Origin of the sequence: Paraburkholderia dinghuensis, from assembly GCF_003837865.1 — a bacterium.
GTDB lineage: Bacteria > Pseudomonadota > Gammaproteobacteria > Burkholderiales > Burkholderiaceae > Paraburkholderia > Paraburkholderia dinghuensis.
Genome location: NZ_RQIS01000016.1, coordinates 56135 through 113805, shown reverse-complemented (window position 1 = coordinate 113805; position 57671 = coordinate 56135). Strand labels below are relative to the sequence as shown.

The 57671-nt window shown below is 64.5% G+C and carries 53 protein-coding genes (2 of these 53 running past the window's edge); 34 read left to right on the top strand and 19 right to left on the bottom strand.

The window, feature by feature from the left end; translation table 11 throughout:
* From D1Y85_RS20665 to fabF, 4 genes are all read left to right on the top strand, one after another.
* Positions 1-426, top strand: the final stretch of a protein-coding gene (locus tag D1Y85_RS20665) for an efflux RND transporter permease subunit (protein WP_124152941.1). 2757 nt of this gene lie to the left of the window's left edge; 426 of the gene's 3183 nt are visible here — the last part of the coding sequence; its start codon lies beyond the left edge, outside the window; it ends in the stop codon at positions 424-426.
* A gap of 33 nt (positions 427-459) precedes the next feature.
* On the top strand, positions 460-1671 hold the full coding sequence (locus D1Y85_RS20660; protein WP_124152940.1) for an efflux RND transporter periplasmic adaptor subunit: 1212 nt from the start codon (positions 460-462) through the stop codon (positions 1669-1671).
* Positions 1668-3167 carry an efflux transporter outer membrane subunit gene (locus D1Y85_RS20655; protein ID WP_425466959.1) on the top strand — a complete coding sequence of 500 codons (1500 nt, stop codon included), beginning with the start codon at positions 1668-1670 and terminating at the stop codon, positions 3165-3167. Before D1Y85_RS20660 ends, D1Y85_RS20655 begins: the two co-directional genes overlap by 4 nt.
* Positions 3168-3625: 458 nt before the next feature.
* Positions 3626-4867, top strand: coding sequence for a beta-ketoacyl-ACP synthase II (gene fabF / locus D1Y85_RS20650; protein ID WP_124152939.1), 1242 nt, complete (start codon positions 3626-3628; stop codon positions 4865-4867).
* A gap of 48 nt (positions 4868-4915) precedes the next feature.
* Here fabF and D1Y85_RS20645 read toward each other — a convergent pair whose 3' ends face one another.
* Complete coding sequence (locus D1Y85_RS20645) at positions 4916-5647, bottom strand: helix-turn-helix transcriptional regulator (RefSeq protein WP_124152938.1); 732 nt, start codon at positions 5645-5647, stop codon at positions 4916-4918.
* Between the two features lie 501 nt (positions 5648-6148).
* On the opposite strand from D1Y85_RS20645, the gene D1Y85_RS20640 reads away from it, so the two are divergent.
* Positions 6149-7399: an MFS transporter gene (locus D1Y85_RS20640; protein ID WP_124152937.1), complete on the top strand. Its 1251-nt coding sequence runs from the start codon at positions 6149-6151 to the stop codon at positions 7397-7399.
* Between the two features lie 259 nt (positions 7400-7658).
* Positions 7659-7847 carry a hypothetical protein gene (locus D1Y85_RS20635; RefSeq protein ID WP_124152936.1) on the top strand — a complete coding sequence of 63 codons (189 nt, stop codon included), beginning with the start codon at positions 7659-7661 and terminating at the stop codon, positions 7845-7847.
* A gap of 79 nt (positions 7848-7926) precedes the next feature.
* Here D1Y85_RS20635 and D1Y85_RS20630 read toward each other — a convergent pair whose 3' ends face one another.
* Positions 7927-8196 (bottom strand): hypothetical protein, encoded by a 270-nt coding sequence (locus tag D1Y85_RS20630; protein ID WP_124152935.1) that lies wholly within the window; start codon positions 8194-8196, stop codon positions 7927-7929.
* Positions 8197-8557: 361 nt separating this feature from the next.
* On the opposite strand from D1Y85_RS20630, the gene D1Y85_RS20625 reads away from it, so the two are divergent.
* Positions 8558-9775: an NAD(P)/FAD-dependent oxidoreductase gene (locus tag D1Y85_RS20625; protein ID WP_124152934.1), complete on the top strand. Its 1218-nt coding sequence runs from the start codon at positions 8558-8560 to the stop codon at positions 9773-9775.
* A 178-nt stretch (positions 9776-9953) separates the two neighbouring features.
* Here D1Y85_RS20625 and D1Y85_RS20620 read toward each other — a convergent pair whose 3' ends face one another.
* Positions 9954-10826 (bottom strand): LysR family transcriptional regulator, encoded by an 873-nt coding sequence (locus tag D1Y85_RS20620; protein WP_124152933.1) that lies wholly within the window; start codon positions 10824-10826, stop codon positions 9954-9956.
* Positions 10827-10993: 167 nt separating this feature from the next.
* Between D1Y85_RS20620 and D1Y85_RS20615 the strand changes: the two genes are divergently transcribed.
* The gene (locus D1Y85_RS20615) at positions 10994-12454 is read left to right on the top strand and encodes an MFS transporter (RefSeq protein ID WP_124152932.1); all 1461 of its coding nucleotides are present in this window, start codon (positions 10994-10996) and stop codon (positions 12452-12454) included.
* 218 nt (positions 12455-12672) lie between these two features.
* Here the strand turns inward: D1Y85_RS20615 and mgrA are convergent, their stop codons facing one another.
* Complete coding sequence (gene mgrA / locus D1Y85_RS20610; RefSeq protein ID WP_124152931.1) at positions 12673-13716, bottom strand: L-glyceraldehyde 3-phosphate reductase; 1044 nt, start codon at positions 13714-13716, stop codon at positions 12673-12675.
* Positions 13717-13917: 201 nt separating this feature from the next.
* On the opposite strand from mgrA, the gene D1Y85_RS20605 reads away from it, so the two are divergent.
* The gene (locus D1Y85_RS20605; protein ID WP_124152930.1) at positions 13918-14124 is read left to right on the top strand and encodes a DUF3185 family protein; all 207 of its coding nucleotides are present in this window, start codon (positions 13918-13920) and stop codon (positions 14122-14124) included.
* Positions 14125-14230: 106 nt separating this feature from the next.
* On the opposite strand, the gene D1Y85_RS20600 is transcribed toward D1Y85_RS20605, so the two are convergent.
* Entirely contained in the window at positions 14231-14992 is a 762-nt protein-coding gene (locus D1Y85_RS20600) for a phytanoyl-CoA dioxygenase family protein (protein ID WP_124152929.1), read from the bottom strand.
* 585 nt (positions 14993-15577) lie between these two features.
* Between D1Y85_RS20600 and D1Y85_RS20595 the strand changes: the two genes are divergently transcribed.
* Positions 15578-15958, top strand: coding sequence for a hypothetical protein (locus D1Y85_RS20595; RefSeq protein ID WP_124152928.1), 381 nt, complete (start codon positions 15578-15580; stop codon positions 15956-15958).
* Between the two features lie 102 nt (positions 15959-16060).
* Here the strand turns inward: D1Y85_RS20595 and metK are convergent, their stop codons facing one another.
* Positions 16061-17248: a methionine adenosyltransferase gene (gene metK / locus D1Y85_RS20590; RefSeq protein WP_124152927.1), complete on the bottom strand. Its 1188-nt coding sequence runs from the start codon at positions 17246-17248 to the stop codon at positions 16061-16063.
* 302 nt (positions 17249-17550) lie between these two features.
* Between metK and D1Y85_RS20585 the strand changes: the two genes are divergently transcribed.
* The 9 genes from D1Y85_RS20585 (at position 17551) to hslU (ending at position 27283) form a co-directional block, all read left to right on the top strand.
* Positions 17551-18435, top strand: coding sequence for a lipid A biosynthesis lauroyl acyltransferase (locus D1Y85_RS20585; RefSeq protein WP_124152926.1), 885 nt, complete (start codon positions 17551-17553; stop codon positions 18433-18435).
* 206 nt (positions 18436-18641) lie between these two features.
* Positions 18642-19508, top strand: coding sequence for a diaminopimelate epimerase (dapF, locus tag D1Y85_RS20580; protein WP_124152925.1), 867 nt, complete (start codon positions 18642-18644; stop codon positions 19506-19508).
* Positions 19509-19633: 125 nt separating this feature from the next.
* Entirely contained in the window at positions 19634-20317 is a 684-nt protein-coding gene (locus D1Y85_RS20575; RefSeq protein ID WP_124152924.1) for a DUF484 family protein, read from the top strand.
* 30 nt (positions 20318-20347) lie between these two features.
* Positions 20348-21286, top strand: coding sequence for a tyrosine recombinase XerC (gene xerC, locus D1Y85_RS20570; protein WP_124152923.1), 939 nt, complete (start codon positions 20348-20350; stop codon positions 21284-21286).
* Between the two features lie 72 nt (positions 21287-21358).
* Complete coding sequence (locus D1Y85_RS20565) at positions 21359-22573, top strand: class I SAM-dependent rRNA methyltransferase (protein ID WP_124152922.1); 1215 nt, start codon at positions 21359-21361, stop codon at positions 22571-22573.
* 260 nt (positions 22574-22833) lie between these two features.
* Entirely contained in the window at positions 22834-23937 is a 1104-nt protein-coding gene (locus tag D1Y85_RS20560) for a CobW family GTP-binding protein (protein ID WP_185219058.1), read from the top strand.
* A gap of 611 nt (positions 23938-24548) precedes the next feature.
* Positions 24549-24968 carry an RNA polymerase-binding protein DksA gene (dksA, locus tag D1Y85_RS20555; RefSeq protein ID WP_124152920.1) on the top strand — a complete coding sequence of 140 codons (420 nt, stop codon included), beginning with the start codon at positions 24549-24551 and terminating at the stop codon, positions 24966-24968.
* A gap of 362 nt (positions 24969-25330) precedes the next feature.
* Positions 25331-25867 (top strand): ATP-dependent protease subunit HslV, encoded by a 537-nt coding sequence (gene hslV, locus D1Y85_RS20550; RefSeq protein WP_124152919.1) that lies wholly within the window; start codon positions 25331-25333, stop codon positions 25865-25867.
* Between the two features lie 66 nt (positions 25868-25933).
* A complete protein-coding gene (gene hslU, locus D1Y85_RS20545) occupies positions 25934-27283 on the top strand; it encodes an ATP-dependent protease ATPase subunit HslU (RefSeq protein WP_124152918.1) in 1350 nt (449 codons plus the stop codon).
* Positions 27284-27381: 98 nt separating this feature from the next.
* Here the strand turns inward: hslU and D1Y85_RS20540 are convergent, their stop codons facing one another.
* The 3 genes from D1Y85_RS20540 to D1Y85_RS20530 all read right to left on the bottom strand — a co-directional run bounded on the left by D1Y85_RS20540 (position 27382) and on the right by D1Y85_RS20530 (position 30305).
* On the bottom strand, positions 27382-27924 hold the full coding sequence (locus tag D1Y85_RS20540) for a response regulator transcription factor (RefSeq protein ID WP_124152917.1): 543 nt from the start codon (positions 27922-27924) through the stop codon (positions 27382-27384).
* 57 nt (positions 27925-27981) lie between these two features.
* The gene (locus tag D1Y85_RS20535; RefSeq protein WP_124152916.1) at positions 27982-29355 is read right to left on the bottom strand and encodes an ATP-binding protein; all 1374 of its coding nucleotides are present in this window, start codon (positions 29353-29355) and stop codon (positions 27982-27984) included.
* A gap of 704 nt (positions 29356-30059) precedes the next feature.
* Positions 30060-30305: a cysteine-rich CWC family protein gene (locus D1Y85_RS20530; protein WP_124152915.1), complete on the bottom strand. Its 246-nt coding sequence runs from the start codon at positions 30303-30305 to the stop codon at positions 30060-30062.
* A 370-nt stretch (positions 30306-30675) separates the two neighbouring features.
* Here D1Y85_RS20530 and argB point away from each other — a divergent pair, with 370 nt between their 5' ends.
* The 8 genes from argB (at position 30676) to D1Y85_RS20485 (ending at position 38658) form a co-directional block, all read left to right on the top strand.
* On the top strand, positions 30676-31575 hold the full coding sequence (gene argB, locus D1Y85_RS20520; RefSeq protein ID WP_124152914.1) for an acetylglutamate kinase: 900 nt from the start codon (positions 30676-30678) through the stop codon (positions 31573-31575).
* 140 nt (positions 31576-31715) lie between these two features.
* Positions 31716-32462 carry a pyrimidine 5'-nucleotidase gene (locus D1Y85_RS20515; protein ID WP_124152913.1) on the top strand — a complete coding sequence of 249 codons (747 nt, stop codon included), beginning with the start codon at positions 31716-31718 and terminating at the stop codon, positions 32460-32462.
* A 51-nt stretch (positions 32463-32513) separates the two neighbouring features.
* The gene (gene slmA, locus D1Y85_RS20510; protein ID WP_124152912.1) at positions 32514-33194 is read left to right on the top strand and encodes a nucleoid occlusion factor SlmA; all 681 of its coding nucleotides are present in this window, start codon (positions 32514-32516) and stop codon (positions 33192-33194) included.
* A gap of 135 nt (positions 33195-33329) precedes the next feature.
* A complete protein-coding gene (locus tag D1Y85_RS20505; RefSeq protein ID WP_124152911.1) occupies positions 33330-33911 on the top strand; it encodes an HdeD family acid-resistance protein in 582 nt (193 codons plus the stop codon).
* Positions 33912-34286: 375 nt separating this feature from the next.
* Positions 34287-35432 carry a homoserine O-succinyltransferase MetX gene (gene metX, locus D1Y85_RS20500; RefSeq protein WP_124152910.1) on the top strand — a complete coding sequence of 382 codons (1146 nt, stop codon included), beginning with the start codon at positions 34287-34289 and terminating at the stop codon, positions 35430-35432.
* A complete protein-coding gene (metW, locus tag D1Y85_RS20495) occupies positions 35429-36037 on the top strand; it encodes a methionine biosynthesis protein MetW (protein WP_124152909.1) in 609 nt (202 codons plus the stop codon). The genes metX and metW overlap by 4 nt, the downstream gene beginning before the upstream one ends.
* 75 nt (positions 36038-36112) lie before the next feature.
* Complete coding sequence (locus D1Y85_RS20490) at positions 36113-37519, top strand: AmpG family muropeptide MFS transporter (protein ID WP_124152908.1); 1407 nt, start codon at positions 36113-36115, stop codon at positions 37517-37519.
* Positions 37501-38658 (top strand): M48 family metallopeptidase, encoded by a 1158-nt coding sequence (locus tag D1Y85_RS20485; protein ID WP_246024998.1) that lies wholly within the window; start codon positions 37501-37503, stop codon positions 38656-38658. Before D1Y85_RS20490 ends, D1Y85_RS20485 begins: the two co-directional genes overlap by 19 nt.
* 3 nt (positions 38659-38661) lie before the next feature.
* On the opposite strand, the gene D1Y85_RS20480 is transcribed toward D1Y85_RS20485, so the two are convergent.
* The 5 genes from D1Y85_RS20480 to gatC all read right to left on the bottom strand — a co-directional run bounded on the left by D1Y85_RS20480 (position 38662) and on the right by gatC (position 43943).
* Positions 38662-39444, bottom strand: coding sequence for an exodeoxyribonuclease III (locus D1Y85_RS20480; RefSeq protein ID WP_124152907.1), 783 nt, complete (start codon positions 39442-39444; stop codon positions 38662-38664).
* A 69-nt stretch (positions 39445-39513) separates the two neighbouring features.
* The gene (locus tag D1Y85_RS20475) at positions 39514-40350 is read right to left on the bottom strand and encodes a PPK2 family polyphosphate kinase (RefSeq protein WP_124152906.1); all 837 of its coding nucleotides are present in this window, start codon (positions 40348-40350) and stop codon (positions 39514-39516) included.
* Positions 40351-40500: 150 nt separating this feature from the next.
* Positions 40501-41976 (bottom strand): Asp-tRNA(Asn)/Glu-tRNA(Gln) amidotransferase subunit GatB, encoded by a 1476-nt coding sequence (gene gatB / locus D1Y85_RS20470; protein WP_124152905.1) that lies wholly within the window; start codon positions 41974-41976, stop codon positions 40501-40503.
* A 2-nt stretch (positions 41977-41978) separates the two neighbouring features.
* Entirely contained in the window at positions 41979-43469 is a 1491-nt protein-coding gene (gene gatA, locus D1Y85_RS20465; RefSeq protein ID WP_124152904.1) for an Asp-tRNA(Asn)/Glu-tRNA(Gln) amidotransferase subunit GatA, read from the bottom strand.
* A gap of 174 nt (positions 43470-43643) precedes the next feature.
* Positions 43644-43943, bottom strand: a complete 300-nt coding sequence (gene gatC, locus D1Y85_RS20460; RefSeq protein ID WP_124152903.1) for an Asp-tRNA(Asn)/Glu-tRNA(Gln) amidotransferase subunit GatC — start codon at positions 43941-43943, stop codon at positions 43644-43646.
* A 506-nt stretch (positions 43944-44449) separates the two neighbouring features.
* Between gatC and D1Y85_RS20455 the strand changes: the two genes are divergently transcribed.
* The 5 genes from D1Y85_RS20455 to rodA all read left to right on the top strand — a co-directional run bounded on the left by D1Y85_RS20455 (position 44450) and on the right by rodA (position 51098).
* Positions 44450-45493: a rod shape-determining protein gene (locus tag D1Y85_RS20455; RefSeq protein WP_124152902.1), complete on the top strand. Its 1044-nt coding sequence runs from the start codon at positions 44450-44452 to the stop codon at positions 45491-45493.
* Between the two features lie 139 nt (positions 45494-45632).
* Positions 45633-46790: a rod shape-determining protein MreC gene (mreC, locus tag D1Y85_RS20450; protein ID WP_124152901.1), complete on the top strand. Its 1158-nt coding sequence runs from the start codon at positions 45633-45635 to the stop codon at positions 46788-46790.
* Positions 46790-47302, top strand: a complete 513-nt coding sequence (gene mreD / locus D1Y85_RS20445; RefSeq protein WP_124152900.1) for a rod shape-determining protein MreD — start codon at positions 46790-46792, stop codon at positions 47300-47302. Before mreC ends, mreD begins: the two co-directional genes overlap by 1 nt.
* A gap of 126 nt (positions 47303-47428) precedes the next feature.
* Entirely contained in the window at positions 47429-49921 is a 2493-nt protein-coding gene (gene mrdA, locus D1Y85_RS20440; protein WP_124152899.1) for a penicillin-binding protein 2, read from the top strand.
* A gap of 10 nt (positions 49922-49931) precedes the next feature.
* On the top strand, positions 49932-51098 hold the full coding sequence (rodA, locus tag D1Y85_RS20435; RefSeq protein ID WP_124152898.1) for a rod shape-determining protein RodA: 1167 nt from the start codon (positions 49932-49934) through the stop codon (positions 51096-51098).
* 36 nt (positions 51099-51134) lie between these two features.
* Here the strand turns inward: rodA and D1Y85_RS20430 are convergent, their stop codons facing one another.
* From D1Y85_RS20430 to queC, 5 genes are all read right to left on the bottom strand, one after another.
* Positions 51135-51851, bottom strand: coding sequence for a tetratricopeptide repeat protein (locus tag D1Y85_RS20430; RefSeq protein WP_124152897.1), 717 nt, complete (start codon positions 51849-51851; stop codon positions 51135-51137).
* Positions 51848-52630, bottom strand: coding sequence for an HpcH/HpaI aldolase family protein (locus D1Y85_RS20425; RefSeq protein ID WP_124152896.1), 783 nt, complete (start codon positions 52628-52630; stop codon positions 51848-51850). Before D1Y85_RS20425 ends, D1Y85_RS20430 begins: the two co-directional genes overlap by 4 nt.
* A 269-nt stretch (positions 52631-52899) precedes the next feature.
* Entirely contained in the window at positions 52900-53343 is a 444-nt protein-coding gene (gene queD / locus D1Y85_RS20420) for a 6-carboxytetrahydropterin synthase QueD (RefSeq protein WP_124152976.1), read from the bottom strand.
* 15 nt (positions 53344-53358) lie between these two features.
* Complete coding sequence (gene queE / locus D1Y85_RS20415; RefSeq protein ID WP_124152895.1) at positions 53359-53991, bottom strand: 7-carboxy-7-deazaguanine synthase; 633 nt, start codon at positions 53989-53991, stop codon at positions 53359-53361.
* 258 nt (positions 53992-54249) lie between these two features.
* A complete protein-coding gene (gene queC, locus D1Y85_RS20410) occupies positions 54250-54984 on the bottom strand; it encodes a 7-cyano-7-deazaguanine synthase QueC (protein WP_124152894.1) in 735 nt (244 codons plus the stop codon).
* A gap of 836 nt (positions 54985-55820) precedes the next feature.
* On the opposite strand from queC, the gene arcD reads away from it, so the two are divergent.
* Both arcD and arcA read left to right on the top strand, forming a co-directional pair.
* Positions 55821-57302 (top strand): arginine-ornithine antiporter, encoded by a 1482-nt coding sequence (arcD, locus tag D1Y85_RS20405; protein WP_124152893.1) that lies wholly within the window; start codon positions 55821-55823, stop codon positions 57300-57302.
* A gap of 15 nt (positions 57303-57317) precedes the next feature.
* Positions 57318-57671, top strand: the 5' portion of a protein-coding gene (arcA, locus tag D1Y85_RS20400; protein ID WP_124152892.1) for an arginine deiminase. 903 nt of this gene lie beyond the right edge of the window; only the first 354 of its 1257 coding nucleotides appear in the window; it begins with the start codon at positions 57318-57320; its stop codon lies off the right edge, out of view.

Sequence of the window (57671 nt, the reverse complement as noted above, 5' to 3'; positions counted from 1 at the left end):
GGTGCGCTCGCGGGTATCGTCTGGATGCTGTTCCTCACGCACACCACGGTTTCCATTCCCGCGCTGACCGGCGCGATCATGTGTATCGGCATCGCGACGGCGAACTCCATCCTCGTCGTCAGCTTCGCACGCGAGCAGTTGAACGAGCACGGCGACGCCGCACGCGCCGCCATCGAAGCGGGCTACACGCGCTTTCGCCCGGTGTTGATGACCGCGCTCGCGATGGTGATCGGTATGGTGCCGATGGCGATCGGTCTCGGCGAAGGCGGCGAGCAGAATGCGCCGCTCGGGCGCGCGGTGATCGGCGGGCTCGCCGTGGGCACGCTCGCGACACTGATCTTTGTGCCTGTGGTGTTCTCGCTCGTGTACCGCAAGCTCGGCGAGCGCCGCCAGCGTGCTATCGAAAACGTAATGCCTAAATCATGACGAATTTCTCCACGTTCCCCACGCGGAGGCGCAATGCAGCCGCACGTTGACGCCCCGCCGCCTCGCAAGGCTCGCCGCTGGCCCATCGCGCTCGCCGCACTCGTGGTGATCGCGCTCGCCGCGCAAGGTATCTGGTCGCGCCACAACGCGCAGGCTGCGCTCGAACGCGACGCAAAACAGGCGAGCACGCTATCCGTGCAGGTGGTCACGCCGCAGCGCTCGACGCGTGCGCTCGATCTCGTGTTGCCCGGCAACGTGCAGGCGTTTCTCGACACGCCGATCTATGCGCGCACGAACGGCTATCTGCGCAAGTGGTACGCGGATCTCGGCGCGCATGTGAAGGCGGGGCAGTTGCTCGCCGAGATCGACGCACCCGAAGTCGACGACCAGTTACGCGCCGCACGTGCCGATCTCGTGAACGCCCAGGCGAACTACGAACTCGCGAAAACCACGGCCGCGCGCTGGACGGAGATGCTGCAGAGCCGCTCAGTGTCGAAGCAGGACACCGACGAAAAAGTCGCCGACATGCTCGCGAAACAAGGCACGCTCGATGCGGCACGCTACAACGTTTCGCGGCTCTCACAATTGCAGTCGTTCGAGAAGGTGACCGCACCGTTCGACGGCATCGTGACCGCGCGTAACGTCGATGTCGGCGCGCTGATCGATGCGGGCAGTTCGGGTGGGGCGCAAAGAGAGCTGTTCCATCTCCAGCAGGCTGACCGTCTGCGCGTCTACGCGTACGTACCGCAAGCCTACGCGCAACAGATCCGCGTGAGCGAAAGCGCCTACCTCACACTCGACGAAACGCAGGGCAAGCACTACCCCGGCGTGGTCGCGCGCACGGCAGGCGCCGTCGATCCGCAGCAGCGCACGATGCTCGTCGAAGTGGATGTCGAAAACCGCAGCGGGGAGTTGCTGCCCGGCGCATACGCGCAGGTGCACTTCGCGCTTGGCACCAACGCGGCGCCGCTCACGCTGCCCGGCAATGCGTTCCTGTTCCGCGCGAACGGCGTGAAGGTGGCAACCGTCGACGAGAACAACCGCGTGAAACTCGTGAACGTGACGCTCGGCACTGATTTCGGCACGCGCGTCGCAGTTGCATCGGGACTTGACGGCCACGAGCGTGTCATCGTCAACCCGCAGGATTCGATCGTCGATGGGACGCCGGTACGTATCGTCACGCCGTCCGCCCAGCCGCAAGGCGGCGCACCATCGGCGAAGAGTCACACCGACGCGGACTCATGATGCGCGCACGCTTCCCTTATCTGTTGGCCTCAGCAGTTGCCCTCGCAGGCTGCACAGTCGGCCCCGACTACGTACGACCGACGATTCCCGTTTCCGCAAATTATAAGGATATCGAAGTAACAGGCTGGCAAGAAGCCAGGCCCTCCGACACCGCGCTGCGCGGCGCATGGTGGGAAATCTACGGCGACGAGCAACTCAACGCGCTCGAAGCGCAGGTCGCAAGTGCAAACCAGAACGTAGCGGCCGCGCAGGCGCGCTTTCGTGCGGCGCGCGCGAACGTCGCACAACAGCGTTCGAGTTTCTTCCCGCTCGTGACGGCGAACGCCGCGTACAACCGCACGCGCACGTCGGAGAACGTCATGTTCAAGTCGACGGCGGGACGCACGATCAACGACTACATCGTCGGCGTGGATGCCTCCTGGGAACCCGACGTGTGGGGGCGTGTGGCGCGCACGGTTGAAAACGCGAAGGCGAACGCACAGGCAAGCGCCGCCGACGCCCAGTCGATTCTGCTGTCGATGCAGGCCGAACTCGCAACCGACTACTTCGAGCTGCGCGGCATCGATCGCGAGCGCCAGTTGCTCGACGACACGATCAAGGCCTACGAGGAATCGCTCGACCTGACGCAACACCGCTACGCAGGCGGTATCGCGACCGATGCCGACGTCGGTCAGGCGCAGACGCAGCTTGAAACCACGCGGGCGCAAGCCATCGATCTCGGCGTGGACCGTGCGCAGTTCGAGCACGCCATCGCGATCCTTATTGGGCAGTCGCCTTCCACGTTCGCGCTGCCCGTGCTTCGAGGCGCCCCTCTCACGACGCAGCCCGTGGTCACGCCGCCGGGTGTGCCGTCGACGCTGCTCGAACGCCGCCCCGATATCGCCGCAGCAGAGCGACTCGTCGCAGCCGCGAACGCACAGGTGGGTGTCGCAACGGCGGCATTTTTCCCCAGCTTGATTCTCGCCGTGACGGGCGGGCTCGAAGCGACCAACTACAGCCAGTGGCTCGTCGCGCCGGCGCGGTTCTGGTCGCTCGGGCCGCAACTCGCGGGCACGCTGCTCGACTTTGGCGGCCGCGCGGCGGTACGCGACGAAGCGCGCGCGCAGTACGACGAAAGCGTCGCGCAGTACCGGCAGACGGTACTCGACGCGTTCGGCCAGGTCGAAGACAACCTCGCGACGCTGCGTGTACTGGAAGAGGAGGCCTACGCGCAAGATCGCGCGGTGGCGGCGGCGGGGCGCACGCTCGCGATCGTCGAGAACCGTTACCGCAGCGGCGCCATCACGTACCTCGACGTCGTGGTCGCGCAGACGACCACGCTCACCAATGAACGCCAGGCTGTAACGATCGCGCGTCGTCGCATGGCGGCCAGCGTCGCGCTGGTGAAGGCGCTGGGCGGCGGATGGAGCACAGCGGCGCTGCCCAACGATGATCAGCTCGTGCATCCGGAGCGGTCCGCCGTATCCGCTTTGCAGCCGTACAAGCACAGAGAATAGGCGCCGCTAGTGTTTGTGTGGACGCCTTCCGGATCGACGTAAGTCCTCAAGGTTTCGCATCAAGTAGCGCCAGGCGGATAACGCCAACGATAGGCCGCAGCGGCCCGATGCCTCCTAAGTCATAAATCTCCGTTTGTGTATCAGACAATTCCGATTCTTGTTTAGCCAAGGCCGCATTCGACCTATAAAAACTAATAGTTCAAGTCGCCAGAAAATTCGCCCATCCTAACGGGTTACGAACCGCAATTCGATTCAAGCGTCGCGTAAGTTGCACACACTGTGAGTCGCAGTCTCGCGCTGCCACCCACATCGGCGATCGGGGGATCTCTCCTGCGCAATGTGGACCGACGATTGTCAGTCCCAGGCCACGGAACCATGCCGAATGTTCACCTTGCTGCTCGAATGCAGCAGGCGTTGCCCGTGCGGCACGCTTCGACGCAAACAAGGAATAACAAATCGTGACCAAAAGAAGGGTAGTCGTCACCGGCCTCGGCGCGGTTTCGCCTGTGGGCGTTGGCGTCGAGGAAAACTGGACCAATATCGTAGCCGGACGAAGCGGAATCAGCCGCGTCAGCTTATTCGATGCAAGCGCGTTTCCGTCGCAAATCGCTGGCGAAGTCCGGACGTTCGACGCCAGCGGCGCTATTCCAGTAAAAGAATTGCGGCACATGGACCGCTTCATCCAGTTGGGGATCGTGGCGGGCATCGAAGCTTTTCGTGACGCCGGCCTCGAAGTGACGGATTCGAACGCCCACCGCATCGGCGTACACGCGGGCTCGGGAATCGGCGGCATCTCAACAATCGTCGAATCGGGCATCATGCTCCGGGAACAGGGGCTTCGGCGCGTGTCGCCGTTCTACATCCCTTCGTTAATCATCAACATGATCTCCGGTAATCTGTCGATCATGTTCGGACTCAAGGGACCGAGTCTCGCGCTGGCCACCGCCTGTTCGACATCGACGCACTCGATCGGCGACGCGAGTCGCCTCATCGAATACGGCGACGCTGACGTGATGCTCGCGGGCGGCGCCGAGGCTGCGGTCATGGCGAGCAGTTTCGCGGGGTTCGGGCGCGCGAGAGCACTGTCCACGCGCAACGATAGCCCCGAGACAGCGAGCCGCCCCTGGGACGCCGGGCGCGACGGTTTCGTGCTCGGCGAAGGCGCAGGCATCGTCGTGCTGGAGGAACTCGAACATGCGCGCCGACGCGGGGCGCGCATTTACGCCGAACTCGCAGGCTTCGGTATGAGCACGGACGCTTACCACATCACCAGCCCGTCGGAAGATGGAGACGGCGCCATCCGCTGCATGCGCAATGCGCTGCATAACGCGGGTGTCGATCCGCTGAGCGTGCAGTACGCCAATGCGCACGGCACATCGACGCCGCTCGGTGACCGCGTGGAAACGACTGCGTTCAAGGCGGTGTTTGGCGACCACGCGAGAAAGCTCGCGATCAGTTCGACGAAGTCGATGACGGGCCACCTGCTCGGCGCGGCGGGCGGCGTCGAAGCCGTGTACACCGTGCTCTCGCTCTATCACCAGATTGCCCCGCCGACTGCGAACCTCACAACGCCCGACCCTGCGTGCGACCTCGACTACGTGCCGAACGTCGCACGCGACATGAACATCGATGTGGCGATTTCGAATTCGTTCGCGTTCGGAGGGACGAACGGCACGCTGGTATTTCGTCGATATAGCTGATGCGATGTTCAAAACGCCGGGCGTTCGATCAGAGGTGCATGCCCTCGATCAACCCGGCGCGACAAGCCCCTCGGAAATCGCGCGAATCGCGGCCTGTCGGCGCGTCTGCACGCCGAACTTGCGCGTGACGTTGGAAATATGAAAATTGATCGTCGCCTCGGAGCAGGAAAGGATGCGCGACATTTCCCACGATGTTTTGCCGGCTGCGACCCATCGCAGACACTCGAGTTCGCGCGGCGTCAGTGATGCGGTCCCGGATGTCGCTCGCTTCGCGCGTGCGATCTTGCGATGCGATTCACAAACATAATCGCGCACGAGCGCCAGCGACGCACACGCGTTCGCGCTTGCCGGTGCGGTTGCGTGAGTGCCATCGGGGGACGCAAAACATAGAATGCCCGCCGCGCCAAGCGGACCATGGACCGGATAGGCAATCCCCGAGGCCAAACCATGTTGTCGCCCGCATTCGTAAAACGCGCGCTCGCGTTCGGTCACGAAAGTCTGCGCATTCCAGATCAGCGGATGCATGTGTCGGCGACAGTGTGCCAGTACGGGGTCGATTTTGGAAAAACGCTCCGCCTCGTAAGCTTGCCACCAATCTGGCGCAAAATTCGTCTCGACAAAGGCTGCGCGGTACGTTGCGGCCAACGACTCCGTCATCGCGAAAAAGACGGAAGGAAAGCCATAACGCTCAGCAAGCTCAAATAGCAGCGACGACCACTCGCTTCGGTCCTGACACTCAATCAGTGCGCGAGCTGCATCGGCGTTCTCAATCGCGTTCATGATGCTCGTCTTGCAGGGTGGTTCCCCGCTGCAAGGATTCAGTTGATTCGCGTCATCCTACATTCGGCATCTGGAGAAATTCAAGCCGATGCGTTGCCGTTTGTTCGACAGCATCATGGATGTTATGCATTTCAAATTAATTGACATTTCGACCGGGATTTTCTTAAAAACCCGCGCTCAGTAATGTGGACTCGATAAATGGTGATGTACGAATTCGACCACGAAGCACCTTCGCGTTCAGTCAACCGTTTCCGTCAATATCAACTCGGGTCCGGAAAGGCCGTCGACGGCATATCAATTTGCACATTGCCCTGACGCGTAGCCCGACATGTCAAAATTAATTGGACCCCGCAGACACCTACATCAGCGACGCGAGGACTGACGCTCACTCAGCTTTCTCCTGCATGAGAAGCGCCAACCGCTGCAACCTCGCCAACGTGATTCGCACAACAGGCGTATCGTTGCGGCTTCGTACTTTGTAGTCTGCAAGGAGATCCAGTCGTGAGCGTTTCACCGGGCGCCGCTCGCACTACCGCGACGCGTTCGCAGCCGAGCGAGCCCTACCTCGAACGCGGCTCGCGCGCTTACTGGCGCGCGTGTCTCGCCCTGCTCTTCGCCGGCTATGCGACGTTCTCGCTGCTCTACTGTGTCCAACCGCTTCTTCCTGCGTTCTCGCAGGCATTCGGCGTAAGCCCCGCGCAAAGCAGTCTCTCGCTCTCGCTCACCACTGCCGCGCTCGCCGGTGCGGTATTCGTCGCGGGTTTCGTCTCCGAAGGCTTGAGCCGCCGCACGATGATGACCGCGTCGCTCACGGCGTCCTCGCTGCTCACGCTCGCCACCGCATTCGTCCCGCAGTGGCATGAATTGCTGCTGCTGCGCACGCTCGTCGGCCTGGCGCTCGGCGGCGTGCCCGCCGTCGCCATGGCCTGGCTCGCCGAGGAAATGCATCCCGATGGCCTCGGCATGGCGATGGGGCTGTACGTCGGCGGCACGGCCATCGGCGGCATGGCGGGACGCGTCATCACAGGCGTCCTCACCGACCTGTTCGGCTGGCGCGTGGCGATGGCCGTGATCGGCGCGCTCGGCATCGGTTCGATGCTCGCGTTTCGCGCGCTTCTGCCACCCTCGCGCCACTTCGTGCCGAAGAAGGGACTCGGCTTCGCGCATCATCGCGCGGCACTCCTGAAGCATTTCGGGCGACCCGGCTTGCCCATGCTGTTCTCGATGGGCTTCGTGCTGATGGGCAGCTTCGTCACGCTCTACAACTACATCGGCTATCGGCTCATCGCGCCGCCGTACAACCTGAGCCAGTCCGCCATCGGCGCGATCTTCATCGTCTATCTGACCGGCGTGATCGCCTCGCCATGGTCGGGCCGCATGGCCGACACCTTCGGGCGCGGGCGCGTCCTCATCGCCAGCCTCGCGACGATGCTCGCCGGGGTCGCACTCACGCTGTTCCCGTCGCTCTGGATGATCGCCGCCGGCATCGGCTGCCTCACGATCGGCTTCTTCGCGGGCCATGCCGTCGCCAGCGGCTGGGTCGGCCGTCTCGCACGCGAAGGCAAGGGCCAGGCCGCAGCTCTCTACTTGCTCGCGTACTACCTCGGATCGAGCATCATGGGCTCGATCGGTGGGCACTTCTGGGCGGCCGGCGGTTGGGGCGGCGTCGCGGGCCTCGTTGCGGCCCTGCTGATCGTCGGTCTTGTACTCGCGTGGAAGCTACGCACGCGCGAGCGTGCTGGCACGGCCTAAAAATCCGCTTCCAGCGTGCCCAAAACGAAAGTTTACGTAATGCCGACAATCTGCGCGCATATGCCGCTCTGAGTGGACCGTGCCAGCGGCCGCGCCGCGCCAGGCGTGCCGCGCCGCACAGTGAAGCCGCCGGCGCCGCGTGCAGACCGGCCGCCACGTTTGCAACGCTCACCTATACTCGGAAAAGGCCGGAAGCCGTCACGACGTCGACACGACAATAGCCGTGCGTTTCCGCCGCCGACCCGATAAGGAGACGAGCATGGAAGGTTATTTCACGATTGGCGATTTCGTGATGATCATCCCGATGGCCCTCGCGGGTGCGCTCTTTCTTGGCGCGCTCCCTTGTGCGACCGAGTTCCGGCACAACACGCTGCGCGTAATCGGTGCGTTGATCGGTGCGCTGGTGGCGGTGGCGCTCGTCGAAACGTTGCCCGTGTTGATGACGTAGCGAACAAACCGGCAACTGCGGACTGGTCACTGCCCGCGACGCCGCGCGAAGGCCACCGCGCGGGTGCCGCGCTTCAACTTCAATGCATCCGGTTCCTCGGTTGCAGCCCGCACAACTGCCTCAGCGCCGCACGAAAATACGCGGGACGCTGACTCGCCGCTTCGCCCCGATCGCGCGCGAGTTGCGGCAACGTGGTCCACGGCATCGTCGGATGCAGGTGATGATTCATCAGCATGACGCCGATAACGCGCGGCACGCGCAGATCGCGTGCGCGTCCCGGTTCGTCGAGCGCGACGCGATAGTGCGGCAGGTTGTCGGCTATCGAGAGCCACAGGCCGCGCGCAAACATTGCCGCCAGCAGCTCGGTGCTTCTCGTTTCCAGGACTGTCGCGACGTTAGCAGTGCTGCGTGACAGCGCCAGGAAGCGTGGGGGAAAGGCGGCGGGAGAACTGGCTGATCGTTTCGAGTCCGCTACGGAAGTTCGACGGTTGAATCTGGCGCGAAGTATATCGAGCGACGATAAACCTCAGCATTCGGCCACGAAGCGTCTTTCGCACGCACCGTCGCCCGGACGTTCAAACTTCAGCTCCGCCCAGCAAACGGCCGTCCGTTAGCTCGCGGGCGCTGTATTGTTTGTTTCGACGCATACCATGGTTCAAGCGCCGTTAGCTTGACGGATCGCGCCGCGTGATAGACCGGGAGACGCAGCGATGGATGAATCCGCCGATGTGATCGTCATTGGCTCTGGCGGCCTTGGAGCGGCGACGGCCTACTACCTGGCAAAGCGCGGCACCCATCGGGTCACGCTGCTCGAGCGGCTCGAAATCGGCTCACAAACCTCTCCGCGAGCGGCTGGCATGGTCAGTTGCCTGCGCAAGAGCGACTTGATGATCGACCTGATCAAGTTGGCGGCTGCCAGGGTCAGGCAATTCTCTGCGGACACCGGTCAGCCTCTGGACTGGGTACAGTCGGGCAGCCTGAAGGTCGCGCGGCGACCAGTGGACGCCGAGGTCATTCAGGAAGACATCCTGCGCGGCCGGCGCCACGACCTGGACGTGGAGGAAATCTCCCTTGACGCGGCCCACCGGCTCAACCCGTTTCTTCAAACGACGGGGGTCGTTGGTGTGATACGCATCGGCGACGACATGTATTTCAATCCTGCTCAACTGGCCGTCGGCTTCGCTCGTGCCGCGCAGGCAAACGGTGCAGTGTTACTGCCGAACACTGCGGTTACGCGCGTCCTGATTGCGGACGGCGAGGTGAGCGGGGTCGACACGACGCGCGGCCACATAGGAGCCCCTATCGTCGTCGATGCAGCCGGCGCCTGGACGCGACAAGTAGCCGAAGCCAGCGGAGTTCGGGTTCCTCTTGTTACAACAGCGCAGCAATTGTTCGTCACCGAGCCAGTTCCCGATGCCCGCGCCGAATTGCCGATGGTCAGAATCATGGATGCTGCGGTGTATATGAGGCCTTGTGACGGGGGACTTCTGTGGGGCGTCTACGAGGAAAATCCGCGATTCTTCGACATGAATGACTTCGAGGCCAACTTCGACATCAAGGATCTGTCGCTCGATGCCAAGGTTCTCTGGCAATACGCTCGGGACGTCGAGGCCCAGTTGCCGATCCTTCTGAAGGCAGGCATTCGCGAGCATCGTGGCGGGCTCCCAACGATGACGGCCGATGGCCAGCACATCGTCGGTCCGACGCCTGCAATTCGGGGGTTTTACTTCGCGAGTGGCTGCAATGTCGCTGGACTGTCCATTGCGCCGGCACTGGGGGAAGCGCTTGCTGCGTGGATCATTGACGGTGCGCCTCCGATTGATCTGGCGCCGCTTTCGTTAGGCAGATTTGGAACCGGTCCGTGGCCCGACGACGAGGTGACGAGGCAGGCCGCGTGGCAGTACCGTCATTTCTACGGTGCAAGATGACTTAAGCATCGATGCATTCCAGCCAGTCTGACCCATTGAAGGGCCGTTGTACGCATGAAGCCGCTGCCGGTGGCACGCCAGGTCGAACAGCGGCAGCAAGCCGACGACCACCGCCCCTGGTCCCACGATAAAGCACCACTCAGCACCCACAGTCACCCGCACAGCGCGCAACACCCCCTCACATCAACAACTGTCTTCCCAACGCTTCCCTTGCCTGCGCCACCGTTTCCGACTCACCCGACAACGGCGGCGTCAGCGAAAACACCGCTTCCGGCAACACCGGCAATCGATGTTTCGGACCCAGCCGCACGAGACCGTCCCCGATCGCCGACGCGCACAGGCAGCCCACGCCCAGCCCGGCTGCGAGCATCGATTGCAGTCCCGCGACGCCGGACGCACTGTGCACCAGCTCATAGGACATGCCGCTTTCTTCGAGGGACCGCACCGCGACCTGATGCATCATGCAGTCGCCCGGCAGCAGAACAAGCGGCAACGGATCGGGCAACTGCTCCGCAAGCGACGGCGACGCGACCCAGTAGATCGGCTCCCGGCGCAGCATCCAGCGCGTATCGGCGGCAGCGGGCCTGAACGGGCCAGTCGACATATTCATGACCACCCCGATATCGATCTGCCCTTTCGCCTGCGCGAGTTCGATTTCGGCGCTCTTCATCGTGCTGACATGCAAGCTCAACTGCGGATAACACTCACGCAGCCGCACCAGCATGCCCGCCACCTCGTTGGTGCGGAAATAATCGGTGATCGCGACGCGCAATTCGCCCTTGATCGCCTGCCCGCGTAGTTCGTCGAATGCGGCTTCATTGAGCGCCACGATGCGTCGCGCGTGGTCCAGCAGCCGCGAGCCCGCAGGCGTGGGCTCGACGCCGCGCTTGCTGCGCACGAACAACGGCACGCCCGCACGCGTCTCCAGCTTGCGCACCTGCTCGCTCACCGTCGACTGCGACAAGTGCAGGAGCGGCGCGGCCGCGGACAGGCTGCCCGCCTGCGCCACCGCGGCGAAGGTCCTCAACTGGTCAAGATCGAAACCACGCATTGCCTCCCCCATCCATCGGATAACTCGATGGATACTACCACCAATTCCCGCTTTTCAGGACGATACGCGGGGGAGACACTTTCGACTCGATCATGCCGGCTGCACGCCCCGCAGGGAGCAGGCAGCCGGGATGGCGCACTCCGCGCCCTGTCCTGGAGAGTCTCTTCATGTCCGACAACACGCTCGCTGCACGCACCCCGGCACGCTACGCGCCAGCGGAAACCGCACGCAGCCATCACGGCTGGGCGCTGGTCGTCCTGCTGGTTGGCGCGATACTGCCGCCGCTCGACTACTTCATCGTGAACCTTGCCCTGCCGGCCATCCGCGACGGCCTGGGCGCCCAGGCCTCCGAACTGCAACTGGTCGTCTCGGCCTACGCATGCGCGAACGCCGTCGCGCAAATCACGGGTGGCCGGCTCGGCGACCTCTACGGCCGAAAGCGCCTCTTCATGATCGGGATGGCAGGTTTTGTGGTGGCGTCCACGCTGTGTGGCCTCGCCGGCAGCGGCGCGGAACTCGTCGCCGGGCGTCTTCTGCAGGGTCTGTTCGCCGCGATTCTGGGACCGCAGGTGCTCGCCACGATCCGAAGCGTTTTCACGCCGCACGAGCAGGTGCGCGTCATGGGCTTTTACGGCTTCGTCTTCGGGCTCGCGGCGGTCATCGGCCAGCTCGGCGGCGGCGCGCTGATCAGCCTTCATCCGTTCGGGCTCGGCTGGCGTTCGATCTTCCTCGTCAATCTGCCGATCGGTGTGCTGGCGCTGCTGGGCAGTTGGCGTTTCATTCCGGAAAACCGGCCGCCGCGCGGCAAGCGCATCGATGTGCCCGGGTCGATCCTGCTTTCGCTTTTCCTGCTGATGCTCGTCTATCCGCTGACGCGCGGACCCGAGGCCGGTTGGCCGCTCTGGATGCTCGCCTGCCTCGCAGGTTCGCTCCCGATGCTGTATTGGCTGGTCCGGGTCGAGTGGCGCAGGCTCGTGGACGGAAACGATCCGCTCCTCGACGTGCGCCTGTTTCGGAATCCGGTCATCGCACTCGGCCTTGCTTTGGCATTCCTGTTCTACATGATGAGCGCGTTCTTCCTGACCTACGGCATCTATCTGCAGAGCGGCCTGCATTGGACGCCGCTCGCGTCGGGACTTGCGATCATGCCGTTCGGCCTCGGTTTCATCACGAGCCCGCTTTTGATGCCGCGTCTCGTCTACCGGTTCGGCGGCTACCGCGTGCTGACGCTCGGTTTCGCGTTGCTGGCGATCGGGGTCGCGACGGCCGGCGCACTGGCCAGCGCCAGCACGCCCGGACCGGGCTTCTACGTGGGGCTCGCGACGATCGGCATGGGCCAGGGCCTCGTCCTGCCGTCCGTCGTCCGGATCGTGCTCGCCGAGGTCGAACCCGAGCGCGCGGGTGTCGCGTCCGGCATGGTCACGGCGACGCTGCAGATCGGCGCCGCCGTCGGCGCGGCAACGCTGGGCGGCCTGTTTTTCTCGACGCTGGGCGCGAACCCCGGTGTCGTGGACTACGTGCATGCGTTCAGGACATCGATGTTCGCGCTTGTCGCGATCCTGCTTCCTTGCGCTGTGCTCACGACCGCGCTCGGGCCGCTGCACCGGCGGCTGCATGCGGGCGACTGATGCTTGCGGGCGGCCGCTTGCCGATGATCGACGCGGCCCGGCGTGCTAGTGCGCTTCATCGATGCCAGCAGCATCGACGTGGCCGATGCGTGGACCGTGTCGTTGGCATCGCCGATGCGCGGCTTGGGCTTAGCGCGCCAAAAGAAAAAGCCCTCCCGGAATCGAGAGGGCTCTGTGAATCAGGGAGGCGCAGGGCAACGGCAGCGCCGCAACGCAGATCAGATGTGCTGATCCGTCGACGGCTTCTCCCAAAGATTGACGCCGCCTTCAGTCGCATAGCGGTCGATTTCGTCGAGTTCTTCTTTCGAGAATTCGAGATTCTTCAGCGCGGCGACGTTCTCGCGCACCTGTTCCGCACGGCTCGCGCCGATCAGCGCCGACGTGACGCGAGCGCCGCGCAGCGTCCACGCGATCGCCATCTGCGCGAGGCTCTGGCCGCGGCGCTGGGCGATGACATCGAGCTTGCGCACGTGTTCGATATTCGCGGCGCTCAGGTGCCCGCTCATGAGCGAGCCGCCGCCGGGGCGATTCACGCGCGCGTCTTGCGGCACGCCGTTCAGATACTTGTTGGTTAGGAGTCCTTGTGCAAGCGGTGTAAAAGCGATGCTGCCGACGCCGAGGTCGTCGAGGGTGTCGAGGAGGCCCTGCTCGACCCATCGGTTGAGCATGTTGTACGACGGCTGATGGATCAGCAGCGGAACCTTGTATTCGGCGAGCAGCTTCGCCATCTCGCGCGTCTTCGCGGGCGAATACGACGAGATCCCGACATAGAGTGCCTTGCCCTGCTGCACGGCGCTCGCGAGTGCGCCCGCGGTCTCTTCGAGCGGCGTCTCCACATCGAAACGGTGCGAGTAGAAGATGTCGACGTAGTCGAGCCCCATGCGCTTCAGGCTCTGGTCGAGGCTCGCAAGCACGTACTTGCGCGAGCCACCGCCCTGGCCGTATGGGCCGGGCCACATATCCCAGCCCGCCTTCGACGAGATCAGCAGTTCATCGCGGTACGGACGGAAGTCGTCGTGGAAGATCCGGCCGAAGTTGGTTTCGGCGCTGCCATACGGCGGGCCGTAGTTGTTGGCGAGGTCGAAGTGCGTGATCCCGAGATCGAAGGCAGTGCGCAGGATCTCGCGCTGCGTCGCGATCGGCGTGGTGTCGCCGAAGTTGTGCCACAGGCCGAGTGACAGCGCAGGCAGCTTGAGTCCCGACTTGCCGCAAAAACGGTATTGCATGTCCGAATAGCGTTCGGATGCTGCTTCGTAGGCCATGGATTGATTCCTCGATGAAAACAGGAGAACTGCGCGGGTAGAGTGCGCCGCGTACGGGCGCGCAGCAAAGGCTGACATGTTAGCCAATCCGCCCGTGCCGTGCAGACGCCCACTATGCGGGATTTCAGGGGCTGTTGCCCGATAGACGCCACGTCGCCGCTCGCCTACACTGCGGCGTCCGTCCCCTCCGAGAGGTATTTCATGGTCAAAGCGATTTCATTCGCGCTGATCGCATGTGGCGTCGTGCTGCTGTATTTCGGCGGCCAGTCGTTTCATTCGCTTGCGAATGACATGTCGCGGCTGTTCACCGGCGCGCCGACCAACCGCACGATCCTGCTGATCGTAGGTGGCCTCGCGGCGACTGTCGCGGGCCTCACGGGGCTCGCGAGTTCAGGGCGGCGGCGCTGACGCTGTTGCACGCCGGTGCGTGGCGCGGCTCCACAGGTCTCCGTTCACCGCGCTTTACCGCAGACGCATGCGACGGACCGCAAAAGCGTCCCGCCATTCGCATCGTTCAGAACGGCACTTCCGGCATCCCTGCCGATCGTGTGCCCGGCAGCGGCACGTTGCTCGCGCCGTGATACGTGAACACCAGCGAGAACTTCACCTGATCGCTCTCGTTGCGCCCCGCCGAATGCAGCGTGTTGCAGTGGAAGAACACGACATCACCGGTCTTGAGCGGCGGCGACACTGCACGGTCGATCCACGTCCGGTTGTCGGGCAGATCGGCGCGGAAGAATTTCGCCGCGTCGAAACGATCCGACGTGAACGACGCTTCGTGCGAGCCGGGCACGAAGGTCAGCCCGCCGTTCGCGACCGTCTCGGGCCCGAGCGCGAGCCACACGGAAATGAGATCGTCGCGTTCGAACGACCAGTAGCGCGCATCGCGGTGCCAGCCAGTGAGGCTGCCGTAGGCGGGATGCTTCGTCATCATGCAGTTGTGATGCGCGCGCGAAAGCACCGGCATTTCGCCGAAATACAGTTCCATCCAGCCGCCGATTTCCGGCGAGGTCGCCCACTCGCGAAAACGCGCATGGCGCGAGTACGCGTCAAGCAGACGCCGCACGGTGTGTCCGCCGGCAGCGTCTTTCGACTCCGGCGCGCCGGGATAGCGCAAATCGGCTTCGAATTCGATCGGCGCGGCGGCCTCATGCAACTGCGTCTCGCCGATGCGCTTGAGTTCTTCGCACCGCTCGGGCGAAACGAGCCCCGGCACCACCACGAAGCCGTGGTCGCGCAGCGACTGCACCTGTTCCTTCTTCGACTGGAGTGACATGGGACTTCCGTTGTTCGAGGTCTTTGGCGTCGGACGCGCGCCCGATCGTTCGATTGTAAAGCGAGTGACGGCGCGCGGCAGGGCCCGTCGACAGCCCGCAGGCGGAAACCGGATGCCGAAGCGGACGGGGCGTCTGGCGCATCCACGCGATCGGTCGCCATGCACGTGTCAACGCGTGCGCACCGGTGGCGAAGACGTCGGATCAGGCATAGTCGAACAGACGACCGCGAGCCATCGACATACGCGCACGGCATTGGGGCGTGCGCACCGCCATGGCGTCGGAGGGCGGAATCGCATGCGTCATGCGTGCGCGACCAGGGGGTTTAACCGACTTCAGCACGTCACGAATCGCGTGTAGCCTCCGTGCATGTCGTTCGAGATTCAGGTACTCACCCGCACGAACGGGCGGCCCGCACCCGCTATGAGGCCCGCCGCAGAACGCAGGCCCGTTCCGTCGCTTTCATCGCCGCTCCACGAGAGCGTCGCGGAGCGCGCGGCGTTTTCCAATTCCGTCTGGACAGGCACGTTTGCTGCTGCAAACGAAGCGCCATGTAGGCGCCCCTCGCCACGACTCCGCTAAAGACCATGCACACCGTTTTCGACACCCGTCGTCTTACCCACGCAGCATTGAAGGCAGCGCGTCCCACGCGCCGTCATGTGACACGAGCGCTTCGCCACCACGCGGCACGCACGCGCGCACTCGCGGAACAAGTGCGTCAAAGGAAGCCCATCGACAGCATGCGCGCGTGGTTCCACTCGTTCTTCTCGGTGCTGCGCGTGCGCTCGGGCGCGCGGCATTTCTCGCTGCGCACGCTGCTTTATCGCCCCAGCACGCCGCTGCGCGTGTTCAGCACGGTCGGCAACAAGCCCGCGGCCGACAGCAACGCGCCGCGCAGCAGCATCGTTCGCCGTCCACGCCGCACGTCGGCGAGCAGCACGGGATGGTTTGCGTTCGCGATGCAATAAAACAAACCGGCACAAACAAAAAACCCCGCACGGGCGTTGGCGCCCTGCGGGGTTTTTCTTCGTCTGGCGCGCGGACTTCGCGGGCCGGACGACCACGGCTCGTTACGCCACCGCGCTCACCGGCTCCGTGCCGGCGGCTTCGGCCAGCACGAGTGCCTTGTCGGTGGCTTCCCACGAGAATTCCGGCTCTTCGCGGCCAAAGTGGCCGTAAGCAGCGGTCTTTTCGTAGATCGGACGCAGCAGGTCGAGCATCTGGATGATGCCCTTCGGACGCAGGTCGAAGTGATCGCGCACGAGTTGCGTGATCGTCGCGTCCGAGACTTTGCCCGTGCCGAACGTGTTGACCATCACCGAGGTCGGTTGCGCGACGCCGATCGCATACGACACCTGGATCAGGCAGCGCGACGCGAGGCCTGCGGCCACGATGTTCTTCGCGACATAACGGCCCGCGTAGGCAGCCGAACGGTCCACCTTCGACGGGTCCTTGCCCGAGAACGCGCCACCGCCGTGCGGCGCTGCGCCGCCGTACGTGTCGACGATGATCTTGCGGCCCGTAAGACCGCAATCGCCCTGCGGGCCACCGATCACGAAACGGCCGGTCGGGTTCACGAGGAACTTGATCTCGCCCTTGATGAGGTCGGCCGGCAGCACCGGCTTGATGACTTCCTCGATGACGGCTTCGCGCAGCGTGCCGAGGTCGATGTCCGGCGAATGCTGTGTCGACAGCACGACGGTGTCGATCGAATGCGGCTTGCCGTCGACGTAGCGGATCGTGACCTGCGACTTCGCGTCGGGACGCAGCCAGGGCAGACGGCCATCGCGGCGCAGGTTCGACTGACGCTCGACGAGGCGGTGCGAGAGGTGGATCGGCAGCGGCATCAGCTCGGGCGTTTCGTCGCACGCGTAGCCGAACATCAGGCCCTGGTCGCCCGCGCCCTGATCGAGGTTGTTGTCGTGCGCGCGGTCCACGCCCTGGGCGATGTCCGGCGATTGCTTGTCGTAAGCGACGAGCACCGCGCAACCGCGGTAGTCGATGCCGTAATCCGTGTTGTCGTAGCCGATACGCTTGATCGTGTCGCGCGCGACCTGGATGTAATCGACGTTTGCAGTCGTCGTGATTTCACCGGCGAGGACGACGAGACCCGTGTTGCACAGCGTTTCGGCTGCAACGCGCGAGTACTTGTCCTGGGTGAGGATGGCATCAAGGATGGCATCCGAGATCTGGTCGGCGACCTTGTCCGGATGGCCTTCGGAAACGGATTCCGATGTGAAGAAATAGTCGTTTGCCACGCTCTAAACTCCTTTGACTGGTAACGGTTGTATTCACGTAGCCAGCTTCGGGAGCCTTGAAGCGGCGACGCTTTAGCGGATTTCCTGACCCGTTTTCGCTTCGCAATCGATTGATCGACCACGATCTGGCTCAAACCGGCTTCGCCCCGCAAGTTGTCTATTAACTCGGCGAAGCCCGTATTATAGCGACTTCCTTATTTTGTCGCAGGTTCACGTCGCGTGCCGCCCATCGTATTCACCTTCACACCCTCACCGGGTTTTGTCTACGTATTCGCCGCCGCGAACGCCCGGGGAGCCGCCCAATGCTAGGCAAGCTCGGCTCCCGTTTCGCCATCGGCCTGCTCAAGTTTTTCGCGATCCTGCCCTATGGTTTCGTCGCCCGTCTCGGCGACGGCCTCGGCTGGCTGCTCTATCAGATCCCGAGTAGCCGCAAGCGCGTCGTCCACACCAATCTCAAGCTCTGCTTCCCCGACTGGAGCGAAGAGAAGCGCGAGGAAGTCGCGGGCCAGCACTTCCGCCATGCGATCCGCAGCTATATGGAGCGCAGCGTGCAGTGGTTCGGTTCGGCGAAGAAGCTCGAAAAGATCATCGAGCTCGACAGTGAAGTCGACCTCACCGATCCCGACCTGCCGCCCACGCTGTTCCTCGGCCTGCATTTCGTCGGCATCGAAGCAGGGTCGATGTTTCTTAACTACTCGCTGCATCGGCCGTGCGGCTCGCTTTATCAACCGTTCTCGAACCCCGAGTTCGAAGCCGCTGCCAAGGCAGGCCGCAGCCGCTTCGGCGCCGAGATGGTCAGCCGCGCCGATAGCGCACGCGTCGTGCTGCGCTGGTTGCGCGACAAAAAGCCCGTGATGCTTGGCGCCGACATGGATTACGGCATGCGCAACTCGACGTTCGTGCCGTTCTTTGGTGTGCCCGCCTGCACGCTGACCGCCGTGGGGCGTCTCGCGAAAGTGGGGCGCGCACAGGTGGTGCCGTTCATCGGCGAAGTGCTGCCGAACTACAAGGGCTATCGGCTGAAGGTGTTCAAGCCGTGGGACAACTATCCCACCGGCGACGACGATCTGGACGCGCGCCGTATGAACGCTTTCCTCGAAGAGCAGATTCCGCGGATTCCCGAGCAGTATTACTGGGTCCACAAGCGGTTCAAGACGCGGCCGCCGGGTGAGCCTGGAGTGTATTGAGAGAGGCCAGCGGTCCGCAAACGTACCTTCTGCTGGCGCCCTTGAATTACTGGCAGTTCCCGCCTGGCTTCGCTCTACCGGTGTATGAGTCACCGTGTATCATTCGCTATCAGCCCGGCGCGGCCCGAACAGGCGGCCAGCCGGGGCGGCTCCGATGCCCGCGCCTTGGCATCGAGTCCTCATGCAGCCAGGGAAAGACGTAAAACGTGAAGCTCAAATTCACCAAAATGCACGGCGCCGGCAACGACTTCGTCGTGCTGGACGGCTACAGCCAGCCACTCGCGCTCACGCCGGACCAGGTGCGTGCACTCGCTGACCGCCACTTCGGCGTCGGCGCCGATCAGTTGCTGCTCGTTGAGAAGCCGACCATCGAGGGTGTCGATTTCCGTTATCGCATCTTCAACTGCGACGGCGGCGAGGTCGAGCACTGCGGCAACGGCGCGCGCTGCTTCGTGAAGTTCGTCCGCGACCGCAAGCTCACGGACGCAAACCGCGTGCGCGTGCAGGTGCAGAACGGCACGATCACGCTCGTCATGCAGGAAAACGGTGAAGTCGTCGTCGACATGGGCAGCCCGGTGTTCGAACCGGCGCGCGTGCCGTTCGATGCGAACGGACTCGATGGCCGCAGCGAGGGCAATGACACGCTCTGGCCGCTCGATGTGAATGGCGAAACCCGCTGGATTTCGGCCGTATCGATGGGCAACCCGCACGCGGTGCAAGTAGTCGACGACGTCGAGGCATTCCCGGTGCTCGTGGAGGGCCCCGTGATCGAGGCGCATCCGCGTTTCCCGAAGAAGGTGAACGCCGGCTTCATGCAGATCGTGTCGCGCAACGAGGTGCGGTTGCGCGTCTATGAGCGCGGTGCGGGCGAGACGCTCGCGTGCGGCACGGGCGCATGCGCGGCCGTGGCCGCGGGCATCCGGCGCGGGCTGCTCGACACGCCCGTCAAGGTTCACACGCACGGCGGCATGCTCACGATCGCCTGGGACGGCGCACGCGACGAGTCCACCGCGCTCACGATGGCGGGCCCCGCCACAACCGTATTCGAAGGCGAAATCGATCTGGTCGACTGAGCGCCACGCCGGTGCACCCCGAGGCTCACCACACCGGCCGCCAGCGTCCGATTCGCCGCCCAACGCTTCATTCGCTTCATTGATTGCGCGCCCCGCGCGCCTTTGACACAACAACGCGCCAAAACATGAACGATCGCGAAGTCGCCGACTATCTGCTCGCCAATCCCGAGTTCTTCGTTGAGCATGCCGAACTGCTTTCGACGATCAAGCTGGGCAACCCGCACGGCAAAGCCGCCGTATCGCTGCAAGAGCGGCAAATGGAGATGCTGCGCGAAAAGAACAAGCATCTCGAACGTCGTCTTTCGGAACTGCTGCGCTACGGCCACGAAAACGACAGCATCGCCAACAAATTCGGCCGCTGGACGACGCGCGTCATCGCCGAGCGCGATCCGTACGCGCTGCCGCGCACGATCGCCCAGAATCTGCGCGATGTGTTCGACGTGCCGCAGGCTGCGCTGCGCGTCTGGGACGTCGCCGAAACCTACGCCCAGGCCGACTTCGCGCGCCAGGCCGGTGAAGAAGTGCGGATCTTCGCGAACAGCCTTGCGGTACCGTATTGCGGCGCGAACTCCGGCTTCGAAGCCGCGCAGTGGCTCGATACGACTGATGGCGCGCCGCAATCGGTCGCGCTGGTCGCGCTGCGCGTCCCAGAGGCCGACGGCAAGCCCGAGTCCGAAGGCAACGCGTTCGGCCTGCTCGTGATGGGCTCGCCCGATCCGCGTCGCTTCCATGAAGGCATGGCCACCGATTTCCTCACCCAGATCGGCGCGCTCGCGAGCGCGGCGCTCACGCGCCTGCTGCCGCACTGAGCGAGCAGCCCTTCCGAACCGCCGCCCATCGTGACGCCAACCGATCCGATCGCCGACTACCTCGCCAGCCTCGAACACGAGCGGCGACTGTCGGCGCACACGCTGCGCGGCTACACGCATGAACTCGATGAGCTGAAGAAGCTAGCGGGCGCTCGCCCGCTGGAAAAGATCACGCCCGCCGACGTGCGCGGCGCCGTCGCGCGCGCGCATGCGGGCGGCCTCTCGGCGCGCTCGATCGGGCACCGGCTATCGGCCTGGCGGGCGTTCTATCGCTGGCTTGCGGGGCGCATCGAACTCGATGCCAATCCCGTGGCCGCCGTGCGGGCGCCCAAGCGTGCGAAGACGCTGCCGAAGGCGCTCTCCGTCGACGACGCCCAGCGGCTGATGGACGCCCCCGGCCCCGCCGTCGCGGATGGCCACAGCGCCGAGGCGTTGCGCGATCACGCCATGCTGGAACTGTTCTACTCGTCGGGGCTGCGGCTTGCCGAACTCGTGGGCCTCGACGTGCGCTACGTAAAACGTGACGGCCACGAATCGGCTGGCTGGCTCAAACGCGACGCCGCCGAAGTCGAAGTCCAGGGCAAGGGCAACCGGCATCGCGTCGTGCCGGTCGGGCGCAAGGCGCTCGATGCGCTCGACGCCTGGCTCGCCGTGCGCGATACGCTCGTGAAGCACGACGACGCCCCGCTTTTCATCTCCGTGCGCGGCAACCGCATGGCGCCCGGCGTCGTGCGCGAGCGCGTGAAACGCGCAGCGCTCGCCGCCGGCATTCCGGCGAACGTCCACCCGCACGTGCTGCGGCACTCGTTCGCGACGCACCTGCTGCAGTCGAGCGGCGACCTGCGCGCGGTGCAGGAACTCCTCGGCCATGCGAGCATCGCGGCCACCCAGGTCTATACGTCGCTCGATTTCCAGCATCTGGCGAAGGTCTACGACACCGCGCATCCGCGCGCCAAAAAGCGCGACTGATGCCTCGCGGCGCGCGTGAGTGGCCGGGCGACCCGGCCGCCGCGCGCTGCGTCTTTTTGTATTGAACACACCATGAATATCGTCACGCTCAAACCGTCGAAAGAAAAATCCCTGCTGCGCCGCCATCCGTGGGTCTACGCGAATGCGATCGACCGCGTCGAGGGCAAACCCGCCGCGGGCGCGACCGTGATCGTGCGCGCACACGACGGCCGTTTCCTCGCGCGCGCCGCGTACAGCCCGCACTCGCAGATCCGCGCGCGCGTCTGGAGCTTCGACGAAAACGAACCCATCGATCACGCGTTCTTCAAGCGCCGCGTGCAACGCGCAGTCGCGCATCGCCAGGCGATGGTGAGCAACACCGGCGCCGTGCGTGTGATCTTCGGTGAAGCCGACGGCCTGCCGGGTCTGATCGTCGATCAGTACATCGAAGACGGCGCGAATGGGAATTCAACGGGCCGCGGCCAGCTCGTCTGCCAGTTCATGGCGGCGGGCGTCGAGGCGTGGAAGGACGCCATCGTGAGCGCGCTCACGAGCGCGACCGGCTGCCCGAACGTCTACGAGCGCTCGGACGTGTCGATCCGCGAGAAGGAAGGCCTCGAACAGATCACCGGCCTGCTCGCGGGCGACGAGCCGCCCGAAACGATCGTGACGAACGAGAACGGCGTGCGCTATCACGTCGATGTCCGCAACGGGCACAAGACCGGCTTTTACGTCGATCAGCGCGACAACCGCGCGCTCGTGCAGACCTTCGCGCGCGAGCGCGACGTGCTCAACTGCTTCTGCTACACGGGCGGCTTCTCGCTCGCGGCGATGAAGGGCGGTGCGAAACGCGTCGTGTCGATCGATTCGTCGGGCGAAGCGCTCGCCACGGCGCAGAAGAACGTGGAGGCGAACGGCTTCGACGCCGCTCGCGCCACCTGGCTCGACGCCGACGCCTTCAAGACGCTGCGCCGCCTGCATGAAGAAGGCGAGCGTTTCGACCTCGTCGTGCTCGATCCGCCGAAGTTCGCGGCGTCGCGCGAGCACGTGGACCGTGCGGCCCGCGCGTACAAGGACATCAACCTCACCGGTCTCAAGCTGCTGCGTCCGGGCGGCCTGCTCTTCACGTATTCGTGCTCGGGAGCGATCGATGCGGAGCTGTTCCAGAAGATCGTCGCGGGCGCAGCCGCCGACGCGAAAGTCGACGCGCGCATCCTCAAGCGGCTCGGCGCTGGCGTCGACCATCCGCTCCTGACGGCGTTCCCCGAAGGCGAGTATTTGAAGGGCCTGCTGTTGCAGATTGCCTGAGCGGCCCCACCTGTGGGCCGACTGCACGATCCGGAAGGCTCATGGTCGCGCCCCATATGTGACGCGGCACCTCGCCAGCACGACCGCCGTGGTGAGGCACCGGGACCGCAGATATGTTTCAATAGCTAGTTATGTTGTAACACCGGACGACGGCCGCCCCCTTTTTCACGCGTCGAAGCTTCGACGCGCGAGAAACCCGCGCCGCACGGTCCGCGTTTCGACCCACGCACAGTACAAAACAGGCACCCAGCATGGCATCCATGATTCCCGTCACCATCCTGACCGGCTTCCTCGGCAGTGGCAAAACGACGCTGCTCAAGCGCATCCTTAACGAAAATCACGGCATGAAGATCGCCGTGATCGAGAACGAATTCGGCGAAGAGAACATCGACAACGAGATCCTCGTGCAGGACAGCACCGAGCAGATCATCCAGATGAGCAACGGCTGCATCTGCTGCACGATCCGCGGGGACCTCGCGCGCGTGCTCGGCGACCTCGCGCAGCAAAAGCGCGACGGCAAGCTCGATTTCGACCGCGTCGTGATCGAAACGACGGGCCTCGCCAATCCGGGCCCGGTCGCGCAGACGTTCTTCATGGATAACGAAATCGCCGACGAATTCCTGCTCGACGCGATCATCACGCTCGTCGATGCAAAGCACGGCAACCATCAGCTCGACGAGCACGAAGTGGTGCAGCGCCAGATCGGTTTCGCCGATCGCCTGTTCATTACGAAGGCCGATCTCGTCGACGAAAAGGAACTCGGCGACCTGCGCCATCGCCTGATGCACATGAATCCGAAGGCGCAGATCCGCCAGGTGGATTTTGGCGTCGCCGACATCAAGGAAGTGTTCGACCTGCGTGGCTTCAACCTCAATGCGAAGCTCGATATCGACCCTGATTTCCTCGCGGAAGACGACCACGCGCATCACGATCACGCGCATGACCATGATCACGACCACGCGAACTGCGACCACGATCACGGCCAGTGCGACGCGAAGCTAGTCCCCGAAGGGGGCGATCACGAAGGCCACGACCACGGCCACCACCATCACCACGCGCACCACGACGACAAGATCAAGTCGTTCGTGTACCGCAGCGACCGTCCGTTCGATCCGAACCGCCTCGAGGACTTCCTTGGCGGCATCCTGCAGATCTACGGCGAGCGCCTGCTGCGCTACAAGGGCGTGCTGTATATGAAGGGCGTGGATCGCAAGGTTGTGTTCCAGGGCGTCCACCAGATGATGGGCAGCGATCTCGCCATGAAGTGGCTGCCGGCCGAAAAGAAGAACAGCAAGATGGTATTCATCGGCATCGAACTGCCGCAGGACCTCATCACCGACGGCCTCGACGCCTGCCTCGTCTGATGCGTTCGTCACCCGGTCCCGCGCGCCCTGTGCGCCGGGCCGGGTCCGCCTTTTCCCCCGTCTGCGTGAGCCGCCCCTCAAATAACGTACCCGACCATCGCTTTTTCACAATTGGCGCGTTATATTTTCCGGATAACGGTGCGTCGAAAACCCGCCCGACGCAGGGATTACCCGCTTGCGGGGTGAGTTTCCGATTCAGTTACAATACGGCCCCACTGGAAAACAGGCTGGACGGCAGGTAGGAGCCGGACCCTGAGCCTCGATTCGGTACCGGGCCGGTAGCGCGCATCGTGGCCGTGCCAACGTGCATAAAGCATTGCGAGCACGAGCAGAAAGGCAGCCCGCCGGAAACGTTTGCACCGGTGGGTCGGCTGTACCGGCGGCACGCAAAGTCGCAGCGCAGCCGGTACGGAAAATGCCTCAGAAGCGTCTGAAAACCGGTTTCCAGAGGAGTTCGGCCCCGCAGCGGCATTCTGGCGTCACGACAACGCATCGTCCGGACCTGCCAGCGCGTCAGCGTAAAAAGGCCCCGTACAAGGCCATTGCGGGCAACACAAAAGTGTGGGCAATAGCACCAGGTTTTTGCCTCACTCATTGAAGAAGCAAGCCAGATGACGACGAAACGACTCTTGACCGAAGCCGAAATCCTGAAGATGAGCGACAAGGATTACATGAACGAGGATCAGCTCGCCTTCTTCAAGAACCGGCTCGAACAGCTGCAGGCGGAAATCCTCCGCAATGCGGGCCAGACCACCGAGAACCTGCGTGAAACCGTGATCGTGCCCGATCCGGCCGACCGCGCGACGATCGAGGAAGAGCATGCGCTCGAACTGCGCACGCGCGACCGCGAGCGCAAGCTGCTGAAGAAGGTGCAGCAATCGCTCGCGCGCATCGACTCGGGCGAATACGGTTGGTGCGAGGAAACGGGCGAGCCGATCGGCGTCCCGCGTCTGCTCGCGCGACCCACGGCCACGCTGTCGCTCGAGGCGCAGGAGCGCCGCGAACTGCGCCAGAAGCTGTTCGGCGATTGATCGACCTGCCGGCGCGTCGCCGCGGGTGCGCGCCGTACAATCCGCCTTCCGGATCGAAGCGCACGGAGTCCCGTGCGCTTTTTGTTTTTGCAGCGCGCGGTTGGCCGCTTATTCGCCGCTTGTTCGCCGCTTTTTTGCTCCATTCGCTGCCCCCTCCCGTGTCTTCACCTCACACGCCGCGCGTTTTTGCCCCGCGCGGCCACTTGAACTCGCCGACGCCGCCCTAAACTTCGACTGATACGCGCGTCGGTGTGCGCCTCCTGGCGTCTCGCCACGTGCTCAGGATTTCGAGGGACGGCGGCCCTACGTGCCACCGCACACTCCCGTCAGCAACCGGCATCAACGGTAAAAAAGGAACCCACATGGAGCAATTTCACGGCACGACGATCGTCTCCGTGCGGCGCGGCGACAAGGTCGCGCTCGGCGGCGACGGCCAGGTCACGCTCGGCAACATCGTCATGAAGGGTGGCGCGAAGAAGGTTCGACGCATCTACGGCGGCAAGGTGATGGTCGGCTTCGCCGGCGGCACGGCCGATGCTTTCTCACTCCTCGACCGCTTCGAAGCCAAGCTCGAAAAGCATCAGGGCAACCTCACGCGCGCCGCCGTCGAACTCGCGAAGGACTGGCGCACCGACCGCATGCTGCGCCGTCTCGAAGCCATGCTGATCGCCGCCGACGCGCAGACCACCCTCGTCATCACCGGCAACGGCGACGTGCTCGACCCCGAAGGCGGGATCTGCGCGATCGGCTCGGGCGGCTCGTATGCGCAGGCCGCGGCGCGCGCGCTCGTCGACAACACCGATCTGTCGCCTCGCGAGATCGTGGAAAAATCGCTCGAAATCGCGGGCGACATGTGCATTTACACGAACCACAACCGCGTGATCGAAACCATCGAGTAGATCGAGCAAGCGCGTCCAGGAGACGCGCATCGACACCATCGACATCATCCACGACAAGGAATCAGGATGAGCACCATGACCCCCGCCGAGATCGTCTCGGAACTCGACAAACACATCATCGGCCAGGCGAAGGCGAAGAAGGCCGTCGCCGTCGCGCTGCGCAACCGGTGGCGCCGCCAGCAGGTGAGCGATCCGCTGCGCCAGGAAATCACGCCGAAGAACATCCTCATGATCGGGCCAACGGGCGTCGGCAAGACCGAGATTGCGCGCCGTCTCGCGAAACTCGCGGACGCGCCGTTCATCAAGATCGAAGCAACCAAGTTCACGGAAGTGGGCTACGTGGGCCGTGACGTCGACAGCATCGTGCGCGACCTCATCGAAATTTCGGTGAAGCAGACGCGCGAATCGGAAATGCGCAAAGTGCGCAGCAAGGCCACCGATCAGGCCGAAGACCGCATCCTCGACATCCTGGTGCCGACCGCGCGTCCGGTCGGCTTCGGTTCGTCGACGGATACGGCAAGTCAAGGCGATGGTGAAAGCACCACGCGCCAGACGTTCCGCAAGCGCCTGCGCGAAGGCCAGCTCGACGACAAGGAAATCGAACTCGACGTCGAACTGCCGCAAGTCGGCATGGACATCATGGGCCCCCCGGGCATGGAGGACATGACCGAGCAGATCCGCTCGATGTTTGCGAATCTGGGCGGCGGCAAGAAGTCCCGCCGCAAGCTCAAGGTCAAGGAAGCGCTGAAAGTCCTCACCGACGAAGAAGCCGGCAAGATGCTCAACGACGAAGAGGTCAAGACGAAGGCCGTGCAGAACGTCGAGCAGAACGGCATCGTGTTCCTCGACGAAATCGACAAGATTGCGTCGCGCAACAACGAAGGCGGCGGCGGCGAGGTCTCCCGCCAGGGCGTGCAGCGCGATCTGCTGCCGCTGGTCGAAGGCACGACCATCAACACGAAGTACGGGATGGTGAAAACCGATCACATCCTGTTCATCGCGAGCGGCGCGTTCCACCTCGCGAAGCCGAGCGATCTGATTCCGGAACTGCAGGGACGCTTCCCGATCCGCGTCGAACTTGACTCGCTGTCTGTGAAGGACTTCGAAGCGATTCTCGTCGCGACCGACGCGAGCCTCGTCAAGCAATATCAGGCGCTGCTCGCCACTGAGGACGTACAGCTCGATTTCGCGGAAGACGGCATCCGCCGACTCGCGGAGATCGCGTTCGCCGTCAACGAGAAGACCGAGAACATCGGTGCACGCCGCCTTTACACGGTGATCGAGAAGCTGCTCGAAGACGTGTCATTCTCGGCCGGCAACCACGCGGGAAAGAGCGTCACGATCGATGCCGCTTACGTCGATCGCGCGCTCGGCGAAGTCGCGCAAGACGAAGATCTGTCGCGCTACGTGCTGTAAGCGCCACCCGGGCGCAGGCGACAAACAAAGGGGCCCCGCAGGGCCCCTTTCCTTTTGACACGCCACGCCGCGCGCAGCGGCTAAAGCGAATGCCGCGCTTACTGGCGCACCGGACGCTTCGCCAGCTTGCGCTGCAGCGTGCGGCGGTGCATGTTGAGCGCTCGCGCCGTGGCGGAGATGTTGCCGCCGTGCTCGGCCAGCACGCGCTGGATGTGTTCCCATTCGAGGCGCGCGACCGAGAGCGGCGCCGGATTTTCGATCGCGGCGTCAGCCTGCAGTGCGCTCGCGTCGCTTTGCAGTGCCGAGAGAATCATCTCGACGTTCGCGGGCTTCGCGAGGTAGTTGTCGGCGCCGTCCTTCACCGCCTGAACCGCCGTCGCGATGCTCGCGTAGCCCGTCAGCACGAGCATGCGTGCATCGGGCTGAAGGTCGCGCAGCGGCGCGACGAGCGAGAGACCCGAATCGCTGCCCAGATGCAGGTCCACCGTGATCTGCGAGAACTTCTGCTGGTTCGCGAAGCGGATCGCCTCTTCGGCGTTGTGCGCCTGCTGCACCTGGTAACCGCGCCGCGCCAGGCCGCGCGTGAGAATGTCGGAGAACACCTCATCGTCGTCGATGACCAGAAAATTCATATCGCTCATGCCTGCTTCTCCGTGTTGTTAGGCGGCGCCGCGCCGGGCCGCGCCTGATCCGATACCTTAACCTGCGGCGGCCGCATCCTGTGCACGCGCGTCCGGCGCCGCTGCTGACGCGCCGGTCCTCACCGGCACGTGCAATACGGCGCGCGTGCCGCGCGACTTGTGCTCGCGACCTGCGCTCCCTCCACTACTTCCGCCGCCCGCCGCGCCCGGGCCTTCGCCCGCTGCGACGGACGAAGCAACGTCGGACAGATCGATCAATCCGCCCAGCCGCGCCGCCGACGAAAACGCCAGATACAGCCCAACACCATGGCCACCCTGTGTGCTTTCCACGGGCGCCGCGCCGAGCGTGTTACGCAGCGACGCCGGGATACCAGGCCCAGCGTCGCAGACTTCGAAATCGATATAACCCGCGCGCGCCGATGCATACGCGCGCAACGTCACGTAATCGCGGCTCGCACGCGCGGCGTTGTCGAGCAGGATAGTCAGAATCTGGCCGACTGCCACCGTGTCGTCGAGGCTCAGATTGCCGGGCGCATCGCCCAGTTGCTCGAATTTGACGTGAGGATGGCGCAGCCGCCATTGCTCGACGAACGGACCGAGCCACTCGCTCACGGCCTCGCGGGTACCCTCCGACGAAGCGCGGCTGCGCAGACGCGCAAGCGCCGACGTGCACAGCGAAATCTGCCGCTCGAGCAGGGCGAGGTCGTCGACGTAGGGGGTGAGCGCCTTGTCGGTGCGCGCGCAGTCGCGCAATTCCTCGGTGAGCATCGCGATCGTCGAGAGCGGCGTGCCGATCTCGTGCGCGACGGTCGCCGCCTGCACGCCCAGCGCCACCGCGCGCTCGTCGCGCAGGAGGCGCTGCTGCGCGTCGCCGAGTGCGTGGTCGCGCTGGCGCAGAGCGGTCGACATGCGCGCGACGAACCACACGATCAACCCGACGCTCACCATGAAGTTCACCCACATGCCCGCCCGATAGTAGTCGAACAGGTTATTGGGGTTGTCCAGGTTGAGCGGCACGTTATCGAAGCCGAGCAGTACGTAGCAGGTCACCGCGAACGCAGCGAGCCAGCCGGTGAGATACCACGGCAGCACGGCCGCAGCGATCGCAAGCGAGGGCAGGTAGAGCGAGACGAACGGATTGGTCGTGCCGCCCGAGAGAAAGAGCAGCGCGGAGAGTGCGCCGAGATCGACCCAGATCTGCCCGAACAGCTCGAGATTGGACTCGGGACGATCCTGCGCGACGCGCATCCAGGTGACGCCGTTGAAAGCCACCTCCATCGCGATCACGAACAGCATGGCCGGCAGCGGCAGACGCACGCCGAGGAAGAACTGCACGACCGCGATCGTGCAGAGTTGTCCGATGATGGCAAGGCTGCGCAGCCAGAAGAGATGGCTAAGATTGACGCGAGCACTGACGGTGATGCGATACATGGTGCCAGTTTACCTGTTCGGACGGGTCCGACTGATTATCCCCAAAAGATTCGAGCCAACAGCAGCTGGCGCCCAACGCCATATCGGCAGTATGCCGGGAATACGGCGGAGGAATCGATGCCAGACACCCTACGTGGTCCGCTTCTGTTTCTGTCCATCTGATAAGTCTTTTTCGATCACCTCGACGCCAGGTCGTGACCGCCCACGGACGCCTCGCCCCACGCACTGCTCGACCCGGATGCGTTCCGTCCGTCGCGACCGTGCCCGAAACCCGAAGTCTCGAACGCGATCCGGGTTACGGCTGCCATTACGCGGCTCGCGCCTGAGCGTACCGCCGACCTGAGCCCCGGGTTCGCGCTGCAGGTCGGGCTTCCGCATGCGGAAGCCGTCGAACCTTACCGTCGCCCGGCGACCGCCGCCTCATTGTTCCCCGATCTTCGCAACAATCTTGTAGCAATATTGATTTATATCAAACTTAGCAGTCGCGAAAATGTCCTCTGCATCGATGATGCCGTAGCCGGGGGCACGGGCGACAGTCGGGCGTGGGCCAATTTGACGTGACCGCAACCGACCGGCACCGGCCTGGCACCCGAGAAGAACGTCAACCGGGACCACCCGGTGCTCGCGCCGCACGAACCACTCTCCCTCAGCCCAGACCCGGGGCGAAGCGGAACGCAAATTCAGCGCTGGCACTTATGCCCGTCTCAGCGCACGAGCCCCCTGTTGCCGGTGGCGTCGCCCGGTTCGATTGTGGCGGGCGCGGCGGCATCAGCGAGACATTCGGGGCACAGACAGCGTCCGCGCGGATCGAGCTGGCTCGCGGGAAGCGCAGGGAGCGTGCGGCACCAGCAATCGAAGGGTTCGGTGTTCCGGCCGCAGTCGAAGGTCCGGCCGCAGCGCGGGCAGCGCGCGTGTTTCACGCCCGCGGCGGGGGTGACGGAGGCGGTCATGGCGGCGCGCTCCCTGTGAAGCCGACTTCGGCGGTAAAGAAATGATGCCACAGCACGCGCTCGCGCCGGGTTGGCAAGCAGAACACGTTGGGGCGCACAATGCGCCGCGTGCATGCTCCGACGGTGACCGGCATCGCCTCCGACCCGGCGCACCATGCGCGGCCGCCAGCGATTCCGGCGAGGCCAACCTGGTACGATGCGCGCCACACCGTCCTCGCGCGTCCCCGGCGAGCGCGCGCCGGTGCGCATCGCGCCATGTCGGAAGCGCGCCCGAAACCCCGATCAAAACCCTGTTGCAGCGCGCCAGTCCTGTACAATTCGGCCTGTTTGAACCGTCTTTTCCCCCGTTTTTTGCCCATTCCCCGCCGCCATGTCCGAGCCCATCGACCTCTCGCAGATCGCGCCCACCCTGAAAGCAGAAATTCTGGCTGAAGCGCTGCCGTACATCCGCCAGTATCACGGCAAGACCGTCGTCATCAAGTACGGCGGCAATGCCATGACCGAAGAGCGACTCAAGCAGGGCTTCGCGCGCGACGTCATCCTGCTCAAGCTCGTGGGGATCAACCCGGTCATCGTGCACGGCGGCGGCCCGCAGATCGACCAGGCGCTCAAGAAGATCGGCAAGCAGGGTACCTTCGTCCAGGGCATGCGCGTCACCGACGAAGAAACGATGGAAGTCGTCGAGTGGGTGCTCGGCGGCGAGGTGCAGCAGGACATCGTCACGCTCATCAACCACTTCGGCGGTCATGCGGTGGGCCTGACCGGCAAGGACGGCGGCCTGATCCACGCGCGCAAGCTGATGATGCCGGACCGCGACAACCCGGGCCAGTACGTCGACATCGGCCAGGTCGGCGAAGTCGAGCAGATCAATCCGGCGGTCGTGCGGGCGCTCCAGGACGACGCGTTCATTCCGGTGATCTCGCCGATCGGCTTTGGCGAAGACGGGCTCTCGTACAACATCAACGCCGATCTGGTGGCGGGCAAGCTCGCAGTCGTGCTCAACGCCGAGAAGCTCGTGATGATGACCAACATCCCCGGCGTGATGGACAAGGCGGGCAACCTGCTCACGAATCTCTCGGCACGCGAGATCGACGCGCTCTTCGAAGACGGCACGATCTCTGGCGGCATGCTGCCGAAGATCTCGTCGGCGCTCGACGCAGCCAAGAGCGGCGTGCGCTCGGTGCACATCATCGACGGCCGGATCGAGCATTCCGTGCTGCTCGAAATCCTGACCGAGCAGCCGTTCGGCACGATGATCCGCTCGCATTAATTGAGGTTTACGGCGGTGCTTTCGGCCACCCCGACGCGCCGCCGAGTGACACCTTCGGCACATCCGGCACATCGCGCCGCCCTTCGCGGCGCCCCCGGGGCCCCCGGCCACTCCCCCAACGCGCCGCACTCCGCTCCACGATGACCCACACCCGAGCGCGCCAACACCGCCCGCGCCATGTTGCGCGCACGCCGGTCTGGCTCTTCGACCTCGACAACACGCTGCACGGCGCGTCGCACGCGATTTTCCCCGCGATCAACCGGGCGATGACGCAATACATCGTCGATACGCTCGGCGTGAGCCACGACATCGCGGACCACCTGCGCACGAGTTACACGCTCCGGTACGGCGCGGCGCTGCTCGGCCTCACGCGGCACCATCCAGTCGATCCGCACGACTTCCTGAAAGTCGTCCACACGTTCCCCGATCTGCGCGCGATGCTCGTCGCCGAGCGCGGCCTCGCACGCACGATCGCTGCGCTCCCGGGCCGCAAGATCGTGCTGACCAACGCGCCCGAGGCCTATGCGCGCGCGGTGCTCGCGGAACTCGGCATCGAGCGGCTCTTCGAGCGCGTCGTCGCCATCGAGCACATGCGTACGCGCAGCGGCTGGCGCGCCAAGCCCGACCGCGCGATGCTGCGCGCGGCGCTGCGCCGCGTGGGTGCATCGCTTTCCGACGCCATCCTGATCGAAGACACGCGCGGCCATCTGAAACGCTACCGGCGGCTCGGCATCCAGACGGTGTGGATCACCGGACACCTTCCCGAACGTGCGCTGACTATGCGCGCGGGCAGGAGCGGCCGCCCTCACTATGTCGATCACCGCATTCGTTCGCTAAAATCCCTACAAACGGGTCTGCAGTCAGGAAGACTGCGGCAGACGGGGTGACGACGTGACTGCGGGAACAGGATTCCGGCGGTAAGAGAAAGGGCGACATTCATGCAGCCGAGCCAACCGACCGAAGCGCGCGACGCGGTCGTAGCAGCAGATCCTACCGGCGTGGTGCACCGCGCCGCACGCCCGAAACCGGGCGAACGCCGTGTCCACATTCTCCAGACGCTCGCGTCGATGCTCGAGACTCCGCGCGGCGAAAAGATCACGACGGCGGCGCTGGCCGCGCGTCTCGGCGTTTCCGAGGCGGCGCTCTACCGCCACTTCGCGAGCAAGGCCCAGATGTACGAGGGTCTCATCGATTTCATCGAACAGACGCTCTTCGCGCTCATCAACCAGATCGTCGCCAAAGAGCCGAGCGGCGTGCTTCAGGCGCGCGCCATCGCGCTCATGCTCGTCAATTTCTCCACCAAGAACGCCGGTATGACGCGCGTGCTGACCTGCGAAGCGCTCGTGGGGGAACACGAGCGGCTCGCCGAGCGCGTCAACCAGATGCTCGACCGCATCGAGGCGTCGCTGCGTCAGTGCCTGCGCTTGAGCATCGCGGAAGGGTTGCAGGACCCGAACAAACCCGGCGCAGTGCCGCTCCCGAAGGGGTACGATCCGGCTGTGCGCGCGAATCTGGTCGTCCGCTATGTAATCGGCTGCTGGCACCGTTATGCACAGAGCGGCTTCGAACGCTCGCCCGTCGAATACGCCGACGAGCAGATCCGGGTCATTCTTCAGTAAAGCAGGCACCCGGCAGGTGCCCGGGCAGCGCTCGGCGGCGCAACGCGCTGCCGCTTCGTGCGCCGGGTCCCTTTGCGGCAAGCTGTCCTCCGTCAAGCGACGACCCTGCGCCCCGCCAAAAAGGAGAAGAACCGCATGAACCAGCCATTGCCCTCCGCTCCGCTGCCGTTCCTCACCGGTTTGTCCGCTCACTGGGGCTGGCTCCTCGCCCGCGGCATCGCGGCCATCGTCTTCGGCCTGCTCGCCTTCTCACTGCCCAAGCTCACTGTCATCGCGCTCGCCTACGTCTGGGGCTCCTACGCCATCGTGGACGGCGCCTTCGCCCTGATCTACGGCGCGCGCGGCGGCGGCAAGCGGCGCTGGACCTATGTCGTCGTGGGCCTCATCGGCGTAATCGCGGGCTTCGTTGCGTTCTTCTGGCCTCGCGAGACGGCCATCATCCTCGTCCTGATCATTGGCGTCTGGGCGCTCGCCATCGGCATCTTCGAGATCATTTACGCGATCCAGTTTCGTCGCGCCGTCGCGCACCCGTGGGCCGTGGGGCTCTCGGGGCTGCTCTCCGCCGCCGTCGGCTTGTTCATCGTCTTGTTCCCCGGCGCGGGCGCGCTCTCGCTGATCTGGCTGATCGCCGCCTACGCCGTGCTCTACGGCGTCTTGATGATCGTCGCCGCATTGCATCTACGGCGCTGGCGCAACGGGCATCCGGCTACGCGTTGACCCGCGAGATCCACCGCCGGGACACTGCCGCAGCGCTTGCTGTACCGGCTTGCAGTTCCGGCCTGTTGTCCTCACTCGCAGGTCCCGCTCACGGCGACAACCCAAAGGGCGACCCGCACCGCCCGCCTACGCCCGCCACGGTTCATCCGCCGTATTGCCCGATGCGTTTTCCGCTATACTCTGCGTTCCTTTTGAATCTCCACGCGCCGATTTGCTGACTCGATTGCGGGCGCGCGAACCTGAAAGCCACCGAATATCACGGCGTGCGCGGGTTCATTACAAATGCGGCTAAAGAGGTCGTCAGCCGCGCCACCCTCCTGCAATCCGCGCCCAGCCGACACCGTTTAGCCGCCCCGGAAACCCAAGGCGGAACGAATGGAATCGATCGGCATCGTCGCTCCACAAACACTGCATTTCGACGAGCCTCTGCAACTGCAGAACGGCACAGCCCTTGCCGGTTACGACCTCGTGGTCGAAACCTACGGCACGCTCAACGCCACCCGCAGCAACGCAGTGCTCGTCTGTCACGCGCTCAACGCGTCGCATCACGTCGCGGGCGTCTACGAGAACGACCCGAAAAACGTCGGCTGGTGGGACAACATGGTCGGCCCCGGCAAGCCGCTCGACACCAACCGTTTCTTCGTGATCGGCGTGAACAATCTCGGCTCGTGCTTTGGCTCCACCGGCCCGATGAGCACCGATCCCGCGACCGGCCAGCCCTACGGCGCGAAGTTTCCGGTCGTCACGGTCGAGGACTGGGTGGACGCCCAGGCGCGCGTGGCCGACCGCTTCGGCATCGAGAAGTTCGCCGCCGTGATGGGCGGCAGCCTCGGCGGCATGCAGGCGCTCGCGTGGAGCCTGCGCTATCCGGACCGGATCGGCCACTGCATCGTCATCGCGTCGACGCCCAAGCTCTCCGCGCAGAACATCGCGTTCAACGAAGTGGCGCGCTCGTCGATCCTCTCGGACCCCGACTTCCACGGCGGCGACTACTACGCGCACGGCGTGAAGCCCAAGCGCGGCCTGCGCGTGGCGCGCATGATCGGCCACATCACCTATCTCTCCGACGACGACATGGCCGAGAAATTCGGCCGCGCGCTGCGCCGGGCGGAAGGCGCTGTCGACGAATACAACTTCAGCTTCGACGTCGAGTTCGAGGTGGAGTCGTACCTGCGCTACCAGGGCGAAAAGTTCGCCGACTACTTCGACGCGAACACCTACCTGCTCATCACGCGCGCGCTCGATTACTTCGACCCGGCGAAGGCGTTCGACGGCGATCTCACGAAGGCGCTCGCGCACACGAAGGCGAAGTATCTCGTGGCGAGCTTCTCGACCGACTGGCGCTTCGCCCCCGCGCGCTCGCGCGAACTCGTGAAGGCGCTGCTCGACCACAAGCGCCAGGTGAGCTACGCGGAAATCGACGCGCCGCATGGCCACGATGCCTTCCTGCTCGACGACGCGCGCTATCACAACGTCATGCGCGCTTACTACGAACGTATTGCCAACGAGGTGGGCGCATGAATCCGAGCGCTTTTGTGAGTCTTTCCGCACGCTCCGACTTCCGAACGATTGCACGCTGGATCGAGCCGCGTTCGACGGTGCTCGACCTCGGTTGCGGCGACGGCGCGCTGCTCTCGCTGCTCGGCGAGGAACTGGAGTGCACGGGCTACGGCATCGAGATCAACGACGCGGGCGTGCTCGCCTCCGTTCAGAACGGCATCAACGTGATCCAGCAGAATCTGGAGGACGGACTGCGCCTGTTCGAGGACGCAAGCTTCGACTTCGCGATCCTTTCGCAAACGCTGCAGACGATCCACCAGACCGCGGCGATCTTGCGCGAGACGGCGCGCGTGGGCAAGGAATGCATCGTCTCGTTCCCGAACTTCGGCTACTGGCCGCATCGGCTTTCAGTGCTGCGCGGACGCATGCCGGTTTCGAAGTCGCTGCCCTACCAGTGGCACAACACGCCGAACGTGCGTGTGCTCACCGTGAAGGATTTCGAGGCGCTCGCGCCGGAAGTGGGCATCGAAATTCTTGATCGCGCCGTGCTTCACGGCGGTCAGACCGTTCGATGGGGCGTGAACTGGCGTGGTAGTCTTGCGGTCTATCGCGTGAAGAAAAAATGACGTCGTCTGCGTGATCGGTCGCGGCGCGCGTTTTTTCGACCCAGATCCACAAGAACCGCCGCCGCTAACGACGACATGCCGAATCCGCCCCACGAGGCTCCTACCCGCAACGTCCACGTTGACGCTCACGAAGAACACCCTGGCTGGCGCGCGTATCTGAACACGCACATGCTGATCTGCGTGTTCCTCGGTTTCACCTCGGGGCTGCCGCTTTTCACGCTCGTCTATCTCGTGCAGGCGTGGCTACGCTCCGAAGGCGTCAGCCTTAAGGACATCGGCCTCTTTGCGCTGATCCAGATCCCCTACACCTGGAAGTTCGTCTGGGCGCCGTTGATGGACCGCTACGTGCCGCGCCTCGCAGGCTGGCGTCCGGGACGCCGGCGCGGCTGGATGCTCGTCACGCAGATTCTCGTTGCGCTCGCAATCGCGACGCTCGGATTCGTCTCGCCGAAAGATTCGATCAAGATGGTGGCAGCGCTCGCCGCGCTGGTGGCGTTCTTCGGCGCAAGCCAGGACATCGCCATCGACGCCTACCGGCGCGAGCTGCTGTCCGACACGCAACAGGGCCTCGGCAACGCGGTCCACGTGAACGCGTACAAGATCGCCGCGCTCGTGCCGGGGTCTCTTGCGCTGATCCTCTCCGATCACCTGCCGTGGAGCACGGTGTTCATCGTCACGGCCGCGTTCATGATTCCCGGCATGATCATGGCGCTCGTGGTGAGCGAACCCGAGGCGCAAGGCCCGCCGCCGAGGAACCTGAGCGAGGCGATCGTGCAGCCGTTCGCCGAATTCGTGCGGCGCGGCGGCTGGGGGAATGCGCTTTTCGTGCTCGCGTTCATCTTCCTTTACAAGCTCGGCGACACGATGGCCACCACGCTTTCGACGTCGTTCTTCCTCGACATCGGCTTCTCGCGCACCGAGATCGGCGTGATCGCCAAGATGACGGCGTTCGGCGCGAGCCTCGCGGGCGGCATCATCGGTGGCGTGGCGCTTGTGAAGATCGGCATCGGACGCGGGCTGTGGATCTTCGGTTTCCTGCAGATGATCTCGACGCTCGGCTTCGCCTGGCTCGCTCAGGTCGGGCCCGACTCGCCGTCGCTCGCGTCGATCTACAGCGGCGTGCTCGCCGTGAGTCACGCCGTTTCGCAAGCCGCAAGCGTGTTCGGCGCGAACGTGCAGTTTTCGCTCGATCCGCGTGCCGTGGCGCTCGCGCTCGTCTACGGCTTCGAGACGTTCGCGACCGGCCTCACGCTCGCCGCATTCACCGCCTATATTGCGAGCACAACCGACCCGCGCTATACCGCCACCCAGTTTGCGCTCTTCACGAGTCTCGCTTCGGTGCCGCGCACGCTCGCCTCGGCGGCGAGCGGCTTTCTGGTCGCGAAGATCGGCTGGTTCGACTACTTCATCGTCTGCACGGCACTCGCTGTACCGGGTATGCTCCTGCTGGTCCGAATCGCCCCGTGGAGAATCAGATCGTGACCGTGCACCAGACCGCCGCGCCCTGCGAGCGTCCGACGCCCCGTCGTCGACGCCGGGCCGACGTGCGGGTGCGGGAGCTTGCGCTGACGCTCGCGGCGGCACTGCCCGCGCTGCTCGTTCTCCACGCGCCGCTCGCGCACGCCGACGACGACAACACCCCGCCCGTGATGGTGGCCGTAGCGTCCGCGGTCTCGCCCACGGTGTCGCCCTCTGTCTCGCCCGCGTCCGCTGCGCCACTGGCGGCTAAAGGCGCCGTACAGAGCGCCGGCAACGCCGCTGGCGCGAACGCAGTCACGCCCTACGCAACTGGCCGCGCAACGCCGGGCATGGGCCGCCAGGTGCGCTTCGGCGACGCCACGCTGTATCGCATCCTGATCCCCTCGCCGATGCTGGAGGCGCAGGCCGCAGCCGAATACGCGGAGATCGTGCGCGGCGCGGCCCACTCCGACCGCCTCTACCCCGACAGCGATCCACGCGCGCAGCGCGTGCGCTTTTTAGTCGACCGGCTCGCGCCTTACGCGCAGAAGTGGGGCGATCGGATCAAAAACTGGAAATGGGAAGTGGCGGTGATCCGTTCGCCGGATATCCGCATGTACTGCCTGCCGGGTGGCAAGATCGTGGTGTACGGCGGACTGCTCGACCGCGTGAAGCTCAACGACAACGAATTCGGCATGCTGCTCGGTCACGAGATCGCGCATGCGGTGCGCGAGCACGTGCGCGAGCGTCTCGGCGCACAGCAGGCAGCGCAGATCGAGGCCGGCACGGTGCCGCAACTGTTCGGGCTCGCCGATCTGGGCGTGTTTCCGCTGGGCGTCGGCTCGCAGCTCTTCGAAATGCGCTACGGCCGCGCCGACGAAACCGAAGCCGACGTGATCGGCAGTGACATCGCGTCTCGCGCGGGCTTCGATCCGCGTGCGGCGCTCACGGCCTGGGACAAGCTCGCCCTGGCCACGAAGAGCGATCGCGGCGATGGTTTCGTCTACGTGCATCCGTACACGAACGCGCGCCGCGCCGATCTTTTCAAGCGCCTGCCCGACATGATGCCGCTCTACGCGAAGTCGATCGGCATGCCGCTCGACACGCTGCCCGACTACGCGGGCATCGCCGTGCCGCAGCGGCGCAAGCTCGTGGAGCCCTGACGCTCAGCGCTTGATCTTGTAGTCGTAGTCGATGGTGAGCGGCGCGTGGTCGCTGAACTTGATGTCCTTGAAGATCGACGTGCGCTTTGCGGTGGCCGCGATACCCGGCGTAGCGATCTCGTAGTCGATACGCCACCCCACGTTCTTCGCATACGCCTGGCCGCGGTTGCTCCACCAGGTGTACTGCTCGGCACGCGTGTCGAGCGTGCGGAACACGTCGACGTAACCGACGTCGTCGAAGAGCTTCGTGAGCCACGCGCGCTCTTCGGGCAGGCAGCCGGAGTTCTTCTGGTTGCCCTTCCAGTTCTTGATGTCGATTTCCTTGTGGACGATGTTCACATCGCCGCACACGACCACCTCGCGCCCCTCGCCCTTGAGATCGGCGAGATGCGGCATGAACGCGTCCATGAAGCGGTATTTCGCCTCCTGGCGCTCCTCGCCGCTGGACCCCGACGGCACGTAGACCGACACGATCGAAAGCTTGCCGAAGCGCGCTTCGACGTAGCGTCCCTCGGGATCGAATTCAGCGTTGCCGAACCCGATGATCACGTCGTCCGGTTCGTGTCGCGTGTAGAGGCCCGCGCCGCTATAGCCCTTCTTCACCGCGTGCTGGAAATAGCCCTTGAAATCGTGCGGCGCGAGGAATTCGGGCGTCATGTCGTCCTGCGAGCATTTGATTTCCTGCACGCACAGCACGTCGGCCTTCTGCTCGCCGAACCACTCGAAGAAACCCTTCTTCGCCGCCGAGCGGATGCCGTTGAGGTTCGCGGTGATCACACGCAACATGTCTTGTTTCCTTGTTGGTTTTGCGTCGCCCCGCGCCGCGGCGCGGAGGCATCGTCGTCCACTGACGGCCTAGTCGATCTTGAGGCCGTTCAGTTCTTCTTTCGCCGGCGGAAATTCGAGCTTGAGGTTTTCCAGCGCACGCAACAACAGTTCCGCGACCATCACGTTGCGATGCGACTTCGAATTCGCCGGAATCACGTACCACGGCGCGTATTCCGTGGAGGTGGCCGCGAGCACGTCGCGATAGGCGGCCTGGTAAGCATCCCAGCGGTTGCGCGCTTCGAGGTCGGAGAGATCGAATTTCCAGTGCTTGGTCGGATCGTCGATCCGCGCCTGGATGCGGTTCCTTTGCTCGTCCTTCGAGATGTGCAGCATGCACTTGATGATCGTCGTGCCGCACTCCGAGAGCATCGCCTCGAATTCGCGGATCTGGCGGTAGCGTCGCTCCCACTCGGCCTGGTCGATCTGCCCGATCACGCGCGGCACAAGCACGTCTTCGTAGTGGCTGCGATTGAAGATGGCCAGTTCGCCTGCCGACGGCACCTGCATATGCACGCGCCAGAGAAAGTCGCGTGCGGACTCGATGGGCGTGGGCGCGCGAAACGCCACGATGCGCAAGCCTAGCGGATCGACGTCCTGAAAGACGCCACGGATTGTGCCGTCCTTGCCGCTCGTGTCCATGCCCTGGAGCACGAGCAACACGCGCCGATGGTGCTGCGCATGCAGGCGTTCCTGCTGCACATCGATCTTCGCGCCGATAACGGCCAGGCGGTCGCGGTCGCTGGTCTTGCTACCCGTCGTGAACGGTTTGGCCGACGCATCGATCGCATCGAGCGCGAACTTTGCGGTGCGCTTGTCGGTGAAAAACGGAACGCGGTAATCGTCGAGACTCGGGGACTTCACCATGCCATGGTTCTCCTCTGTCGACCGGAGTTAGCGCTTTAGCTGTCGACCAGAGTTAGCGCTTCAGCGCTTACTCCGGTCCCATGCACCGCTGTCCGCCGGAGCCTCAAACAGCAGGTCGGCGTCGCGCGACGCCGCCCTGCAAAGGCGCACTCAGGACAGCTTCTTCTTCAGCAGCTCATTGACCTGCTGCGGATTCGCCTTGCCCTTCGTTGCCTTCATCGCCTGGCCGATCAGCGCGTTGAACGCCTTCTCCTTGCCCGCGCGGAACTCTTCCACCGACTTCTGGTTCGCCGCGAGCACCTCGTCGATGATCGCTTCGAGTGCGCCGGTGTCGGAGATCTGCTTGAGGCCCTTCGCTTCGATGATGCGGTCGGCGGCGGCTTCGTCCGCGGCCTTTTCGTCCCACATCGCGAGGAACACTTCCTTGGCGATCTTGTTCGAGATCGTGCCGTCGGCGATACGTTGCAGCAACAGCGCGAGCTGCGCGGCGGTGACCGGCGACGCGTCGATTTCGAGGCCTTCGCGGTTCAACTGCGACGAGACTTCGCCCATCAGCCAGTTCGCAGCAACCTTCGCCTGCGCGGCACCGGTCTTTTCGACCACGGCCTCGAAGTACGACGCCATCGCCTTGCTCGACGTGAGCACGGTCGCGTCATACGCCGTCACGCCGTACTGGTCGACGAAACGCACCTGCATCGACGCGGGCAGTTCGGGCATCTCGCCCTTCACGCGATCGACCCACGCCGCATCGATCACGAGCGGCATCAGATCGGGATCGGGGAAATAGCGGTAATCGTGCGCATCTTCCTTGCTGCGCATCGAGCGCGTCTCGCGCTTGTCCGGGTCGTAGAGGCGCGTTTCCTGCACGACGGTGCCGCCGTCCTCGATCAGCTCGATCTGGCGACGCACTTCGAACAGGATCGCTTCTTCGAGGAAGCGGAACGAGTTCAGGTTCTTGATTTCGGCACGCGTGCCGAATTCCTTCTGCCCGACCGGACGCACGGAGACGTTCGCGTCGCAGCGGAAAGAACCTTCCTGCATGTTGCCGTCGCAGATGCCGAGCCACATCACGAGGCTGTGCAGCGCCTTCGCGTAGGCCACGGCTTCGGCGGCGCTGCGCATTTCCGGCTCGGTGACGATTTCGAGCAGCGGCGTGCCCGCGCGATTCAGGTCGATGCCCGTCATGCCCGCGAAGTCTTCGTGCAGCGACTTGCCCGCGTCCTCTTCGAGGTGCGCGCGCGTCAGATTGACGGTCTTCTCGTAGGCTTCCTTGCCGGTCTTCTCGTTGGCCGGCACCTGGATCGTGATCTGACCGCCCTGCACGACCGGAATCTCGTACTGGCTGATCTGATAGCCCTTCGGCAGGTCCGGATAGAAGTAGTTCTTGCGCGCGAAGATGCTGCGCGGCGCGATCGTCGCGCCGATCGACAGACCGAAGCGGATCGCGCGCTCGACGGCGCCGCGGTTCATCACGGGCAGCACGCCCGGCAACGCGAGATCGACGGGGCAGGCTTGCGTGTTCGCGTCAGCGCCGAACTGCGTCGAGGCGCCCGAGAAGATCTTCGACGCCGTCGACAACTGCGCGTGCGTCTCAAGACCGATAACGACTTCCCATTGAGTACTCATGCTTACACCCCTGCCGGCGCCTTGCGATGCCAGTCGGTCGCGCGCTGGAAAGCGTCGGCGACCTGCAGCATGCGGGCCTCGTTGAAATAGTTGCCGACGATCTGCAGACCGACCGGACGCTGCGCGTTCGCTCCCGCGCCGAAGCCGCACGGCACGCTCATGCCGGGCAGGCCGGCGAGGCTCGTCGACAGCGTGTACACGTCCGCGAGATACATCTGCACCGGATCGTCGCCCTTCGCGCCGATGTCCCACGCGACGCTCGGCGCGACCGGCCCCATGATGACGTCGCACTGTCTGAACGCTTCCTGGAAGTCCTGCGCAATGATGCGGCGGATCTTCTGCGCCTGGAGGTAGTACGCGTCGTAATAGCCGTGCGAAAGCACGTAGGTGCCGACGAGAATCCGACGCTTCACTTCGGGACCGAACCCCTCGGCGCGCGACTTTTTGTACATGTCGAGCAGATCGCGATATTCGGCTGCGCGATGGCCGTAGCGCACGCCATCGAAGCGCGAGAGGTTCGACGACGCTTCGGCGGGTGCGATGACGTAATAGACGGGGATCGACAGTTCGGTCTTCGGCAGCGTCACTTCGACGAGCGTGGCCCCGAGCGATTCGTACACCTTGAGCGCCGCGTCGACGGCCGCGCGAACGTCGACGGACAGACCCGCGCCGAAGTATTCCTTCGGCAGGCCAATGCGCAGGCCCGCGAGCGGCTTGTCCGCCGTTGCATCTGCCCCCCACGTCTTGCCGAGATGGCGCGTGTAGTCTTCGTGCTCACGCTGGAGGCTCGTCGAGTCGCGCTCGTCGAAGCCCGCCATCGCGTTGAGCAAAAGGCCGCAGTCGGCGGCGCTTTGCGCCATCGGCCCGCCCTGGTCGAGCGACGAGGCGAACGCGATCATGCCGTAGCGCGACACGCGGCCGTAGGTCGGCTTGATGCCGGTGATGCCGGAGAACGACGCGGGCTGACGGATCGAGCCGCCCGTGTCCGTGCCGGTCGCAGCGGGCGCGAGGCGCGCGGCCACGGCTGCCGCCGAACCGCCCGACGAGCCACCCGGCACCGCCTTCTGATCCCACGGATTCTTCACCGCGCCGAAATGCGAGTTCTCGTTGGACGAACCCATCGCGAATTCGTCCATGTTGGTCTTGCCAAGGCAGACCATGCCCGCGCGCTCAAGCCGGTCGACGACCGTTGCGTCGAATGGGCTCACGTAGTTTTCGAGCATCTTCGAGCCGGCCGTCGAGCGCCAGCCACGCGTGACGAACACGTCCTTGTGCGCGAGGGGCAGGCCGAGCAGCGCGCCGGTTTCGCCTGCGGCGAGGCGCGCGTCGGCGGCTTTGGCCTGCGCGAGCGTCAGTTCCGGGTTGACTTCGACAAACGCGTTCAGACCCTTATGCGCGTCGATTCGACTCAGGTAAAGCTGGGCCAGCTCGACTGCGGAGCATTCCTTCGCAGCCAGCGCGGCGCGCAGTTCGGTCAAGCTTTTTTCATGCATTGCGTGGTTCCTGGAAGAACATGGCGGCAGCGCCCCTTACTGTGTTTCCTGCGTGCGCGGCGCCGTCATCGGGGGCGCCATCCCGAACCGTCAGGTCGCGCCCCGTGAGATCGGGGGAGCCGTCGCGCGCCACCTGCAGCTCGCAGGCGGGCGCCGACGGGAAAAACGGCGCGCTTATTCGATCACGCGCGGCACGAGGTACAGGCCGTCCTGCACCGCGGGCGCCGGGCGTTGCAGCGCGTTGCGGTCGACCACCTCGGTCACGGCGTCCTCGCGCAGGCGCAGCGCCACGTCCTCGATCTGCTCGATCGGGTGCGCGAGCGGCGCGATGCCGGTCGTGTCGACGGCCTGCATCTGCTCGACGAGACCGAAAAAATCGTTCAGTTGGACGAGCGTGTTGCCGGCTTCGGCGTCGGCCAGTTCGAGGCGCGCGAGATGCGCGATTCGCTTCACATCGTTCAGGGTCAGGGCCATGCGGTCACCGGAAAAGAGGGCTGTTGCTTCAGCCATTGCGACATTGTCTGAAAAACAGTGCTGCAACAGCGGGTTATCGCGCCGGATCCGGCGTTTGAATAAAGCTTCGGCATCATCAAAAACTGCCTTCCGGATCCTGTAAAACAGGCAAAATTATAAGGTATCATTACGCGTTCGACCCAAACCCGGACCGCCTTGCGTCTGCCTTTCACTGGTTACGCGTAGTACTTCGCGAACTTGAAGGGTCCAAATCGGGACCCAGATGTGTCTCGATAGGTCTCGAAAGGCGTGACGGGAGCAATGCGATTGTCGCAACGCAATTGGCGCAAGACGGGGCACGCTGGGCACGCCGCCAGGCTGCCTCCGGTACCCATCCCCGCAGTGTCAGGTTCATCGAGGCGCGCTTGATTCAAACGGCGCGCCCGGCCTGGGGCTGTTATTTTTTCCGCTGCCGTCCTTGACCCGCTTAGCGCGAAGGTCGGCTACAAGCGAGACAGGATTTTTGAATGTTCGGTTTTCTGCGTAGCTACTTCTCCAACGATCTCGCGATCGACCTTGGCACCGCCAACACGCTCATCTACATGCGCGGCAAGGGCATCGTTCTCGACGAACCCTCCGTCGTTTCGATCCGCCAGGAAGGCGGCCCGAACGGCAAGAAGACGATTCAGGCAGTCGGCAAGGAAGCCAAGCAGATGCTCGGCAAGGTGCCGGGCAACATCGAGGCGATCCGCCCGATGAAGGACGGCGTGATCGCCGACTTCACGGTGACCGAGCAGATGATCAAGCAGTTCATCAAGAGCGCTCACGAATCGCGCATGTTCTCGCCGTCGCCGCGCATCATCATCTGCGTGCCGTGCGGCTCGACCCAGGTCGAGCGCCGCGCGATCAAGGAAGCCGCACACGGCGCGGGCGCCTCGCAGGTCTACCTGATCGAAGAGCCGATGGCCGCCGCAATCGGCGCGGGCCTGCCGGTGTCGGAAGCCACGGGCTCGATGGTCGTCGACATCGGCGGCGGCACGACGGAAGTCGGTGTGATCTCGCTCGGCGGTATCGTGTACAAGGGTTCGGTGCGCGTCGGCGGCGACAAGTTCGACGAGGCCATCGTCAACTACATCCGCCGCAACTACGGCATGCTGATCGGCGAACAGACCGCTGAAGCCATCAAGAAGGAAATCGGTTCGGCTTTCCCCGGCTCCGAAGTCAAGGAAATGGAAGTGAAGGGTCGCAACCTGTCGGAAGGCATTCCGCGCAGCTTCACGATTTCGAGCAACGAGATCCTGGAAGCCCTCACCGATCCGCTGAACCAGATCGTCTCGTCGGTCAAGATCGCGCTCGAGCAGACGCCGCCGGAACTCGGCGCCGACATCGCCGAGCGCGGCATGATGCTCACGGGCGGCGGCGCGCTGCTGCGCGACCTGGACCGCCTGCTCGCGGAAGAAACCGGCTTGCCGGTGCTCGTCGCCGAAGACCCGCTTACCTGCGTCGTGCGCGGGTCGGGTATGGCGCTCGAGCGCATGGACAAGCTCGGCAGCATCTTCTCCTACGAGTAAGCGCCGGCCCCCATGCGAGCGGCGCGGCACACAACGGCATGGCGGCTAGCGCGCCGCTCTATGCCTCGAGCCGCCCGCTAAACGGCGCCCCTTGCGACGCCACCGTTTTATCTATCTGCACACGCCCCCGGCGCCGACCATGGAATACAGTCCGCCGCCCCTGTTCAAGCAAGGCCCTTCGGCACTCGCGCGGCTCATTTTGTTCGTCGCGCTGTCGCTCGTCCTCTTGATCTCAGACGCCCGCTTCAAGACGCTGGAAGTCGTGCGCGGCGTTCTCGGGGCAGGCCTTTACCCGCTGCAGCGCGCGGCCCTCGTGCCGCGCGACTTCTTCGTCGGCGCCGCCGACCTCGCCGTCACGAGCGCTACGCTGCGCTCGGACAACACGCAGCTTCACGCGCGCAACCTCCAGCTCTCGCAGCAGGCCAACCAGGCCGCGATTCTCGCCGCCGAGAACGCGCACCTGCGCGCCCTCCTGCAGCTGTCGCAGCACTTCGGCGCGCAGACGACCCCCGCCGAGATCCAGTACGACACGCGCGATCCGTTCACGCAGAAGGTCGTGATCGGCCGCGGCTCGCAGCAGGACATCCAGAACGGCGCGCCCGTCGTGAGCGAGGACGGCGTGATCGGCCAGGTCACGCGCGTGTTCCCGATGCAGTCCGAAGTCACACTGCTGACCGACAAGGATCAGGCGGTGCCGGTCGAGATCGTGCGCACGGGCCTGCGCAGCGTGATCTACGGCACGCCGCAAGGCGCGCTGCTCGACCTGCGTTTCGTGCCGATCAGCGCCGATGTGCAGGCCGGCGACGAACTCGTGACGAGCGGCCTCGACGGCGTGTATCCGCAAGGGTTGCCGGTCGCGAAGGTGCTGCGCGTGGACAAACAGGCCGACACGGCATTTGCGCGCGTCGTCTGCGCGCCGGTCGCCACCGTGCGCGGTGCGCGTCAGGTGCTGGTGCTGCACTACGTGTCGCAGGTGCCGCCGCGTCCCGCGGAACTCGAACCGGTCAGCCCCGACGCGAAAAAGAAGGCGGACGCGAAGAAAGCCGCGGACAGCAAGGCGCAGGCCGCAGCGGCCGCACAGGCAAGTGGCACGGCAGCGGCCAAATCGGGCACGAGCGCAGGTACAACCACAGGCACAAGCCCCGCCACCGCCGACGCGAAGCAAAAGCCGTCAGCAGCCCCGCCCCAACCGGCAACGAAGCCTGACCGCGCTGTGCCTGCCAAACCAGCAGCCAATCCGCCGCCCAAATCCGCGCAGCAGCGCGCGGCGCACGCCGCCGCACCGGAGAATCCGTGATGGCGCGTCCGCAATACATCCTTCAGCCGGTCAACCCGTATTTCATCGCGTTCAGCCTCGCCGCCGCGTTTTTGCTGAACCTGCTGCCATGGGGCAAGCTGCCCGGCATCCCCGATTTCGTCGCGCTCGTGCTGCTGTTCTGGAACATCCACCAGCCGCGCAAGGTCGGCATGGGCATCGCGTTCTTCCTCGGTCTCCTGATGGACGTCCATAACGCGAGCCTGCTCGGCGAGCACGCGCTCGCGTACACGCTGCTCTCGTATGGCGCGATCACGATCCACCGTCGCGTGCTGTGGATGTCGCTCGGCGTACAGGCGTTCGCCGTGATGCCGGTGCTGGTGGGCACGCAGCTCGTGCCGTTCGTGACCCGCCTTCTGATGGGCGCGTCGTTTCCCGGCTGGGACTACCTCGTGAGCGGTTTCGTCGCCGCCGTGCTGTGGCCCATTGCGAGCGTCGTGCTCCTCCTGCCGCAGCGCCGCCCCGTCGATCCCGACGATACGCGGCCCATCTGAGCGGCGTGCGCCGCAACGAGCCGAGGAACGCAGGAATACGCGCTTGACTAGACCTTACGAAAACCGGCCCGTGGCGTGCTGGACGCAAATTCGCACCCCAATGCGCGCACAAGCCGGACTCATTGCATGACCGAATTCAAGGACACCCAGCAACAGATCTCGAAGTTCCGCGTGCGCGTCGCGGCGGCGGGGCTGTTCGTGTTCGTCTGCTTCGGGCTGATCGGGTTGCGCTTTATCTGGCTGCAGGTCTGGAACCACAGCAAGTATTCGCTGCAGGCCGACGAAAACCGCATCTCGGTTGCGCCGATCGTGCCCAACCGCGGCATCATCACCGACCGCAACGGCGTCGTCCTCGCAAAGAACTACTCGGCCTACACGCTCGAAATCACGCCCTCGAAGCTCACCGATACGCTCGACAACACGATCGACCAGATCTCGACGGTCATCCCGATCGATCAGCGCGACCGGCGCCGCTTCAAGAAGCTGCTCGAAGACTCGAAGAACTTCGAGAGCCTGCCGATCCGCACCCGCCTCACCGACGACGAAGTCGCACACTTCACCGCCCAGCGCTACCGCTTTCCGGGTGTGGAGGTGCGCGCCCGCCTGTTCCGCCAGTACCCGCTCGGCACGACGGCCGCGCACGTGATCGGCTATATCGGCCGGATCTCGCAGCTCGACCAGGAGCGTATCGACGACGCAAGCGACGAGAACAACAGCGATCACGAGCACTACGATCCGCGTCGGGACGCGAACAACTACAACGGCACCGACTACATCGGCAAGATCGGCGTCGAGCAGAGCTATGAAACCGAACTGCACGGCCTGACCGGTTTCGAGGAAGTCGAAGTCACGGCAGGCGGCCGCCCCGTGCGTACGATGTCGCGCACGCTGGCGACGCCGGGTAACAACCTGCGGCTGTCGATCGACATCGGCCTGCAGGAGGTCGCCGAGAAGGCGTTCGCGGGCCGTCGCGGCGCGCTCGTGGCGATCGAGCCGTCGACCGGCGACATTCTCGCGTTCGTCTCCGCGCCGAGCTTCGACCCGAACACGTTCGTCGACGGCATCGACCAGCAGACGTGGGACGAACTCAACAACTCGTCCGATCACCCGCTGCTCAACCGGCCGCTGCACGGCACGTATCCGCCGGGCTCGACCTACAAGCCGTTCATGGCGCTCGCCGCGCTCACGCTGCACAAGCGCACGCCGCAATGGGGCTTCCAGGATCCGGGCTACTACATGTTCGGCGGCCACCGCTTCAACAACGACGTACGCTCCGGCCAGGGCTGGATCGACATGAACCGCGCGATCATGGTGTCCAACGACACCTACTTCTTCATGCTCGCGCACGACCTCGGCGTCGACAACATCGCGAACTTCATGAAGCCGCTCGGCTTCGGCCAGATCACCGGCATCGACATCGCGGGCGAGGCGCGCGGCATCCTGCCGTCGACGGAATGGAAGCGCAAGGCCTACCGCAAACCCGAAGCGCAGCGCTGGTACGAGGGCGAGACGATCAGCCTCGGTATCGGCCAGGGCTACAACTCGTTCACGATCCTGCAGCTCGCGCACGCCACCGCGACGCTCGCCAACAACGGCGTGCTCATGAAGCCGCACCTCGTGAAGGACATCGAGAATCCGCTCACCCACGACTTGCGCCTCACCGTACCGAGCGAGAACGGACGCCTCAACGTCTCGCAGAGCGACATCGACGTCGTGAAGCGCGGCATGGAAGGCGTGACGATGAACCCGTCCGGCACCGCATACCAGGTCTTCGCCAACGCCGCGTATACATCGGCGGGCAAGACCGGCACGGCACAGGTGTTCTCGCTGCAGGGCGCGAAATACCAGGCGCATGCGCTCGCGGAGCATCTGCGTGACCACGCGCTCTTCATCGCGTTCGCGCCCGCCGAACAGCCGAAGATCGCGCTCGCGCTGGTCGTCGAGAACGGCGGCTGGGGTGCCCAGGCCGCTGGCCCGATTGCGCGCCGCGTGCTCGATTACTACCTCCTCGACCGGCAAAAGCCGGGCGCCCTGCAGGCCGAAGTGTCCGCGGCGGCGTCCGACGCGCAGGATGCGTCCGCGCCCGTGATCGGCGCCGCGCAGGATGAGGGGGCCGGTACCCAGCCGGTGAGAGTCGCAGCCGGATTCAAGGCGCTGCCGATACCGGGCGCGGCGTCGGCAGCTTCGGCTGCTTCGGCTGCTTCGGCAGCGGCGGCGTCGGGTGCAGCCGGTGCCGCGGGCGTAGTGGCGCCCGCCAGCGCCGCTTCCGGCGTGACAGGCGCAGCGGGCGCTGCGGGTACTTCGGCAAACGCTGCAACACGCGCCACAGGCACGACCGCCCCCACCGCCGCGAACACGCGTGCAGCAGCAGCGCCGGCCGACGGCGCCGTGCGCCGCACGCCGGTCTCGCCCGACGCACAGCGCGTCGCCGATGCAGTGAACGGCGGCACGTCACTGTCCGCCGACACCTCCGCCAACGGCGTGGACGCCGCGTCCGCGGCACGCCGCAACGGACCGCGCCGCCCGCGCCGGCCGGCGAACGCGCCGGACGCAACACTCGCGCCATCGCGCAACGACGACGCAGCGCCGAAGGCCGCCACCGGCGGCATGGACGAGTAAGGAATCCGTCATGGCCATCTTCCAGTTCGACAAGATCGACAAGCGCGCGGTGCTCGACACGATCCGCAAGCTCTTCATCGGCTTCGACCGGCCGCTTGCACTCGTCGTGTTCCTGCTGCTGTGCGTGGGCATCGTCACGCTGTACAGCGCGAGCCTCGACATGCCGGGCCGCGTCGAAGACCAGTTGCGCAACATCATGCTGACGTTCGTGCTGATGTGGGCGCTCGCGAATGTGCCGCCCACGACGCTAATGCGCTTCGCCGTGCCGATGTACTCGTTCGGCATCGCGCTACTCGTCGCGGTCGCGATGTTCGGACTCACGCGCAAGGGCGCAAAACGCTGGATCAACGTGGGCGTCGTGATCCAGCCCTCGGAAATTCTCAAGATCGCCACGCCGCTCATGCTCGCGTGGTACTACCAGCGCCGCGAGGGCGTGATGCGCTGGTACGACTTTCTCGTCGGTTTCATCATCCTGCTCGTACCGGTTGGTCTGATCGCCAAGCAGCCCGACCTCGGCACTGCCGTGCTCGTGTTCGCGTCGGGCTTCTTCGTGATCTACTTCGCGGGACTCTCGTTCCGGCTGATCGTGCCGGTGCTGATCGCGGGCGTGATCGCGGTCGCGTCGGTTGCGGCGTTCCAGGACAAGATCTGCCAGCCGCAGGTGAACTGGCCGCTCATGCACGACTATCAGAAGCACCGTATCTGCACGCTGCTCGACCCGACCTCCGATCCGCTCGGCAAGGGCTTCCACACGATTCAGGCCGTGATCGCCATCGGCTCGGGCGGGCCGCTCGGCAAGGGCTGGCTCAAGGGTACGCAGTCGCACCTCGAGTTCATCCCCGAAAAGCACACGGACTTCATTTTCGCGGTGTTCTCCGAGGAATTCGGCATGCTGGGCGGTGTCGTGCTGCTCACGCTCTATATGTGCCTCATCGCGCGCGGACTCTATATCGCCGCGAACGGCGCGACGCTGTTCGGGCGATTATTGGCCGGATCGCTGACGATGGCCTTCTTCACCTACGCGTTCGTGAACATCGGGATGGTGAGCGGCATCCTGCCCGTGGTGGGCGTGCCGCTGCCGTTCATGAGTTACGGCGGAACCGCGCTCACGACGCTCGGTGTCGCGATCGGGCTCATCATGAGCGTCGGCCGCCACAGGCGGCTCATGCAGAGCTAGTCTGCGTTCAAGCGCGGCGCCGCTTGCCTGCAGTGTCTACTGCGTCCCGCCCGGCGCCGACTTCTGCAACTGCTCGCTCAACTGCTGGTACTTGAGCAGCGCCACCCGGTCGCCCTGCGCCGCCGCCGCCGCGTAGTACGCGCGCGCGACGTTGATGTTCCTCGGTACACCATCGCCGCCGTGTTCGTAGAACGAGCCGGTCACGTATTGCGCCGTCATGTCACCGCCTTCGGCAGCCTTCTTGTACCAGTAAAACGCCTGCTTGTTGTCACGCGTCGTACCGCGTCCGTCGAGGAACTGGTTCGCAAGCGCCAGTTCTGCCTGCACGTGGCCCTGCTTCGCCGCCTTCAGGAACCACTGGTGCGCCGCTGCCGGATCGCGCTCGACGAAGTCGCCGTCGTCGTACATCTTCCCGTAGACGTACTGCGCATGCGACATGTTCGCGTCGGCGGCCTTGCGCAGCCACTTGCGGCCTTCGCCGACGTCCGTCGCCCCACCCTCGCCGTTGAGCAGCATCATCGCGTAGTCGAATTCCGCGAGACGATTGCCGCGCACGGCCGCCGCCCGGAACTCCTTGAGCGCGGCGTCCAGGTTGCCCGCGTTGTAGTCGGCTACGGCGTTGGCCGTCTCTGGGTCCGTTTCCGCGGTCACACCCTTCGCAGCGGACGCCCCGGCCGCGAAGCATGCCGCCGCAGCGGTCGCGGCGAAAAATCCGGCTGCCGTTCGTGCGAACGCGCCTTTGCTGCACTTCATGATCTCGCCTCCTGCAAGGCCTGACGCGTCGCGCGCACAAGCCAGATCACGTCGGCTGCGAGCGCGATGAAGCTGAAGCCCATCTCACGATACTGCTTCGCCTGCACGGCATCCATCGCGAAGATGCCTGCGGCCACGCCCGCGCCGCGCGCCGCCGCGACGATGCGCAGCATCGCCGCATTGACGTCGGGATGTTTCGAGTCGCCCAGATGACCGAGGCTCGCGGCGAGGTCGGCGGGGCCGACAAACAGACAGTCGACGCCCGGCGTCGCCGCGATCTGCTCGACCTCTTCGAGCGCCGACGCCGATTCGATCTGCACGATGACCGCGATCTGTGCGTTCGCGCCGTGCAGGTAGTCGCGCCGCATGCCGTAGGCGGCCGCGCGCACGACACCCGCCACACCGCGCCGCCCGTCGGGCGTGTGCTCGCCCGGATACTGCGTGAGGCTCACGGCGCGCGCCGCTTCTTCGGCCGAGCCGATGTTCGGAAACATCACCGTGCGTGCGCCCGCGTCGAGCACGCGCTTGACGAGCCAAGGCTCGCTCGTCGGCAGGCGCACGACCGGTTCGGTCGGCAGATGGGCGGCGGCGATCGCGCGCAGTTGGGCGACCGTGTCGGCGCTGTCGTTGGGCGCGTGCTCCATGTCTATCAGGAGCCAGTCGAAACCCGCGTGCGCGAGCGCTTCGGCGGCGGTCTCGCTGCCCATCGACAACCACAGGCCGTAGAGCGGCTCTGCTACTTTCAGACGTTCTTTCAGGGGATTGGTGAAAGTGCTCATCGCCGCGCTCCCGGCGAGTCTGCGAGCCGCACGCGTCATGCCCGGGCCGAGTGGCCCGGCGACGCCGCAACCTGCATGTCTCGCATCGTTTGAGTTTTGTGTCCGCGCACGAGAGTGCGCGGCCTTGTCCGGACGATCATACCGCGACAATGACTCTCGCCATTGGGCGGAAAACCCGGGGCTGAAAACCCGGAGCGCAAGAGGGCGTGCGCGACCGCCTGCAACGGCAGGCGGGAAAGGCAATGGCCAAACGCGAGGATGCGCGAGGATCAGTCGCGGATGACTTCGGCCCAGCAGTTCGGCGTCTCGGAGAGGCGCACTTTATGGAGCCGCAGATTCACGCCGTAGTGAGCGTCGTAGACGTTCGCGAGGATCTCGAACACGATGGCCGCAAGATTCTCGACGGTCGGAATACGGTCGATCACGACAGTCTTGTGGCCCGGCAGCGTTTCGAGGAAGCCGCGCACCTGCGTGTCGCCTTCGTAGACGAGAAACGCGTGATCCCACAGGTCGATGAGATGCTGGTTCGCGAGCGCCTTCACATCGGCGAAGTCCATCACCATGCCGCGGTCGGGCGCGCCTTCGGTCTCGATGAGATCGCCTTGCAGGGTGAGCTCGAGCACGTAGCGATGGCCATGCAGATTGCGGCACTGGCTGCGGTGGTCGGGGATGCGGTGACCCGCATCGAATTCGAGTTTTCGGGTGATCGTCAGCACGGTGCTTCCGCTTCAGGGGATGTTCAGATATTTGTGAGTCTGCATCGAAAGGCGCCACTGCGGGTGCCGCTTGCACCAGTCGATGGCGAGTTTCGTGTTCAGGTCGCGCGACGGGCCGTCCATCGGCTGGACGAGGAAATACTCGAAGTCCAGTTTCGCGTAGTCGGCGAGGCGCTGGTTGTCCTGCGGCACCACGACCTTCAGTTCGTTGCCTTTGGTGACGACGAGCGGCGCGTCGGCCTTCGGGCTCACGCACACCCAGTCGATCGTCTCGAGCACCGGCAACGAACCGTTCGTTTCGATGGCGATCTCGAAGCCGGCGGCGTGCAGCGCGTCGACGAACGGCGCGTCGATCTGCAGCATCGGCTCGCCGCCCGTGCACACCACGAAGCGGTTGCCTTCGCCTTCGGGCCACAGGGACGCGATCTTCGCGACCAGTTCGTCGGCGCTGCGGTACTTGCCGCCGTTCTCGCCGTCGGTGCCGACGAAGTCGGTGTCGCAGAAGCGGCACGCGGCATCGGCCCGGTCCTCTTCACGGCCGGACCACAGATTGCAGCCGGCGAACCGGCAGAAGACGGCCGGACGCCCGGCGTTCGCGCCTTCGCCCTGCAACGTGTAGAAAATTTCCTTTACTGCGTAAGTCATTGTGCTGCCTGATCCTGGATCGGGTTGAGTCGCGTGTCGGGAGCGCTGAGCCACCGGTCTCGCCGTGCGCGTGCGTGCCGGATTGCATTCCAGCGCATTTTGCCCGACGCCGCCGCACGCGATGCGGCGCTATGCGGCGTGCCTCGAGGTCGTGCCACGCCACAGAGCCGGGCCGGTGCGAAGAGCCAGAGCGTTCCGCCCGAAACCACTCTCGCGACCGAGCCTGGCGCACCCCTCGGCCCGAACCCGGTCAGGCCCTCAGACCGGTGCTTCGGTGACGTTCTCGCCCGCGAGATACGCTTCATAGCCGCGCTTGCGGAGCTTGCAGGCCGGGCACTCGCCGCAGCCGAAACCCCACGGCTGCAGTTCGGCGCGCTCGCCGACGTAGCACGTGTGCGTTTCGACGCGCACCAGTTCGACGAGTTCTTCGCCACCCAGTTGCCGCGCGAGGCGCCATGTATCGGCCTTGTCGAGCCACATGAGCGGCGTTTCCAGCACGAAGCGGCTGTCCATGCCGAGGTTCAGCGCGACCTGGAGGGCCTTCATGGTGTCGTCCCGGCAGTCGGGATAGCCCGAAAAGTCGGTCTCGCACATGCCGCCGACGAGCACGTTGAGCCCCCGCCGGTACGCGATCGCTGCGGCGATCGTCATGAACATCAGGTTGCGGCCCGGCACGAACGTGTTCGGCAAGCCGGTCGCGGCGGTCTCGATCTCGATCTCTCGCGTCATGGCCGTATCGCTGATCGAGCCAAGCACAGAAAGGTCGATCATGTGATCGTCGCCAAGGCGCTTGCCCCATTCGGGAAACGCTCGCGCGATGGCTGTACGGAAGCCGTCACGGCACTCGAGTTCGACGCGATGGCGCTGGCCGTAGTCGAAGCCCAGCGTCTCGACGATATCGTAACGATCGAGCGCCCATGCGAGGCATGTGGCCGAGTCCTGGCCGCCGGAAAACAGCACGAGCGCGCTGTTTTTAGCGTCTGTTCGAGTCACCGTGAAACTCCCTGTGTGTGGTTCCCGCACAGCGCCGCACGTGCCGAAGCAGCGCCGCAGAAAAACGAAAAAGCCCCAGGAATCGCGCGATTATCCTGGGGCTGCAATTCTCGCCAATTGTAGCAGTTGCGTCACAAACCCGCCGGAAGACCTGGCGAGCGGCCCGGTGAGTCAGCGCATTGGCCTCGGCCACCTGCCCCCAATAATAAATTGCAGCCCCGTTCCATGGCTTGATTTGCGATTGTGTCGTCCAGTAATAACTAACTGCGGAAGCTTGCCCCTGGTTGCACCCTGAAAAGCAGAAAACATCGCGATGATCACCGTTTTCTTTAAACGAAAACATGATTGCGATCTTGATCACATTTATTCAGGTGGACTTTCTTTTTCGAAGAATGACAAAAGCGTGTGCTTTTAATGAAGGCTCTTCGCGGCCGACGATCGTTGTCGCGGTGAACTTGCAATGATCTACTATCAAACCAGTGCACCGGTCCCGTCCCATTCGCGCTGGCTGCAGCGCTCATTCGTTGACGCCCGGTTGATATTCGATCCGTATCGACGAGGCAGCGCGCCGACGTCACGCACCATCGCCATGCGCCACGCGTGCGTTTGTGGGTACCACGGTGATATTCGCGGCAACGCTCGCGGGTGGCTCCGCGGTATTGGACCAAAGTCGTATTGCCAAAATTCGTGTCAGCTATAGATTAAACACGTCCTGGCGCGGCTTCGATTTGCGCTTTGGACTAACCGCACAGTTCGCGAGGCACAACAGAAATAATCTGACGGGTTGGTGCGCAGCGCGAGATCCGCGGCGGGCCGGCTCGTATGGGAGACACCCCATGTCCGATTCGACGTCTACGCCCCGTCCCGCAGCGAAGCCCGAGAGCACTGCCGCGCCCGCCGCTTCCAACAAGCTGCGGCTCGGTGCGCTCACTGCCCTCGTTGTCGGGTCGATGGTGGGTGGCGGCATCTTTTCCCTGCCGCAAAATATGGCGGTCAGCGCGGACGCCGGTGCGGTGCTGATCGGCTGGGCGATCACCGCAGTCGGCATGCTCACGCTCGCATTCGTATTCCAGTCGCTGGCGCTGCGTAAGCCCGAACTCGACGGTGGGGTGTACGCCTTCGCGAAAGCCGGTTTCGGCGACTTCATGGGCTTCGGCTCAGCGTGGGGCTACTGGATCAGTGCCTGGTTAGGCAACGTCGGCTACTTCGTTCTCCTCTTCAGCACACTCGGCTATTTCTATCCGATCTTTGGCGAAGGCAACACGCTCGTTTCCATCATCTGCGCCTCGGTGCTGCTCTGGTTGCTGCATTTTCTTGTGCTGCGAGGCATCAAGGAGGCCGCAATCGTCAACCAGATCACCACGGTGGCCAAACTCATTCCGTTGTGCCTCTTCATCATCATCTGCGCGTTTGGCTTCAGCAGCGGCACGTTCACCGCCGACTTCTGGGGCCAAATGAATCCCAAGCTCGGCAGCGTGTCGAACCAGGTTCGCAACATGATGCTCGTGACGGTGTGGGTGTTCATCGGCATTGAAGGCGCGAGCATCTTTTCCGCGCGCGCGGAGAAGCGCAGCGATGTCGGCAAGGCGACGGTCATCGGCTTTGTTGGTGTGCTCCTGCTGCTCGTACTCGTGAACGTGCTTTCGCTCGGCGTGCTCACGCAACCCAAACTTGCCGAGCTGCAAAATCCTTCGATGGCGGGTGTTCTGGAACATGTGGTCGGACACTGGGGAGCGATCCTCATTAGCGTTGGGCTCGTCATATCGCTGTGCGGCGCGCTGCTTTCCTGGGTGCTGCTTTGTGCCGAAATCATTTTCTCGGCCGCGCGCGACCACACCATGCCGAGCTTCCTGCGCAAGGAAAACGCGAAGCACGTGCCGGCCAATGCGCTCTGGCTCACGAACGGCATGGTCCAGCTCTTTCTCGTCATCACGCTGTTCTCCAAGGGCACGTATCTCTCGCTGATCTATCTCGCGACCTCGATGATCCTGCTGCCCTATTTCTGGTCGGCGGCCTATGCGTTGTTGCTGACGCTGCGCGGCGAGACCTACGAGGTCGACAGCGGCCCGCGCAGCAAGGACATGATCATCGCGCTCATCGCGGTGATCTACGCCATCTGGCTCATCTATGCGGGCGGCCTCAAATACGTGCTGCTCTCGGCGCTGCTCTACGCACCCGGCGTGATTCTGTTCGCACGCGCGAAACGCGAGATCGGCAAACCCGTTTTTACGACGGTGGAAATTTTCGTATTCGCCGCGGTGCTGATCGGCGCGCTAATCGCGGCTTTCGGCCTCTACAAGGGCTTTCTCACCCTCTGATTCGAGGAGTCTTCTATGAGTACGGACACTGCCGCCTTTGGCGTCAACTCCGAGGCGGGCAAGCTGCGCAAGGTTATGGTTTGCTCGCCTGGGCTCGCGCATCAACGCCTCACGCCAAGCAACTGCGACGAACTGCTATTCGACGACGTCATCTGGGTGAGCCAGGCCAAGCGCGACCACTTCGACTTCGTGACGAAGATGCGGGACCGCGGCGTTGAAGTTCTCGAAATGCACAACCTGCTGACCGAAACGGTACAGAACGCTGATGCGTTGAAATTCATTCTCGACCGGAAGATTCGCCCCGAGACCGTGGGCGTCTCGCTTGCGGGCGAGGTACGCAGCTGGCTGGAAGGGATCGAGCCGCGCCGG

Coding starts and splice junctions, on each gene's coding strand:
- D1Y85_RS20540 (WP_124152917.1), bottom strand. CDS start 27,924: ATGAGCGATATGAATTTTCTGGTCATCGACGACGATGAGGTGTTCTCC.
- D1Y85_RS20515 (WP_124152913.1), top strand. CDS start 31,716: ATGACCCACACCCGAGCGCGCCAACACCGCCCGCGCCATGTTGCGCGC.
- D1Y85_RS20430 (WP_124152897.1), bottom strand. CDS start 51,851: ATGAAGTGCAGCAAAGGCGCGTTCGCACGAACGGCAGCCGGATTTTTC.
- mgrA (WP_124152931.1), bottom strand. CDS start 13,716: ATGGCCTACGAAGCAGCATCCGAACGCTATTCGGACATGCAATACCGT.
- gatB (WP_124152905.1), bottom strand. CDS start 41,976: ATGAGTACTCAATGGGAAGTCGTTATCGGTCTTGAGACGCACGCGCAG.
- D1Y85_RS20585 (WP_124152926.1), top strand. CDS start 17,551: ATGCTAGGCAAGCTCGGCTCCCGTTTCGCCATCGGCCTGCTCAAGTTT.
- metX (WP_124152910.1), top strand. CDS start 34,287: ATGGAATCGATCGGCATCGTCGCTCCACAAACACTGCATTTCGACGAG.
- hslU (WP_124152918.1), top strand. CDS start 25,934: ATGAGCACCATGACCCCCGCCGAGATCGTCTCGGAACTCGACAAACAC.
- D1Y85_RS20630 (WP_124152935.1), bottom strand. CDS start 8,196: ATGTTTGCGCGCGGCCTGTGGCTCTCGATAGCCGACAACCTGCCGCAC.
- D1Y85_RS20645 (WP_124152938.1), bottom strand. CDS start 5,647: ATGAACGCGATTGAGAACGCCGATGCAGCTCGCGCACTGATTGAGTGT.
- D1Y85_RS20535 (WP_124152916.1), bottom strand. CDS start 29,355: ATGTATCGCATCACCGTCAGTGCTCGCGTCAATCTTAGCCATCTCTTC.
- D1Y85_RS20480 (WP_124152907.1), bottom strand. CDS start 39,444: ATGTTGCGTGTGATCACCGCGAACCTCAACGGCATCCGCTCGGCGGCG.
- mrdA (WP_124152899.1), top strand. CDS start 47,429: ATGACCGAATTCAAGGACACCCAGCAACAGATCTCGAAGTTCCGCGTG.
- D1Y85_RS20425 (WP_124152896.1), bottom strand. CDS start 52,630: ATGAGCACTTTCACCAATCCCCTGAAAGAACGTCTGAAAGTAGCAGAG.
- D1Y85_RS20455 (WP_124152902.1), top strand. CDS start 44,450: ATGTTCGGTTTTCTGCGTAGCTACTTCTCCAACGATCTCGCGATCGAC.
- D1Y85_RS20560 (WP_185219058.1), top strand. CDS start 22,834: ATGATTCCCGTCACCATCCTGACCGGCTTCCTCGGCAGTGGCAAAACG.
- mreC (WP_124152901.1), top strand. CDS start 45,633: ATGGAATACAGTCCGCCGCCCCTGTTCAAGCAAGGCCCTTCGGCACTC.
- D1Y85_RS20620 (WP_124152933.1), bottom strand. CDS start 10,826: ATGCGTGGTTTCGATCTTGACCAGTTGAGGACCTTCGCCGCGGTGGCG.
- D1Y85_RS20615 (WP_124152932.1), top strand. CDS start 10,994: ATGTCCGACAACACGCTCGCTGCACGCACCCCGGCACGCTACGCGCCA.
- argB (WP_124152914.1), top strand. CDS start 30,676: ATGTCCGAGCCCATCGACCTCTCGCAGATCGCGCCCACCCTGAAAGCA.
- D1Y85_RS20565 (WP_124152922.1), top strand. CDS start 21,359: ATGAATATCGTCACGCTCAAACCGTCGAAAGAAAAATCCCTGCTGCGC.
- gatA (WP_124152904.1), bottom strand. CDS start 43,469: ATGCATGAAAAAAGCTTGACCGAACTGCGCGCCGCGCTGGCTGCGAAG.
- hslV (WP_124152919.1), top strand. CDS start 25,331: ATGGAGCAATTTCACGGCACGACGATCGTCTCCGTGCGGCGCGGCGAC.
- dksA (WP_124152920.1), top strand. CDS start 24,549: ATGACGACGAAACGACTCTTGACCGAAGCCGAAATCCTGAAGATGAGC.
- D1Y85_RS20595 (WP_124152928.1), top strand. CDS start 15,578: ATGCACACCGTTTTCGACACCCGTCGTCTTACCCACGCAGCATTGAAG.
- D1Y85_RS20625 (WP_124152934.1), top strand. CDS start 8,558: ATGGATGAATCCGCCGATGTGATCGTCATTGGCTCTGGCGGCCTTGGA.
- rodA (WP_124152898.1), top strand. CDS start 49,932: ATGGCCATCTTCCAGTTCGACAAGATCGACAAGCGCGCGGTGCTCGAC.
- D1Y85_RS20475 (WP_124152906.1), bottom strand. CDS start 40,350: ATGGTGAAGTCCCCGAGTCTCGACGATTACCGCGTTCCGTTTTTCACC.
- queE (WP_124152895.1), bottom strand. CDS start 53,991: ATGACTTACGCAGTAAAGGAAATTTTCTACACGTTGCAGGGCGAAGGC.
- D1Y85_RS20605 (WP_124152930.1), top strand. CDS start 13,918: ATGGTCAAAGCGATTTCATTCGCGCTGATCGCATGTGGCGTCGTGCTG.
- D1Y85_RS20660 (WP_124152940.1), top strand. CDS start 460: ATGCAGCCGCACGTTGACGCCCCGCCGCCTCGCAAGGCTCGCCGCTGG.
- D1Y85_RS20600 (WP_124152929.1), bottom strand. CDS start 14,992: ATGTCACTCCAGTCGAAGAAGGAACAGGTGCAGTCGCTGCGCGACCAC.
- metW (WP_124152909.1), top strand. CDS start 35,429: ATGAATCCGAGCGCTTTTGTGAGTCTTTCCGCACGCTCCGACTTCCGA.
- gatC (WP_124152903.1), bottom strand. CDS start 43,943: ATGGCCCTGACCCTGAACGATGTGAAGCGAATCGCGCATCTCGCGCGC.
- D1Y85_RS20530 (WP_124152915.1), bottom strand. CDS start 30,305: ATGACCGCCTCCGTCACCCCCGCCGCGGGCGTGAAACACGCGCGCTGC.
- D1Y85_RS20490 (WP_124152908.1), top strand. CDS start 36,113: ATGCCGAATCCGCCCCACGAGGCTCCTACCCGCAACGTCCACGTTGAC.
- D1Y85_RS20505 (WP_124152911.1), top strand. CDS start 33,330: ATGAACCAGCCATTGCCCTCCGCTCCGCTGCCGTTCCTCACCGGTTTG.
- arcD (WP_124152893.1), top strand. CDS start 55,821: ATGTCCGATTCGACGTCTACGCCCCGTCCCGCAGCGAAGCCCGAGAGC.
- slmA (WP_124152912.1), top strand. CDS start 32,514: ATGCAGCCGAGCCAACCGACCGAAGCGCGCGACGCGGTCGTAGCAGCA.
- D1Y85_RS20635 (WP_124152936.1), top strand. CDS start 7,659: ATGGAAGGTTATTTCACGATTGGCGATTTCGTGATGATCATCCCGATG.
- mreD (WP_124152900.1), top strand. CDS start 46,790: ATGGCGCGTCCGCAATACATCCTTCAGCCGGTCAACCCGTATTTCATC.
- D1Y85_RS20575 (WP_124152924.1), top strand. CDS start 19,634: ATGAACGATCGCGAAGTCGCCGACTATCTGCTCGCCAATCCCGAGTTC.
- D1Y85_RS20655 (WP_425466959.1), top strand. CDS start 1,668: ATGATGCGCGCACGCTTCCCTTATCTGTTGGCCTCAGCAGTTGCCCTC.